Source organism: Hyphomicrobium sp. CS1GBMeth3, assembly GCF_900117455.1.
Taxonomy (GTDB): Bacteria; Pseudomonadota; Alphaproteobacteria; order Rhizobiales; family Hyphomicrobiaceae; genus Hyphomicrobium_C.
This window is the reverse complement of record NZ_FPHO01000003.1, coordinates 1,082,501-1,139,336: the sequence shown is the minus strand read 5'-3', so window position 1 is coordinate 1,139,336 and position 56,836 is coordinate 1,082,501. Positions and strand designations below refer to the sequence as shown.

The 56,836-nt window shown below is 65.1% G+C and carries 47 protein-coding genes and 1 tRNA gene (2 of these 48 cut by a window edge); 25 read left to right on the top strand and 23 right to left on the bottom strand.

The features are described from left to right. Positions 1-333, top strand: the 3' portion of a protein-coding gene (locus CS1GBM3_RS12620) for an NnrU family protein (RefSeq protein ID WP_072395715.1). 255 nt of this gene lie to the left of the window's left edge; only the last 333 of its 588 coding nucleotides appear in the window; its start codon lies beyond the left edge, outside the window; the stop codon is at positions 331-333. Between the two features lie 64 nt (positions 334-397). Further along, positions 398-751, top strand: a complete 354-nt coding sequence (locus tag CS1GBM3_RS12615) for an MOSC domain-containing protein (protein ID WP_210186217.1) — start codon at positions 398-400, stop codon at positions 749-751. Positions 752-869: 118 nt separating this feature from the next. Here CS1GBM3_RS12615 and CS1GBM3_RS12610 read toward each other — a convergent pair whose 3' ends face one another. Next, complete coding sequence (locus CS1GBM3_RS12610; RefSeq protein ID WP_072395714.1) at positions 870-2,624, bottom strand: L,D-transpeptidase; 1,755 nt, start codon at positions 2,622-2,624, stop codon at positions 870-872. 278 nt (positions 2,625-2,902) lie between these two features. Between CS1GBM3_RS12610 and panB the strand changes: the two genes are divergently transcribed. The 5 genes from panB to CS1GBM3_RS12585 all read left to right on the top strand — a co-directional run bounded on the left by panB (position 2,903) and on the right by CS1GBM3_RS12585 (position 8,795). After that, positions 2,903-3,796 (top strand): 3-methyl-2-oxobutanoate hydroxymethyltransferase, encoded by an 894-nt coding sequence (gene panB / locus CS1GBM3_RS12605; protein ID WP_072395712.1) that lies wholly within the window; start codon positions 2,903-2,905, stop codon positions 3,794-3,796. Positions 3,797-3,969: 173 nt separating this feature from the next. Beyond that, on the top strand, positions 3,970-4,728 hold the full coding sequence (locus tag CS1GBM3_RS12600) for a tetratricopeptide repeat protein (protein WP_072395710.1): 759 nt from the start codon (positions 3,970-3,972) through the stop codon (positions 4,726-4,728). A 23-nt stretch (positions 4,729-4,751) separates the two neighbouring features. Beyond that, positions 4,752-6,158, top strand: a complete 1,407-nt coding sequence (locus CS1GBM3_RS12595) for an outer membrane protein assembly factor BamB family protein (protein WP_072395707.1) — start codon at positions 4,752-4,754, stop codon at positions 6,156-6,158. Between the two features lie 35 nt (positions 6,159-6,193). Beyond that, complete coding sequence (locus tag CS1GBM3_RS12590) at positions 6,194-7,081, top strand: hypothetical protein (RefSeq protein WP_072395705.1); 888 nt, start codon at positions 6,194-6,196, stop codon at positions 7,079-7,081. A 211-nt stretch (positions 7,082-7,292) separates the two neighbouring features. Next, positions 7,293-8,795, top strand: coding sequence for an inorganic phosphate transporter (locus CS1GBM3_RS12585; RefSeq protein WP_072395703.1), 1,503 nt, complete (start codon positions 7,293-7,295; stop codon positions 8,793-8,795). Here the strand turns inward: CS1GBM3_RS12585 and CS1GBM3_RS12580 are convergent. From CS1GBM3_RS12580 to CS1GBM3_RS12555, 5 genes are all read right to left on the bottom strand, one after another. Further along, a complete protein-coding gene (locus CS1GBM3_RS12580; protein ID WP_171946491.1) occupies positions 8,765-9,298 on the bottom strand; it encodes an NUDIX hydrolase in 534 nt (177 codons plus the stop codon). The two genes, CS1GBM3_RS12585 and CS1GBM3_RS12580, sit on opposite strands and share 31 nt — an antisense overlap. A 303-nt stretch (positions 9,299-9,601) precedes the next feature. Beyond that, complete coding sequence (gene ispG, locus CS1GBM3_RS12570; protein ID WP_072395700.1) at positions 9,602-10,864, bottom strand: flavodoxin-dependent (E)-4-hydroxy-3-methylbut-2-enyl-diphosphate synthase; 1,263 nt, start codon at positions 10,862-10,864, stop codon at positions 9,602-9,604. Between the two features lie 86 nt (positions 10,865-10,950). After that, positions 10,951-11,754: a metal ABC transporter permease gene (locus CS1GBM3_RS12565; protein ID WP_072395698.1), complete on the bottom strand. Its 804-nt coding sequence runs from the start codon at positions 11,752-11,754 to the stop codon at positions 10,951-10,953. Further along, positions 11,751-12,659 (bottom strand): zinc ABC transporter ATP-binding protein ZnuC, encoded by a 909-nt coding sequence (gene znuC / locus CS1GBM3_RS12560; protein ID WP_072395697.1) that lies wholly within the window; start codon positions 12,657-12,659, stop codon positions 11,751-11,753. The genes CS1GBM3_RS12565 and znuC overlap by 4 nt, the downstream gene beginning before the upstream one ends. Positions 12,660-12,671: 12 nt before the next feature. Next, positions 12,672-13,178, bottom strand: coding sequence for a Fur family transcriptional regulator (locus CS1GBM3_RS12555; RefSeq protein ID WP_072395696.1), 507 nt, complete (start codon positions 13,176-13,178; stop codon positions 12,672-12,674). A 271-nt stretch (positions 13,179-13,449) separates the two neighbouring features. Between CS1GBM3_RS12555 and CS1GBM3_RS12550 the strand changes: the two genes are divergently transcribed. Then, positions 13,450-14,613, top strand: coding sequence for a thiolase family protein (locus CS1GBM3_RS12550; RefSeq protein WP_072395695.1), 1,164 nt, complete (start codon positions 13,450-13,452; stop codon positions 14,611-14,613). A gap of 205 nt (positions 14,614-14,818) precedes the next feature. Then, on the top strand, positions 14,819-18,103 hold the full coding sequence (locus CS1GBM3_RS12545; protein ID WP_072395694.1) for a hypothetical protein: 3,285 nt from the start codon (positions 14,819-14,821) through the stop codon (positions 18,101-18,103). Between the two features lie 94 nt (positions 18,104-18,197). On the opposite strand, the gene CS1GBM3_RS12540 is transcribed toward CS1GBM3_RS12545, so the two are convergent. After that, positions 18,198-18,695 carry a hypothetical protein gene (locus tag CS1GBM3_RS12540; protein ID WP_139247910.1) on the bottom strand — a complete coding sequence of 166 codons (498 nt, stop codon included), beginning with the start codon at positions 18,693-18,695 and terminating at the stop codon, positions 18,198-18,200. A gap of 141 nt (positions 18,696-18,836) precedes the next feature. Between CS1GBM3_RS12540 and CS1GBM3_RS12535 the strand changes: the two genes are divergently transcribed. Next, on the top strand, positions 18,837-19,466 hold the full coding sequence (locus tag CS1GBM3_RS12535) for a hypothetical protein (RefSeq protein WP_139247909.1): 630 nt from the start codon (positions 18,837-18,839) through the stop codon (positions 19,464-19,466). A 385-nt stretch (positions 19,467-19,851) separates the two neighbouring features. Here CS1GBM3_RS12535 and CS1GBM3_RS12530 read toward each other — a convergent pair whose 3' ends face one another. The 3 genes from CS1GBM3_RS12530 to CS1GBM3_RS12520 are packed head-to-tail and all read right to left on the bottom strand — an operon-like array spanning position 19,852 to position 22,581. Beyond that, positions 19,852-20,727: an SDR family oxidoreductase gene (locus CS1GBM3_RS12530; RefSeq protein WP_072395691.1), complete on the bottom strand. Its 876-nt coding sequence runs from the start codon at positions 20,725-20,727 to the stop codon at positions 19,852-19,854. After that, positions 20,724-21,869, bottom strand: a complete 1,146-nt coding sequence (queG, locus tag CS1GBM3_RS12525) for a tRNA epoxyqueuosine(34) reductase QueG (RefSeq protein WP_072395689.1) — start codon at positions 21,867-21,869, stop codon at positions 20,724-20,726. The genes CS1GBM3_RS12530 and queG overlap by 4 nt, the downstream gene beginning before the upstream one ends. A 16-nt stretch (positions 21,870-21,885) precedes the next feature. Then, positions 21,886-22,581 carry a glutathione S-transferase family protein gene (locus CS1GBM3_RS12520; protein WP_072395688.1) on the bottom strand — a complete coding sequence of 232 codons (696 nt, stop codon included), beginning with the start codon at positions 22,579-22,581 and terminating at the stop codon, positions 21,886-21,888. 163 nt (positions 22,582-22,744) lie between these two features. Between CS1GBM3_RS12520 and CS1GBM3_RS12515 the strand changes: the two genes are divergently transcribed. Continuing rightward, positions 22,745-23,542 (top strand): undecaprenyl-diphosphate phosphatase, encoded by a 798-nt coding sequence (locus tag CS1GBM3_RS12515; RefSeq protein WP_072395687.1) that lies wholly within the window; start codon positions 22,745-22,747, stop codon positions 23,540-23,542. 45 nt (positions 23,543-23,587) lie between these two features. On the opposite strand, the gene CS1GBM3_RS12510 is transcribed toward CS1GBM3_RS12515, so the two are convergent. The 5 genes from CS1GBM3_RS12510 to CS1GBM3_RS12490 all read right to left on the bottom strand — a co-directional run bounded on the left by CS1GBM3_RS12510 (position 23,588) and on the right by CS1GBM3_RS12490 (position 30,217). Then, on the bottom strand, positions 23,588-24,052 hold the full coding sequence (locus CS1GBM3_RS12510; protein ID WP_072395686.1) for a PTS sugar transporter subunit IIA: 465 nt from the start codon (positions 24,050-24,052) through the stop codon (positions 23,588-23,590). 603 nt (positions 24,053-24,655) lie between these two features. Further along, positions 24,656-26,182, bottom strand: a complete 1,527-nt coding sequence (rpoN, locus tag CS1GBM3_RS12505; RefSeq protein ID WP_072395685.1) for an RNA polymerase factor sigma-54 — start codon at positions 26,180-26,182, stop codon at positions 24,656-24,658. A 182-nt stretch (positions 26,183-26,364) separates the two neighbouring features. Then, a complete protein-coding gene (gene lptB / locus CS1GBM3_RS12500; protein WP_072395684.1) occupies positions 26,365-27,213 on the bottom strand; it encodes an LPS export ABC transporter ATP-binding protein in 849 nt (282 codons plus the stop codon). Between the two features lie 70 nt (positions 27,214-27,283). After that, entirely contained in the window at positions 27,284-29,305 is a 2,022-nt protein-coding gene (lptC, locus tag CS1GBM3_RS12495) for an LPS export ABC transporter periplasmic protein LptC (RefSeq protein WP_171946490.1), read from the bottom strand. Positions 29,306-29,596: 291 nt separating this feature from the next. Beyond that, on the bottom strand, positions 29,597-30,217 hold the full coding sequence (locus CS1GBM3_RS12490; RefSeq protein WP_072395682.1) for a ribonuclease D: 621 nt from the start codon (positions 30,215-30,217) through the stop codon (positions 29,597-29,599). Between the two features lie 225 nt (positions 30,218-30,442). Between CS1GBM3_RS12490 and CS1GBM3_RS12485 the strand changes: the two genes are divergently transcribed. Both CS1GBM3_RS12485 and CS1GBM3_RS12480 read left to right on the top strand, forming a co-directional pair. Next, the gene (locus tag CS1GBM3_RS12485; RefSeq protein WP_072395681.1) at positions 30,443-31,849 is read left to right on the top strand and encodes a DUF2793 domain-containing protein; all 1,407 of its coding nucleotides are present in this window, start codon (positions 30,443-30,445) and stop codon (positions 31,847-31,849) included. A 188-nt stretch (positions 31,850-32,037) separates the two neighbouring features. Further along, positions 32,038-33,186 (top strand): ATP-grasp domain-containing protein, encoded by a 1,149-nt coding sequence (locus CS1GBM3_RS12480; RefSeq protein WP_139247908.1) that lies wholly within the window; start codon positions 32,038-32,040, stop codon positions 33,184-33,186. 12 nt (positions 33,187-33,198) lie between these two features. Here the strand turns inward: CS1GBM3_RS12480 and CS1GBM3_RS12475 are convergent, their stop codons facing one another. From CS1GBM3_RS12475 to CS1GBM3_RS12465, 3 genes are all read right to left on the bottom strand, one after another. Next, on the bottom strand, positions 33,199-33,750 hold the full coding sequence (locus CS1GBM3_RS12475; protein ID WP_139247907.1) for a hypothetical protein: 552 nt from the start codon (positions 33,748-33,750) through the stop codon (positions 33,199-33,201). A 207-nt stretch (positions 33,751-33,957) separates the two neighbouring features. Then, the gene (locus CS1GBM3_RS12470; RefSeq protein WP_139247906.1) at positions 33,958-34,683 is read right to left on the bottom strand and encodes a hypothetical protein; all 726 of its coding nucleotides are present in this window, start codon (positions 34,681-34,683) and stop codon (positions 33,958-33,960) included. Positions 34,684-34,826: 143 nt separating this feature from the next. Further along, positions 34,827-34,911, bottom strand: a tRNA-Leu gene (locus tag CS1GBM3_RS12465). A 248-nt stretch (positions 34,912-35,159) separates the two neighbouring features. On the opposite strand from CS1GBM3_RS12465, the gene CS1GBM3_RS12460 reads away from it, so the two are divergent. Next, a complete protein-coding gene (locus CS1GBM3_RS12460) occupies positions 35,160-36,143 on the top strand; it encodes a complex I NDUFA9 subunit family protein (RefSeq protein WP_072395676.1) in 984 nt (327 codons plus the stop codon). Between the two features lie 23 nt (positions 36,144-36,166). Further along, positions 36,167-36,955, top strand: a complete 789-nt coding sequence (locus CS1GBM3_RS12455; protein WP_072395675.1) for a DUF2939 domain-containing protein — start codon at positions 36,167-36,169, stop codon at positions 36,953-36,955. A gap of 9 nt (positions 36,956-36,964) precedes the next feature. Here CS1GBM3_RS12455 and CS1GBM3_RS12450 read toward each other — a convergent pair whose 3' ends face one another. Then, positions 36,965-37,627 carry a tetratricopeptide repeat protein gene (locus CS1GBM3_RS12450; protein ID WP_072395674.1) on the bottom strand — a complete coding sequence of 221 codons (663 nt, stop codon included), beginning with the start codon at positions 37,625-37,627 and terminating at the stop codon, positions 36,965-36,967. 163 nt (positions 37,628-37,790) lie between these two features. Between CS1GBM3_RS12450 and coaBC the strand changes: the two genes are divergently transcribed. From coaBC to CS1GBM3_RS12430, 4 genes are all read left to right on the top strand, one after another. Then, positions 37,791-39,053 (top strand): bifunctional phosphopantothenoylcysteine decarboxylase/phosphopantothenate--cysteine ligase CoaBC, encoded by a 1,263-nt coding sequence (gene coaBC, locus CS1GBM3_RS12445; RefSeq protein ID WP_072395673.1) that lies wholly within the window; start codon positions 37,791-37,793, stop codon positions 39,051-39,053. 5 nt (positions 39,054-39,058) lie between these two features. Further along, a complete protein-coding gene (gene dut, locus CS1GBM3_RS12440; RefSeq protein ID WP_072395672.1) occupies positions 39,059-39,604 on the top strand; it encodes a dUTP diphosphatase in 546 nt (181 codons plus the stop codon). Between the two features lie 146 nt (positions 39,605-39,750). Continuing rightward, positions 39,751-40,746 (top strand): cysteine synthase A, encoded by a 996-nt coding sequence (gene cysK / locus CS1GBM3_RS12435; RefSeq protein WP_072395671.1) that lies wholly within the window; start codon positions 39,751-39,753, stop codon positions 40,744-40,746. A 55-nt stretch (positions 40,747-40,801) separates the two neighbouring features. Then, positions 40,802-42,202 (top strand): PDZ domain-containing protein, encoded by a 1,401-nt coding sequence (locus tag CS1GBM3_RS12430; protein ID WP_072395669.1) that lies wholly within the window; start codon positions 40,802-40,804, stop codon positions 42,200-42,202. 57 nt (positions 42,203-42,259) lie between these two features. Here CS1GBM3_RS12430 and CS1GBM3_RS12425 read toward each other — a convergent pair whose 3' ends face one another. Together CS1GBM3_RS12425 and ubiG are read right to left on the bottom strand one after the other, a co-directional pair. Next, on the bottom strand, positions 42,260-43,462 hold the full coding sequence (locus CS1GBM3_RS12425) for a pyridoxal-phosphate-dependent aminotransferase family protein (RefSeq protein WP_072395667.1): 1,203 nt from the start codon (positions 43,460-43,462) through the stop codon (positions 42,260-42,262). Positions 43,463-43,712: 250 nt separating this feature from the next. After that, positions 43,713-44,495, bottom strand: a complete 783-nt coding sequence (ubiG, locus tag CS1GBM3_RS12420; RefSeq protein WP_072395666.1) for a bifunctional 2-polyprenyl-6-hydroxyphenol methylase/3-demethylubiquinol 3-O-methyltransferase UbiG — start codon at positions 44,493-44,495, stop codon at positions 43,713-43,715. A gap of 240 nt (positions 44,496-44,735) precedes the next feature. Between ubiG and CS1GBM3_RS12415 the strand changes: the two genes are divergently transcribed. From CS1GBM3_RS12415 to CS1GBM3_RS12395, 5 genes are all read left to right on the top strand, one after another. Continuing rightward, positions 44,736-45,998: an aspartate kinase gene (locus CS1GBM3_RS12415; protein WP_072395664.1), complete on the top strand. Its 1,263-nt coding sequence runs from the start codon at positions 44,736-44,738 to the stop codon at positions 45,996-45,998. A 176-nt stretch (positions 45,999-46,174) separates the two neighbouring features. Continuing rightward, complete coding sequence (ptsP, locus tag CS1GBM3_RS12410) at positions 46,175-48,433, top strand: phosphoenolpyruvate--protein phosphotransferase (protein WP_072395662.1); 2,259 nt, start codon at positions 46,175-46,177, stop codon at positions 48,431-48,433. A gap of 29 nt (positions 48,434-48,462) precedes the next feature. Further along, a complete protein-coding gene (prfA, locus tag CS1GBM3_RS12405) occupies positions 48,463-49,548 on the top strand; it encodes a peptide chain release factor 1 (RefSeq protein WP_072395660.1) in 1,086 nt (361 codons plus the stop codon). Continuing rightward, positions 49,538-50,446 carry a peptide chain release factor N(5)-glutamine methyltransferase gene (gene prmC / locus CS1GBM3_RS12400; RefSeq protein ID WP_244534641.1) on the top strand — a complete coding sequence of 303 codons (909 nt, stop codon included), beginning with the start codon at positions 49,538-49,540 and terminating at the stop codon, positions 50,444-50,446. The genes prfA and prmC overlap by 11 nt, the downstream gene beginning before the upstream one ends. 511 nt (positions 50,447-50,957) lie before the next feature. Next, complete coding sequence (locus CS1GBM3_RS12395) at positions 50,958-51,800, top strand: DUF4167 domain-containing protein (RefSeq protein WP_072395658.1); 843 nt, start codon at positions 50,958-50,960, stop codon at positions 51,798-51,800. Between the two features lie 79 nt (positions 51,801-51,879). Here CS1GBM3_RS12395 and CS1GBM3_RS12390 read toward each other — a convergent pair whose 3' ends face one another. After that, positions 51,880-52,638 (bottom strand): MOSC domain-containing protein, encoded by a 759-nt coding sequence (locus tag CS1GBM3_RS12390; RefSeq protein ID WP_072395656.1) that lies wholly within the window; start codon positions 52,636-52,638, stop codon positions 51,880-51,882. A gap of 202 nt (positions 52,639-52,840) precedes the next feature. Between CS1GBM3_RS12390 and clpB the strand changes: the two genes are divergently transcribed. Then, positions 52,841-55,477: an ATP-dependent chaperone ClpB gene (gene clpB, locus CS1GBM3_RS12385; RefSeq protein WP_072395654.1), complete on the top strand. Its 2,637-nt coding sequence runs from the start codon at positions 52,841-52,843 to the stop codon at positions 55,475-55,477. Between the two features lie 59 nt (positions 55,478-55,536). Here clpB and CS1GBM3_RS12380 read toward each other — a convergent pair whose 3' ends face one another. After that, positions 55,537-56,836: the 3' portion of a M23 family metallopeptidase gene (locus CS1GBM3_RS12380; RefSeq protein ID WP_072395652.1), read on the bottom strand. Its footprint extends 716 nt past the window's final position; 1,300 of the gene's 2,016 nt are visible here — the last part of the coding sequence; its start codon lies off the right edge, out of view; it ends in the stop codon at positions 55,537-55,539.

The window sequence follows — 56,836 nt, the reverse complement described above, 5'->3', positions numbered from 1 at the left end:
GCGCTGATCTTTCTCGTGGCGGCGTTCGTTCCCTCGCGCATTCGCTCGGCGCTGAAGCACCCGATGCTGGCGGCCATCAAGACCTGGGCGCTGGCTCACTTGCTCGTCAACGGGGATCTCGGTTCGCTGGTGTTGTTCGGCAGCTTCCTGGCGTTCGCCGTCTACGACCGCATCTCGGTCAAGCATAGGCCGGACAAGCTTCAGCCGAACCCGCCGCAAGGGGCTCTGAACGACGTGATCGTCGTGGTCGGCGGCTTGGCACTCTTCGCGCTCATGCTGTTGTGGGGCCACGGTGCATTGATCGGCGTGCCGCTGGTCAGCTTCGCACCCTGATCCGAGGATGGCCGGGACCGGCAGGTTGATCGGGATCGCGCGGCGCGAGGCGGTCCGCGCGCCGATGGAGGAACTCTCGAGCGGCACGATCACCGTGGACGCCGGTCTCGAGGGCGATCACAAGGGGCCGAAGTTTCCGCGGCGGCGCATCACGGTGCTGGCGCGGGAAGACTGGGAAGCGGCGCTTGGTGAGCTGTCGGGGTCGGACGGCGCTGCCGTCCGCCTGCCGTGGACGACGCGCCGGGCCAACCTTTTCGTCGAAGGGGTGCGGCTGCCGCGTGCGCGCGGCGGTATCCTACAGATAGGGCCGGTCAAGCTCGAGATCACCAATCCGACGCAACCGTGCGGGCGCATGGACGAAGCCTACCCTACCCTGGCCTGCTCAAGGCGCTGCATCCCTTCTGGCGCGGCGGGGTGACGTGCAGCGTGCTCGAGGGCGGCGTCGTTCGGTTGGGCGATGCCGTCGCGGTGCTCGTCTCGCCGCCCGAAGGCGAGATGCGGCTGCCTTAGCTCGTGGGCTCGCTCGTGCCGCGGCGTCAGCGGATTGGGACGATGAAGTCGGTGTAGGCGCCCGTCTCGTTGCCGATGCCGAGATCCGAGATCACGATCGAAGAGCCCGGCTTCATCACGTCCGCGATCTGCTCGCGTACGTCCTCCGGGACGGTGATGCGGTCGAGCGCGGCAGCGGCGGTTTGCGCCGCGAGGTCCACCGGCGGCGGGGGGGCCTCCTTCGCCTGCGTGCCCTTCGTGCGGCGCGCGCTACGCGTCGGGTCGTGCGGGACCGAGACGACGCTCCACGTCATGTCCGTCTTGCTCTCGGCGACGTCGAGGGCGGTGAAAACGTGCGTGCCGACGGGCTCCTCCGGCCGGTCGAAGGTCACGGCGACGTTGAGCACGTCGTCATAGCCCTGGCGGATGTAGAGGCGCTGCTTGGCGCGGCTGATGAAGATCGAGACCGGACGGTCGCGCATGGCCTCGAGTTTCTTGGCTGCTTCTTCCTTGGCAAGCGCGCGCTGCAAGGCGGCGTTGGCTTCGGTATAGGCCTTGAGGGCGGCGCGGCGCTTGTCCTCGGCTTCCTTGGCGACGCTTTCGACGCCGCGCAAAGCCTCGGTGGCGTGGCCGTAGGATGCGCGCACGGCCTCGATTTCTCCGGGCAGGCGGGCGATGCGCTCTTCGAGCGTCAGCATGCGCGCGACGCGTTTGGATTCATTCATGCGCTTTGTCTTGCGCCTGGTCTTGCCCTTCGACTTGGCGGTTTCCTCCGGCGGCGCTTTGAGGTCAGCGAGCTCGCGCTCGGCGCGAGCCAGCTCGGTCTCGAGCTTGCGCAGCTCCTCCTCAAGGCGCTCGGCGTCGGCGCGGGCGGCGATCAGAGGCTCGCGCGTCGTCATGGCTGCCTTGTGGGCTTGCTCGAGGAGAGCCTGCTTTCCGGCCTTTGCGTAGCCAGCAGTGCGGATCTCGGCGTTGAGCTTTTCGGTTTCGAGGCGGCGACGTTCGCGGTACGTGAGGTGCGGGCGAAGAGAAGCAGGGTCGTGCTCTTCCGCGGCGGCAGGCGTCACGCCGAGCACGCCCGAGGCGTCGGCGACCTGCGTTTCCTCGACGGCGGCCGCCGTTTCCTCTTCCGGCGGGAAGGCCGTGAAGAGTTTTGCGTGCGCAATGGGTTTGGGCGAGACGGGATCGCGCGTGACGATGACACGGGTGCCCATCTTGGTCATGCCGAACAGCTTTTTGGAGAAGCCGTGCGGCAGGCGGATGCAGCCGTGCGAGGCGGGGTAGCCCGGCAGTGCGCCTGCGTGCATGGCGACGCCGGACCACGTCAGGCGCTGCATGTTGGGCATCGGAGCGCTATCGTAGAGATTTGAAAAATGCATCCGCCGCTTCTGCACGACGGTGAAGACGCCGGTCGGGGTCGCATAGCCGACGCGCCCGGACGAGATCGGCGAGGAGGCGATGGAGCCGTTCGCGTCATAGGCCGTGAGGCGCTGGCGGGCGAGCGAGATCGTGACGACGAGCGGGCCCTCGGCGGGGCGCGCGACCGTCTCAGCCTCTTTGAATTTCGATGATTTTTTGGCTTCGCGCGCCGTGACCGCAGAAGGCAGCCGCCTCGCCTTCTGGCGCGGCTTGTAAGTGTAGGAGGGCTCGTTCCAGCTACCGAAAAGACCCTGTGCTTCGGCGCGCGGCGCGGCGAGGCTGGCGCCGGTCAGAACTCCGAGGCCGATCGCCCAAATGCTTCCTGCGCTGACCGCCTTGCGGAGCGTGGACGATGGATGCGAATTCCCCCAACAATGTGGCACGATACAACCATCCTTGCAGCTGGACCGGGAAAGTTTGGTTCTGGCTAGGATTAAGGATGCGGGCCTAAGGCTTGGTTAGTCTGGAGCAGAAAAAGTACCAGACATTGCGTGTGCGGGCGAATCAGTGACGCGTTGCAGATGCGATCGCGCGGTCTGTGTTGCCGATATTCAACGTCTCTAAGCCCTGGTTCTCATTGACGCTGCGCGAAGCCGCGGGTGGCGCCCAGGGGCTGGGCGGTCTAGATTCCTGGAAAACATCCACGGGAGATGCCGGACATATGTCGCTCCACCCGCTCACGCGCCGCCTGATGGCGCCCGACATCACCGCCATGAAACGCGTGAAGCCGATCATCGCGCTCACGTCGTATCACGCGCATACCGCCGCGATCGCCGATAAGTATTGTGATTTCCTGCTGGTCGGCGACAGCCTCGGCATGGTCATGCACGGCTTCGAGACGACAGTGCCGGTAACGCTCGACATGATGATCGTGCACGGTCGGGCCGTCGTGCGCGGCGCAAAGCGGGCGCTGGTGGCGATCGACATGCCGTTCGGCTCCTACGAGGAGAGCCCGTCGGTAGCGTTCCGGAATGCCTCGCGGGTCATGAAGGAGACGGATTGCGGGGCGGTGAAGCTCGAAGGTGGGCGGCGCATGGCGGAAACGACGCGCTACCTCGTGGAGCGCGGTATTCCGGTGATGGGCCACATCGGGCTCACGCCGCAGTCCATCAACGTGATCGGTGGCTTCAAGAGCCAGGGGCGCACCCGCGATGAGTGGGCGGCCATCGAGGACGATGCGCTTGCTCTGGCGGATGCCGGGGCCTTTGCCGTCGTGCTCGAGGCGATGTCGGCGCCGCTCGCGTCCCGCATCACGGATGCCATTCCCATCCCCACCATCGGTATCGGGGCCTCGTCCAACTGCGATGGGCAGATCCTGGTCATGGAGGACATGCTCGGGCTGTCGCCGAGGGTGCCGAAATTCGTCAAGAAGTTCGGGGCCGTGGCCACCGCCATCGAGGATGCGATCCGGTCCTATGCCGAGGAGGTGGGTGAGCGCCGGTTCCCGGCTGCCGAGCACACCTATGCCATGAAGGAGGAGGCAAAGCGCACGCCTCCGGGCTTCCCTCAGGGCCTGGCGCCAGTCACGAAAAAGCCGAAAAAGCTCAGCACTTAAGCAAGATATGTTGGGGAAGGTCGGGAGGTGTCCTCTCGCACATTTGCTCTTGCGGGTGCAGCCGGGCTATCTAGCGGGTCTCATCGGGCCCGAAGGTCCGGCAGTGCCGCTAGGTCGAAGCGTCGGTCCGCAGCGGTCTGCCTAGAAAAACAACGGTTGAGGCACGAAGCTTCATGGTCGACAAGAACGATGCGCTGTTCCGCGAAGTGAACGAGGAACTGCGCCGCGAGCAGTTTGCAAAGCTCTGGGAACGTTACGGAACCTACATCATCCTGGCTGCCGTTGCGGTGATCGCCGCGGTGGTGGGCTCTCAGCTTTGGGATGCGCACCGCGCCGCCAACGCCAACGCGGCAGGGGCTGAATTCGAAGCAGCCAATGCGCTGCTCGACTCCGGGAAAACCGAGGACGCGGCCAAGGCTTTCGGCGAACTGGTACAGAGCGGCCCCCAGGGCTACGCGTCTTTGGCCGCCTTATCGCAGGCGGGAGCCTATCTCAAGCTCGATAAGCGCACGGAAGCGCTCGCGGTTTTCGACAAGCTCGCCGAGGATGCGTCGGCCGACAGGCTGCTCGCCAACTTCGCGCGGCTGCAGGCGGCGTCGTTGAGGCTTGGGGAAGCCGACTTTACCGAGATGCAGAATCGGCTCACCCCTTTGATCAGTGACGACAGCCCGTGGCGCTTTACGGCGCGTGAGCTGCTCGGCACGGCCGCGTTGAAGGCGGGGAACATCGACGAGGCGCGCAAGACACTCGCGCCGCTGCTCGCTGATAGTGGATTGGGGCAGGCTGCAAGCGAGCGCGTCCATCGCCTGATGGCTAAGATCGCCACAGCGGAGCTGGGAGCGTCCGATAAGGCGCCCGCGGCCGAGCCGGCACCGGCGGCGCCCGAGGCGGGCGCCAAACCAGACGCAGAGAAACCCGCGTCGGCTCCCTGAGGTCGACGCCCGGAGACAGCTACATGGCGCGTGATCGCTTGGGCCGAGCTCGAACCTGCGGGGCAATCCTCCTCGCGGCGGGTGCGATGCTCGGTGGCTGCTCCGACAGCCTGCCGAGCCTGCCCAAGGTCAGCGAGCTCAACCCGTTCAAGGAGACGGAGCCGCCGTTGCCGGGCAAGCGCATTCCCGTGCTGCCGGCGCAGGAGCGCAACGTCGGCGAGCTTGCCGAGGCGTCGGGGCCCATCGTACTGCCGTCGCCGCAGCTCAACGAGGCATGGGCGCAGGCCGGTGGAACGCCGAACAACGCGCCGGGGCACCTCGCGCTTTCCGGCAGTAACCTGAAGCAGGCGTGGAGCGCCAGCGCCGGCCGCGGCACGAGCAAGGTCGGGCGCGTTACCGCGAGCCCCATCGTCTATGACGGCCGCGTTTTCACGCTCGATGCCGACGGCGCGGTCAGCGCCTTCTCGATGTCGGGCGGCTCTTCGCTTTGGAAGACCTCGCTCAAGCCAAAAACGGACAAGCAGGGCGCGAGCAGCCTGTCGGTTGCCGCGCAGAACATTCTCTATCTCACGGCCGAGGATGGCGGCGGCTATGGCGGCGGCGTCGCCGCCGAAGGCGGCCGGATCTTTGCAGCCAGCGGCTGGGGCTCCGTCGTGGCGCTCGATCCAGCCACTGGCAATGCCATCTGGGAAAAGAACCTCGGCATCCCCGTCCGTTCGGCGCCGACCGTCGCTCAGGACCGCGTCTTCATACTGACGGTCGAAGGGCGGCTTTACTGCCTCTCGACCATCGATGGCGCAGAGCTCTGGGTCGTGCGCGGCTTGCCGCAAACAGCGAGCCTGGGCCTCAACGCCAGCCCGGCCGTGGCGGAAGACGTCGTGGTCGTGCCCTACTCGACCGGCGACGTTGTTGCGATCCGCGTTTCAGATGGCAGCGGCCTGTGGTCGGAGAGCCTCGCGCGCTCGCGCACGACCTCGCAACTCGCATCGATGAGCGATGCGGCTCGCCCCGTCGTCGACAACGGTACCGTGTTCGCCATCGGCCACGGCGGACGCATGGTGGCCACCGCAGCCAAGACTGGCGAACGGCTGTGGTCGCTCACCGTACCCGGCACGCAAGCGCCGTACGTCGTGGGCGACAGCGTGTTCGTGGTCGATACCTCCGGGCTGCTAATGGCGCTCAATCGGACCGACGGGCGCACGAAGTGGACGACCAAGCTCCCGGGCTCAACGACCTGGGCCGGCCCGGTGCTGGCCAACGGCATGCTTTGGCTGGCGTCGAAGGACGGGCAGCTCACGGCCGTGGATGCAACGACAGGGCGTGTCGGCGGGCAGATGTCGGTCGGCGGCGCCGTGTACGTTCCGCCCGTCGTTGCGCAGGGCCAGATGTTCGTGCTCAGGGACGACGCCACGCTCGTGGCCTTGAACTGACCGCGCAGCTTCGCGGCGGTTCACCGGGATCCCGCATGCCTCAGGACGAACAGCTACCCCCTTCCGACAAGGCGCGGGCGAAATCCACCTCGCTTGGCTGGCCCGATTACGTGTTGCGCGGGGCGGTGGTTGTCTCGCTGGCGATGCTTCTCATGCATCTGTTCGGCAGCGACGACGAACGCGAGGCCGCGGTGCCTTGGGCTGTCGCTGAGCATGAACCTGCCGAGAACGGTCTGCCGGTGCTCGCCGCCCATGCGGAGGCGGTGTGGGCACGCGTTGCGCTCGTGCTGGGCAGGCTCGGTCATCTCGACGGCAGCGACACGTCGGCGCTTCCCCATATTCGCACGGCGCTTAAGCGTTACCAGCACACGGTCGGGGTGCGCGAGACCGGCACGCTCGACCAGGAGCTCCTGAACCGCCTTTTCGACGAGCCTATTGATCTCGATCCGTACATTGTGCGCGGCGCGGCGGTGCACGGCCGCTGGTTCCTCGTGATGGGACCGGAGCGCTGCGAGATCTCTGCCGGCGCGAGCCGTATCGACGGTCGGGTTCTGGTGACGGAACGTCCCGTGCTGAGGTTCGGCCGCGAGCGGCAAGTGATGCGTGATGACGAGATCGACATCGATCTCGGGACAAAGGGACAGTTCGAAGCCGCCACGCCGGTCGTGGTTTCGGCCGGTGACAAGCGCCTGCCGCTGCGGGCCGGCGGAGGCAAGATCGCGATGGCTCTGGAGCCGCGTTCTGCGTGGCTGCGAGAGATCGTGCGTGCACTCAGCGCTCACGAGGGAGAGGTGCAGATGAGCGGTGCCTCGGCTCTGGGTGGCCCGCTCACGCTGTCATTTCCGACCGCTGGGTTCGAGGCGGCCTATCGGGCGATGGCCTCGACATGCGGCGCGGGAGCTCTCGCCTGGATCGAGGGGTGAGGGTGGGGCGGGGCTAGGCCGTGACCATGACGCCTCGCCCGTGAGGGCCAGCCGGTGTCCGAATTTCGGTGAGGTCACGTCGGAGTTTGACCGTAAGCGATCATCCTGCCTCGCAGAACGGAAGGTGCGAGCGCGCTGAGTGACAGTTTTGTGACAAGACGGCGTTTAGATGCTAGCTCGCTCCCGGCGCTGAGGGAGGACCGGGCACGACATGGGTAAGCCGTCACTCGATAAAGATCTGAAAAAAGTCGGACATCTGGAAAAGGCGACGGGGAGTCTCGCCCAGTCGCTGGCCGCGCCCGGCCTGCTCGCCGTCTTCATGGCCGGCTCGATTGTCACCGCCAGTCTCGCGCTCGGAGACAGTTCGCACACGCTACTTGTCGTCTTCGCTGCGGTGGTTGCCGCGTACATGGCGCTGAACGTCGGCGCCAACGATGTCGCCAATAACATGGGGCCTGCGGTCGGCAGCCGGGTGCTGAGCATGGCGGGTGCAATCGCCATTGCTGCGATTGCGGAGACGGCTGGGGCGATCTTGGCCGGCGGGGACGTGGTCAATACCGTGGCGAAGGATCTGATCGTCAAAGACCACGGGCTCGCAACGGACTCGTTCATCATGGTGATGATGGCGGCGCTCCTGGCGGCGGGAATGTGGTTGCATCTGGCGACCTTTCTCGGCGCGCCGGTTTCGACGACGCATTCCATTGTCGGCGCGGTGCTGGGCAGCGGGGCGATGGCGGCCGGCGTCGAGGCGGTGAACTGGGCAGTGATTGGCAAGATCGCGGTGAGCTGGGTGATCTCGCCGGTGTGCGGCGGGCTGATCGCGGCGTTTCTGTTGGGATCGGTGAAGTGGCTCGTCATCTTCCGCGACGACCGGATCATGGCGGCGAAGCGGTGGGTGCCGATCCTGGTCGCGCTGATGGCTGGTGTGTTCTCCATGTACATGGCGAGCAAGGGGCTAAGCCGGATCTGGAAACCAGATGCCATTACGGTGTTGGCGTTCGGCGTGGCGTTTTTCGTGCTGGGCTATGCGGTGTCGCGGCCGCTGGTGGTGCGGCGGGCTACTGTGATCGCGAACACGCGCAAGGACGTGGCCGGGTGTTTCAACGTGCCGTTGATTTTCGCGGTGGGGCTGTTGTCGTTCGCGCATGGGGCAAACGATGTGGCAAACGCGGTGGGACCACTGGCGGCGATCGTGTCGGTGGCGCAGACGGAGGCCGGCGTTGAAGCTCAGGTGGCGTTGCCCATGTGGGTGCTGGCGATCGGTGCGCTCGGGATTTCGCTGGGGTTGACGCTATTCGGACCGCGACTGATTAGGACGGTGGGTGAGAAGATCACCAAGATGGATCCCATCCGGGCCTATTGCGTGGCGCTATCGGCGGCAATCACGGTGCTGGTGGCCTCGGCCATGGGGCTGCCGGTGTCGTCGACGCACGTCGCAATCGGGGCGGTATTCGGGGTGGGATACCTGCGCGAGATCCTGACCAACAAAGGCGTGCCGAATCTGGCGGTAAAGCCGCGGTCGGTGTTTCTCAAGCCGTCGCATCTGAACGGCACGCCGGAGGAGGCGATCCTCAATTACGCAAAGCGGGAGAAGAGGCGGCTGGTGCGACGGCAGTACGTGTTCGGAATCGCGGCGGCCTGGGTCGTGACGGTGCCGGCGGCGGCGCTGCTGGCGGCGGCGCTCTATGCGTCGATGCGGTGGGTTACGGGCTGAGTTTGGGACACCACGCGGCGGCTGAACATGGTCGCGAGGTCGGTGAGGGCAGGATCGGCAAGCAGGTGCTTGGCCTCGCGGAGCAAAACCCAATGCCGCTGGCGACTGCCCTGCTCGGGCCAAGTGTCATGCTGCCGAGTGACGCGGAGGGGATAGAGATCGACCTCGATGACGCGGCGCCGCATGCCCTTCTTGATGGTGCGGTAGGTGCCGATAGGCTCGTGTTCGACGATGCCTTCGACGCCGGCCTCTTCGAGAGCCTCGATCTCGGCCGAGCGCCACGGCGTTTCTCCTTCGACCACGGAGCCCTTCGGCACGATCCAACGGCCGGTGCGGCGCGACGTGACGAGCAGAAATACGATACGGCCTTCGATGACGGCGTAGGGCAGCGCACCGACTTGCCTTGTCGCATCCGGCGAACGCCAGCGGAGAAAGAGCTGATCGAGAACATACTGTGCGATGTTTGGCATGAGGTGAGGTGCGGCCTTTCTTGAGCGCAGCACTCTACCCTTCCACCTCAATGGCACAAGCCTATGTGTGCGGATTGGCCCAGCTTTCCGTGCGGAATGCGCAGCTGACGCCTCTGGTGGCGAAGCCTCTGGGGATGGCCGAGACAGGCGATCTGTGGAGGTGCACGGTCGGTGTGCGCGAAATGGATACGCCCGATCTGGCGCTTTTGAACGCACACGGGGCATCGGGCCCGAGCCCCATGATCATCTCGTCGAGCGTGTCGCTGTCGATTGGCTGAGGCCGGTTTCGCGGAAACAGGTCGCGCTTCCAGTAACTCTTCGGACATCCGCCTTCCGCTAACCGCTGGCGGCCTCGCGCTTTGCGCCGACGCCGAAGCGGCGCTCGATGTAGTCCTCGACGAGGGTCTTGAAATCCGACGCGATGTTGGGGCCGCGCAGCGTCATCGCTTTCTTGCCGTCGATGAAGACGGGAGCGGCTGGGCTCTCGCCCGTGCCCGGCAGCGAGATGCCGATGTCGGCGTGCTTGCTCTCACCGGGGCCGTTCACGATGCAGCCCATGACCGCGAAGGTCAGCGTTTCGACGCCAGGATAGCGCGTCTTCCAATCCGGCATGCGGTCGCGGATCATGGTTTCGACGTCGCGCGCCAGCTCCTGGAACACGGTCGACGTGGTGCGTCCGCAGCCGGGGCAGGCGGCCACCACCGGAACGAACGAGCGGAAGCCCATGGTCTGCAGGATCTCCTGGCCGACCTTGACCTCCAGCGTGCGATCTCCGCCGGGCTCGGGCGTCAGCGAGATGCGGATGGTGTCGCCGATACCCTCCTGCAGCAGAACGCCGAGGGCGGCGGTGGAGGCGACGATGCCTTTCGAGCCCATGCCGGCTTCGGTGAGACCGAGGTGGAGCGCGTAGCGGCAGCGTTCGGCGAGCATGCGGTAGACGGCGATCAGATCCTGCACCGCCGAGACCTTGGCCGAGAGAATGATCTTCTCCGAACCCATGCCGAGCTTTTCGGCCTGCTCAGCGGAAAGCAGCGCCGACTGCACGATGGCCTCGTGCATGACTTCGCGCGCGTCTTTCGGATTGGGCTCAGCCGCGTTCTCGTCCATCAGCCGCGTCAGCAGCTCCTGGTCGAGCGAGCCCCAGTTGACGCCGATGCGCACGGGCTTGCCATGCTTCAGAGCGATCTCGATGATGTCGGCGAACTGGCGGTCCTTCTTGTCCTTGAAGCCGACGTTGCCGGGATTGATGCGGTATTTGTCGAGCGCTTCGGCGCAGGCCGGGTTCTCGGCAAGAAGCTTGTGGCCGATGTAGTGGAAGTCGCCGACGAGGGGCACGCGCACGCCGCGCTTCAGGAGCTGCTCCTTGATGTGGGGCACGGCTTTGGCCGCCTCGTCTCGGTCGACGGTGAGGCGCACGAGCTCGCTGCCGGCGCGCGCCAGTGCGGCCACCTGGGTGACGGTGGAGGTCACATCGGCTGTGTCGGTGTTGGTCATCGACTGCACGACGACGGGCGCTGCGCCGCCGACGACGACGCCGGCTACGTCCACAGGTACGGACCAGCGGCGGGAAGCAATGGGCGAATCCGGGGCGTCGGTCATTGGATCATTCAGAGCCATGCTTCTCATGTAGCCGAGGTTCGTGACATCTGCCAGCGGGGGCGGGCTAGGGCGCGCCGCCGCAGCCCTTAATTACGGCGGCCTAATGCGGCCGAGCCCACCGAAAGGCCCGCAATCACGGCCATGAAGAGCACGATCGAGGGGCCGCCGGGTACGTCGAAATTCAGTGACAGCGAAATGCCGAGCAAGACGCTCAGCGCCGCGATAGCGGCGGCAAGGACGGCCATGCGCTCGGGCGTCGCGGAGAGCGGCCGGGCGGCGACGGCCGGCACGATCAGGAAGGCGATGACGAGCAGGGCACCTACGATCTTGATGGCAATGGCGATGGTCAGCGAAAGGAGCACGATGAAGATCGCTTTGACGACGTCGCGGTCGACGCCCTCGGCCGAGGCCAGCTCCTCGTGCACGGCGAGGCGCAACATCGGCTGCCAGAGCCAGGCGAGCACCGCCAGCACCAGCGCGCCGCCGCCGTAGACCCAGTAGAGGTCGCTCGTCGTCACGGCGAAGAGGTCGCCGAACAGGTAGCTCATCAGGTCGACGGCGGGGCCGCTGAGGCCAAGCGTGAGAATGACGCCGAGCGCCAAGGCGCCGTGGTGCATGAGGCCAAGGATGGCGTCGAGCGGCACGATCTTCTGGCGCGAGAGCAGGATCAGGATGCCCGCGACGAGGAGCGTCACGAAGATCACCGGGGCCGTGATGTCGATGCCGAGGAAGAGGCCGAGCGCGATGCCGATGAGGCTCGCTTGCGAGACGGTCTCGCCGAAGTAGGCCATCCGGTTCCAGATGACGAGCGAGCCGAGCGGGGCTGCGACGACAGCGAGCGCCAGCGCAGCCGCGAACGCGCGCAAAACGAACGGCTCCAGGTCGATCACTTCTGTCCCCCCGTGGCGGAGCTATCGGAGGGCGTGGCGGTGTCGCCCGCCAGATCGTGGCGGTGATCGTGATGGTGCTGGTAGACGGCGAAGTTGCGCGCTTGCTCGGCGCCGAAGAGCCGCACGTATTCGGGGTGCTGGGAGACGGTCTCCGGCACGCCCGAGCAGCAAACGTGACGGTTGAGGCAGATCACGCGGTCGCTCTGGGCCATGACGACATGCAGGTCGTGCGAGATCAGGAGCACGCCGAGGCCACGGCTGTCGCGTAGGCGGCCGATCAGACCATACAACTCCGCTTCGCCCACATAGTCGACGCCCCGCACCGGCTCGTCGAGAACGAGAAGGTCGGGATCGTTCAGCAGCGCGCGGGCGAGCACGACACGCTGCAGCTCGCCGCCCGACAGATCGCCGAGCTGCTGGCTGGCCACGTGACCGGCGCCGACCTCCTTCAGAACGTCAGCGATGCGGTCCTTGCGTGCGCCGTCGCCGAGGGCGAGGAAGCGCGCGACTGTCATCGGCAGCGTGCGGTCGATGTCGAACTTCTGGGGCACGTAGCCGATCTTGAGGCCGGGGCGGCGGCGGACCGATCCTCCGTCCGGGCGCTCGAGGCCGAGCAGCGTGCGCACGAGCGTGGTCTTGCCGGCGCCGTTGGGGCCGATCAGGGTCACGATCTCGCCGGCGTGAATGTCGATGTCGATGTCGGAGAGGATGGTGCGGCCGGAGCGTACGACCTTGAGGCCGCGGGCGCCGATCAGAGCTTTGGGATCGAACGGCGGCGGGTGGTGCTGATGCCCGCAGCACGTTCCGGAATGGTCATGGGTGTGTGCATGCGTGGCCGCGTGCTCACGCGCCGACGCCGCGGAGGTGGTCTCAGACCCCTCGGTCTCTGCCTGACGATCGCTCATGCGCGATGAGCCTTACCCCTTGCCTTCCGCCTTGCAGCGCGGACAAAGGCCCTGAACCTCGACGAACTTAACACGAGGCGTGAAGTTGGCGCCAATGGCCGCCTCGCTGATCAGGTCGAAGATGTGCTGGCCATCGACCTCGCCGACGGCGCCGCACTTTTCGCAAGACAGGAACAGCGGACGGCGCCCGGTGCGATGGTCGAGGCGGCGGCAGGCAAAGAACGCGTTCTTGCTCTCGAGGCGGTGGATAACGCCGGCCTCGAGCAGGGCGTCGATGGCGCGGTAGATCGAGATCGGGGCGACGCGCGTGCCCTTGTCGGCGAGGCGGGCCAGGATCTCGTAGGCGCCGATCGACGAGTATGTCGAAGCGATCTCCTCGTAGACCATTTGGCGCAGCTTGGTGAAGCGCAGGTTCTTGGCCGCGAACTCTTCGCTGGCCCGCTCCACAGCCTTGGCCAAGCGGCGGCCGCTGGGCTTTTCAACCGTCGGAAAGATGGTGGGGGCTGTCGTGTCGGACATGTCCTGCTGCCTGCCGGATCCTGTTGTTTCGTTACACAATATCATGGGACGCGGCACTGCCTAGAGAAATCCTCCCGGGAGGATTTTCGCCCGATGAATTGATCGTGATCTAATGTGTAAAGCGGCATGGTGGCGGGGCGTCGGAAGTGTAAAGCGGAAGTATTGAAAGCACCTGCTTTTTGCCATGTTTAAGTCGTTACTGGCTCCGTAGCGCGCCTCAGGGGATTTTGGGGATATGCGCGCGCTTTGATGCTCGCTGCGTATTTTGTCTATGGCATTTGTCCCCTCCTACATTGTTGCCGCCCGGCGCACGGCGCTCGGCCGTATCGGAGGATTGCACCGGTCGCGCCGCATCGCCGACCTTGCCGCGCCCGTGGTGCGGGCGGCGCTGGCGGACGCGGAGATCGACGCCTCCGAGGTCGACGAGCTGATCGTCGGCAATGCGTCGGAAGGCGGTAATCCGGCGCGGCTGATCTCTCTTGCGGCCGGTCTGCCGGAGACGGTCGCCGCCCATTCCATCGATCGTCAATGCGCTTCGGGGCTCGACGCTATCCTGGCCGCGGTTCGTCTCGTGCAGGCGGGAGATGCGGATGTGGTGGTGGCCGGCGGAGCCGAATCGCTCTCCACGGCGCCCTGGCGCGTTGCCAAGCCGCGCAGCCTCTACCAGCTTCCGCAGTTCCTGCGGGTCGACCCCGCAGGGGCCGACACCGCCGACGCACCGGTGCCGTTCGAGGCGTCGGAGCATCTGCCACGGCGGCTCGGCATCTCCAGGGCGCGGCAGGACGCGGTAGCGCTGCGCTCCTTCCTTAAGGCCGAGGCAGCCCGTGAGGCGCGCCGCTTCGTCGGTGAGATCGTGCCGCTCCGGGGTAACGCCGAGGAGGCGCGCGACCAGAGCGTGGTCGAGCCGGCGCTGGAGGACCTTGCCGAGATGACGCCGTTCACACCGCCTGACGGCACGCTGACCCCCGGCAATACCAGTAGCCTGCACGACGGTGCTGCGTTCGTCGTGGTGGTCAGCTCCCGCGTCTGGCGAGCACGCGGCAAGCCCGGCGCGCTGGTGCTCCGGTCGGCGGCCGCGCTCGGCGTCGCGCCGGGCTGCGATGGTGAGGCGCCGGTTGCAGCCCTCCGCAAGCTCTACGACCGGCTGAACGGTTTTCGGCGCGATGAGGTCTCCGTCTTCGAGCTGAGTGAGAGCTCGGCGGCGCAAGAGATTGCGATGGCGGATCTCTTGGAGATCAATCCTGATCTCATCAATCCGGATGGGGGAGCGATTGCGCGCGGGCATCCGCTCGGCGCGGCGGGCGCGGTTCTGGCCGTGCGGCTCTTCTCGCGTCTCGTTCGCGCACCGCAACCGGACGCGGGGCGCTACGGCGTTGCGACGCTCGGTGCCATCGGCGGGCTTGGGCTTGCCGCGTTGTTCGAGGCGGCGCGATAGCCATCGCTGCGTCCTACATAAGGCACGTCGCGACGGATCGCCCCGCGTTGCAGCGTTTTATCAGACGACATTAATTTGCCGTCATGTGATTGGCGCGCCGCAATCCCGCCGCGATAAAGGCTGGGAATGGCACTAAGGAAGTATCCATACGGGCGGCGTGCGCCCGCGCTTCGTGCGGTCAGGAGCGTTACAGGGAACCTGAGAAATGGGTTGGGACGTCAAGGCCACTGCTGACGGGGTCGTTCAGTCACTTCCAACACTGCCAAACATCACGCAGGACATTTCGGCGTCTCAGGCGGCGAACTGGATCATCATGGCGCTCATGGTGTTCGCGATCGCCGCGGCGCTGGTGCGGGTTTTGCCACGCGTATGGGCCGCAGCCGAGAAGGTCTTCTTCACGAACTGGCGATTGGCGCTGATTGGCAGCGCGGCGCTTGTCATGTCGATGGCCAGCGGTTGGGTCACGTGGGACGGAATGCGGAACTTCACTGGAGAGTCCGTGCTCTCGGCCATGTTCACCTTCGGTATCCAAGCGGTCATGCTGATCACCGCGTGGCTCATCGGCGAGAGTTTTGCCACCGGAATGAACCAGATGCGCGGCCGCTCCCAGCGTTCCGTGAGCCCGCCGATGATTGCGCTTTCGCTGCTTGGGCTTGCGTTCGTGCTGACGGCCGTCGTGGCGGGTATCGTTCAGTTCGGCATCTCGAACGACCAGTTGTTCTTTGGTCTTGCCGCGGCCGGGCTCGTTCTGCTTGCCGTCGCCGGCATCATGATCTTTTCAAAGAGCGACGTGGTGCGGCCCTATACTCAGGGTGTCAGGATCATCGCCAAGAATGCCATGCTGTGGGTGATGTTCCTGGTCTGTATGTCGACCAGCGTCTTTTTCTCGTTCGACAGTCGGTTCAACGTCGTCTTCCCCCAGGACCAGCGCGCGCGCGCCGCCGAGATACGGGCCAAGAATCAGGTCGCCGGCGTTGTTGCTGACGTCGGCGAGACGATTTCCAGCCGCCGGATAACCGAGGCCGAACGGCTGTTTCATAGCGAGGGCTGGCATGCCTACGAGCAACAGCTCGGCGCGCTATCGAAAGCGTCGGAAGGGGCCGAGGCCGAGATCGAGGCACACTTCACGCGCCAGATGGAGGCGCATCGCGCTTCGATCGCTGAGCAGCAGGAGCGCATTGCGACCGCGACCAGCGGACAGGCCGGGCTCGCCGGCAAGAAGGTGACGCTCACCGATGAGCTGTCGCGCCTCAAGGCGGAGCGACCGGGGCTCGCGGCGGACCTTGCGACCAAGAAGTCCGAGCTCGACGGCCGCGCGCGCGAGGTCGATGCTAAGCGCGTCGAGGCGATGGCGGAGGACAAAGGCGTCGAAGGTTCGCTCAAGGTGGGCAAGGGACCGATCTATCGCGAGCGCATGTCAGAGCTCGGTCGGCTTCGCGACTACTACAAGATCGGGGAAGAGCGTGTGAAGGACGCGCAGAAGCGCCTCGATACGGTCGACACGCGCATTACGCAGATCGAGCGGGAGCTGGCCGGTGTCGATGGCGAACTGGCGAAGCTCAAGGGCGAGGCGGTGACCGCCGAGCAGCGCATTACGGCGGCGGAGTCGTCGCAGCTCGGGCAGGAAGGTCAGAAGGTCGATCCGGCGCGCGTGCGTGGCTCCTTCGAGCGGGCGCGTGCGGAGTTCCGCCAGGATCCCTCGGCCGAGAAGCTCGGCTCGCTGCATCAGCACTGCGTGCAGCTCTACGATGCCATGATCAGCACGGCCGCCACCAAGGAGCGCGTGCGTGACATCGATTGCGATCCGAAGCAGGCGGTGGAAGCGGCGGCTGCCGTGTTCGCGCTCAACACGGGTCTCAAGGTGTTCGCGGCGAACTGCGCGGGCGGCGAGAAGATCCCGACCGTGGGCGGTGTCGATCCGCTCCTCGGCTTCGGGCGCAACTGTCTGCGCGACTCGGGACTGCCTAGCGCGGATGCCAATACGCTCGGCGAGCGCCTGTCGTTCATCGATCTCAACCGCGACGACAAGGCTCACAACTTCGTCGTGACGCTCAACGCGTTTCAGGACGGTAACCGGCTGGCCTATCTGGCGCTCGCCATCGCCATCGGCATCGATAGTCTGATCTTCATGACCGGCCTGTTCGGGGCCAACGCGGTGCGCTCGCCGCTCTCGGACGTGCCGTCGATGAAGGCGCGGAACTCGCAGGAGCTCAACGCCATGATCGAGACGGCGCTGCTTCCGGACACGTTCCGCAAGGCGCGCCTCGTCTCGCAGGCCATGCATCCGATCGAGAACGTCGAAGGCTATTCGAACGAGGTCAGGCTCGACGAGCTGGACCCGGAGACGGCTGTGCAGGTGCGCGACGTTCTGAACGCCGGCGCCATCATCGGCGCAGTGCGGCGTGGCAACGAGCCCGGGCATTACCTGGTGCGCTCGGAGCTTCTGGAGTTCCTCAACACCGTCATCAAGCGCGAGCTCGAATCCAACCGCGACAAGGCGGAGCGCGGGCTGATCATGGATCAGCTCGAGGACCAGGTCGTCGTGGCACTGCTGCCTCATGTGGCGGACAATTGCGAGGCGGTTCTGGCCGAGCTTGTGCCCATCGACGAGGCAGAAGGTTTCACGGCCGAGTTGGCACTCGGCGAGGCGCCGGAGGAGTCGCGGCCCGTAATCCTCAACGTCTTGAACAGCGGCGCGACGTTCAACGTCGTGCAGCGCGACCGCAAGCGGCCCGATACCTATTTCGTGCACAAGGATCTCTACAAGACGCTGGCGCGCATCCGTGCGCGCGAGGTCGGCCGGGCAGGGCCGCGCGTTGCGCAGATCGGAAGCGTACAACGTGCGAAGGTTGGTTTTGGTGGCTCGCTGACGCCGAAGCCGCAGGCGATCGCCGATCACACGCGGCAGGCTGGCCCCGAAGATGCCAGCGATCCCGAGCCGGTCAGCTACCTTGCGGCGCTGGTGGAGTCGCTCGGCCTTCAAGGCGAGTCCTTCACGGCTCTCTCGGGCTCGGCCTATGAAGCGGCTCGGCTCGCGGGCGACGCGATGCTGGCCTTGAGACAAGCCAATCGGCTTCTTGATCAGGAGCTTGGTGCGCGTGACCAGCATGTGCACGCGCGCCTGGAGCGTGCCTTTGCCCACCTCGAGACTGCGCTCGAGGCGGAGGAAGGGCTGCGGCGTCAGCAGCTCGCCGACGCGTTCGAAGAGGTGGAGCAGAACTGGAACGTGCTCATGCTCCTGCCGCAGGGGCCCTACGAGGCGGTGATGGCCGATCTCGTCGATCAGCTCGAGCCCGACAGCGGCGCGGGCACGCTGCGCGGAGATGAGCAGGTGCTTCTCGCCATGGCGCGTCGGGTGCATCAGGCGCTCGTCGCCAATCCGCGCCGCACGGACCGGGATTGGCTGCAGCTCGAGCAGCAGCTTCAGCTCGTGGCGCGGGCACCGACGCAGCAAGTCGCGACGGGCGACGTCAAGCGCACGCTGAATTAGCCGCGTGCCGTAGCTGTCAACGAAAGGGCGCCATCTCGATCGGATGGCGCCTTTGCATTGATGTCCGCGGGACGTTGTTTTGAAAGGGCAGCTTTCAGAACCGCGTCGGGATCAGAGCGGTGGACGGGCGCGCCGAGAGGCCGCTGGCGAGAGCCGCCTCCAGCGCCTCGGCGCCGGCCTGCTCGGCGATGTTCTCCGGCACGACCCAGGCCCGCCACGTGCGGGCTGTGTAGACCTTGGCGCAGGTGAGCGTGCCGCCCGTGACGCGGCACGACGGGTCGGCCTCAAGGGGCAGGAATTCCCTTCGGTCGTGGCGCAGGATGCGCAGGTCGACCGGCTGCACGGTTGCAACACGAGATTTGAGGTCGATGTTGCGGAAGGCGCAGGCGAGGTGGTGGTTGCAGTCGGCGGCGCGAGCCCCGAGCGTGTTGCCTGAGCCAAGAACCTGTAGCCGACGCTTGGCGGATGCAGTCTCGTCTGAGCCGCCGCTGATCCAGCATGTCGGGCCCGAGCACAGGACAGGGTCGGCCGTCTTCTTGCCGTAGCGGCGGATGCCGCGCGTGCCCGGCTCCATGACCAGCAGCACTGTCACGCGCGTAATTGTGGGGGCGGCGCCTGTTAGAGGGGGCCGCGGCACGGACTGCGTTCCATGATCGGCAAGAGTGTTGGCTGCCGGAGGTGGTACACCGAGACCCATCGGCCGTTCAGCAAGGTGCTTCGCATCCTCTTTGCGTTGCTCGTCGAGGCGCAGGAGGCGGTCGGTCAGGCGGTGATGCTCGGCTTCGCGCGCAGCGACGAGGGCTTTTTCTCTTTCGTCCGCGAGGCGTTTCTCCTCAGCGATGCGGCGTTCGTCGGCTTGGCGCTCTTCCTCTGCGCGGCGCTGTTGCTCGGCCATGTATTTTTCGCGAGCGATACGCTGGTCCTCGGCGAGACGACGGGCCTTCTCGGCGCGCTCGGCCTCTTCGCGCTGCTGGGCAAGGCGCTGCTCTTCCGCACGGCGTGCCTCTTCGGTGAGGCGTTCTTTGTCTGCGACCCGGCGCTCCTCGGCTTGGCGCTCTTCCTCTGCGCGGCGCTGCTGCTCGGCCATGTATTTTTCGCGGGCGATGCGCTGTTCCTCGGCGAGACGTTGAGCCTTCTCGGCACGTTCGGCTTCCTCGCGCTCCTGGGCAAGGCGTTGCTCTTCCGCGCGGCGTACTTCTTCAGCCTGACGTTTTTCTTCGGCGATGCGCTGCTCCTCGACGAGACGCTGTTCCTCCGCAAGGCGCGCGGCATCCTCCTCGGCGCGGGCTTTGTCCTGGGCGGCCTTGCGCTCGACGGCTTCCCGGCGCGCGCGTTCCAGCATCTCGGTTTCTTCCGCCGCTAGCCGCTTTGCGTCTTCCGCCTTTTTGCGTGCGGCTTCCGCTTTCTTCCGCTTGGCTTCCTCCGCCTTGCGCTTGGCCTCGGCGACTTGGCGCTTCTCCGCATCTTCCTTGCGCTTTGTTTCCTCGCGCTCCGCGCCGCCGGCAAACTTCTCGGCAATGGCGTGTGCGGCCTTGTCGGTAGCCGTGGCAGGGCCGGGGACGGCAAAAGAAAAGCCCACGACCATGGCCGTGAGCGGGGCACACCTTCGGATTGTCATGGCACGACCTGGACTTGGAAAAAGGAATGACATGCAATACGCCTGAACGGAACGAGCCGCGCGTCAGCAGGTATTGCAGCATTCTCCACCGCGATTTCGGCAACAAGTTGGATGAATGCTGACAGTCCGTTCAGGATTCGAGCGCGACGAGGATCGCGGCGACGCCTTCGCGATAGCTCGGATAGCGCAGCGTGACGCCGAGATCGTCCCGGATGCGCTGGCTGCTCACGCGGCGATTCTCGCTGTAGAAGCTGCGGCCCATCGGTGAGAGCGGTGCTTCATCGAACGGAATTTCTGGCGGTGGCGCGACGCCAAGCAGATGCGCGGCGTGCTCGACGACCACTTGCGGCGGCGACGGCTCGCCGTCGGTGACATTGTAGAGCGCATGCGTGCCGCGCCCGTCCGCTGCGGCTTCGAGCACGGTCGCGATGTCATCGACGTGGATGCGGTTAAAAACCTGGCCGGGCTTCACGATGCGGCGCGCCGTGCCATCGCGGATGTCCTCGATAACGCTGCGGCCTGGACCGTAAATGCCGCCGAGGCGAAACACCTGCACGGTCTTGCCGTAGGTGCGGCCGAAGGCGAGCCAGTCGTCCTCGGCAGCGAGACGGCGGCGCGTACGATCGGAGCCGGGGTGCGGCATCGCCGTCTCGTCGACCCATTCGCCGCAAGAGTTGCCGTAAACGCCGATGGTGGAGAGGTAGCCGATCCAGCCGAGGCGGGTGGCGTCTGCGAGGTTGCGGCCGTGGTGACGCAGTGTGGGATCGCCCGCTGCGTCAGGGCCGGCGGAGATCAGCACGTGCGTCGCGTGGGCGATGGCATCACCCGCGTCGTGTGATGGCTCCTCGCCGTCGAACAGGAATGCGTCGTAGCCGAGGTTTTTGATGCGCTCGACGCCTTCGCGCGTGCGCGCGGTGCCGGCGACCTGCCAGCCCAGGGCACGCACGCGGCGGGCGAAGGCTTCGGCGGTGTAGCCGAGGCCGAAGCAGAACAGGCGTCGGTTCATGCCCACTCCCTCGCAACATCGGGATCAGGCTCGGCCGGTGCGTGGCGGTCGCGGGCGGTTCCGATGGCCTCGGCGGGTGCGAGGCGCCGATAGGCCCAGACGGCCATGGCGCGAACGAGCGGCGAGGCGTCGTTCAGCAATGTCTCGACCAACGGCAGCAGAGCAGGATTATGGGAGTTGCCGGCTGCGATCAGGCAGTTGCGCACGACGCGATCACGGCCTGTGCGTTTGACGGGCGTGCCGCGGAAGCGGGCGCGGAAGGCTGCATCGTCGAGCGTGAGAAGGTCGGCAAGCGGCGGGTTGTCGAGCTCATGTTTTATCTCGAGGCGGCTTTCGTGCGCCGCGGCGGCGAACTTGTTCCACGGGCAGACGGCGAGGCAGTCGTCGCAGCCGAAGATGCGGTTGCCGATCGGCTCGCGGAACTCTTCGGGGATGTGGCCCTTGTGCTCGATGGTCAGGTAGGCGATGCAGCGGCGCGCGTCGAGCTGATAGGGCGCCGGGAAAGCGTTGGTCGGGCAGACGTCGAGGCAGCGGCTGCAGCTCCCGCAATGGTCAACCTCCGGGGCGTCAGGCTCGAGATCGGCGGCCGAGAGAACCGCGCCGAGGAAGAACCAGGATCCGCCGTCGCGCGAGACGAGGTTGGTGTGCTTGCCCTGCCAGCCGATACCGGCGGCGGCGGCCAGCGGTTTTTCCATCAAGGGGGCAGTGTCGACGAAGACCTTCACGGGGGCGCCGGTGTCGCGCTCGATGAGGCCGGCCAACTCCTTCAGCTTGCCCTTCATGACATCATGATAGTCGCTGCGCTTGGCATAGGTGGAGATAATGCCGATGTGCCGATTAGTTAGTGCCTGCATCGGATCCGTCTCGGGGGCGTAGCTCATGGCCAACATGACGACCGAGCGCACCTCCGGCCAAAGTGTGCGCGGGTCGCCGCGCCGCTCGGCGTTGGCGGCCATCCAGTCCATGGTGCCGTGGCGACCTTTGGCGAGGAACGCCCGCAGCCGGCCGGCGGCTTGAGGGATGGCGTCGGGGCGCGTGATGCGCATGCTCTCGAAGCCGAGCGCGTGCGCGCGATCGGCCAGTGCCGCCTTGAGGTCGGCGCCAGCTCGCGGGCGGCTCAGCGTCTCGGAGGTTTGCATCATCGCAGCACTCTGCGCCTCAGAAGTCGAGGTCGGCATACACCGGCGCCGGGGCGATGCCGGGCATGCGGTCGGACAGCAACGTGCGGAACGACGGCCGGGATTTCATGCGCATGTACCACGCCTTTGCCGCCGGATACGTGTCCCAGGGAATCTCACCGAGGTAATCGATCGTCGAAAGATGACCGGCTGCGGCGAGGTCTGCGAAGCTCCGCTCGTCGCCGGCGAGCCAACGGCGGTCATGCGCGAGATGGTTCACGTAAGCGAGATGATAGCGGATGTTGGAGCGAATGGCGCGTAGCGCGCTCGGATCCGGTGCGGGTGCCTGGCCTTGCATCAGGTGCCCATAGACGCGCTCGATGAGCAGCTCGCGTGTCACCTCGCGATCGAGCTTGCCGTGGAACCAGTCAACGAGGCGGCGCTGCTCTGCCTGATCATCGAGCGAGCCGACGAACAGAGGTGCTCGGGGTGTTGCTGCTTCGGTGTTTTCCGGGAGCGCTGCGAAATACTCCGAAATGGCATATGCCCCGCAGAGGGTGGGGCCGCCGTCCAGCTCGAGCACAGGCAACTCGCCCGCGGGGTTCAATGCCAGAAACTCCGGACGCCATTCCCAGGGGCGCTCATCCGCCAACGTAGCCTCGAGACCAAGCTCGGCCAGCGCAAGACGGATCGAGCGCGATCTCGGGCAGAGCCTGAACTGCGTCAACGTGTGCATGGCTTCCTAGGTGAAATCTAAAGGGTCGCGCGTTTCAGTGTCATGAGTGCGCCGCGCCCGAACCGTATCCTCGTTTCTTTAAACGTGCTACCGAGCCTTCCCACCTTCCGCCTCTTCCGAGTTCGATCGCAAGCCCCCCTTCACATCCGGAGAGCCTCGTCCCATGCCGATTTGGCAAGCTATCCTGCTCGGTTTTTTGGAAGGACTTACGGAATTTCTGCCTGTCTCGTCCACGGGCCACATTCTGCTTGCCGGTCATTTTCTCGGTTTCGAGTCCCCCGGCAAGACATTCGAGGTGCTGATCCAGCTCGGGGCGATCCTCGCCATCGTCTATGTCTATTTCGGGCGCCTCATCCACATGGCTTACACGTTGCCTAGTGATCCTACCGTGCGCCGGTTCGTTGCGGGATTGTTCGTAGCCTTTCTGCCGGCGGCGTTTTTTGGCGTCATTCTGCATGCCTTCATCAAGGAGGTGCTGTACGAGACGCCGGTTCTCATCTGCGTGATGCTGATCGTTGGCGGTATTCTGCTGCTCGGCCTCGATAAGCTGAAGCTCGAAACCCGCTACAGCGATGTTGCGGCCATTCCTCCGTCGCGCGCCTTTGGCATCGGTCTCTTCCAGTGCCTGGCACTCATACCGGGCGTCTCCCGCTCCGGATCTACGATCGCCGGTGCGCTGCTGCTCGGCGCAAACAAGAGAACGGCTGCGGAGTTCTCGTTCTATCTCGCCCTGCCCACGATGGCGGGTGCCTTCGTCTACGACCTCTACAAGAACTGGGAGCGGCTCCACGTGGAAGACGCTTTGCCGATCTCGGTCGGGTTCGTGATGGCGTTCGTCACGGCCGTTGCGGTCGTGAAGCTGGCGCTCGACTTCATCGGGCGCCACGGGTTCACGCCGTTTGCCTGGTGGCGGATCGTGGTCGGCTTGGCGGGGCTCGCGGCGCTCGCGGTCTACGGCTAAGAGCCGAGGCGGCAATGCCTGCCGCCTATTTCTGCTGATCGTGGCTCAGGCCGCGTGAGACGCGGCAGGCAGTGTCAGAGCGTGTTTCAAGCTCTGCAGATCGGGCGCCGAGCGCAGGCGCTCGAGCGCTGCCGGCTCGCGGACCAGACGCGAGATCTTGGCCAGCGCCTTCAGATGATCGCCGCCGGCGTGATCGGGTGCCAGCAGTAGGAAGATCAGGTCGACAGGCTCGTCGTCCTGGCTCTCAAAATCGATCGGTTTCACGAGGCGTGCGAACAGGCACACGATGCCCGAAAGACCCTGCAACTTGACGTGCGGCACGGCGATGCCGCGGCCAAGCCCCGTCGAGCCCAGGCGCTCGCGCTGAACCAGCGTATCGTAGATCAGGCGCTGGTCGATCTGGGTTGCTTCGGAAGCGTGCGCGGACAGCTCCTGAAGCGCCTGCTTCTTGCTGGTCGCTTCGAACGCGGGATAGATCCCGCCGGGTGCCAATAGATCGCTTAAATCCATGTGTCCGATCCCATCGGGTCAGTGATCGACTGCCTTGGCTGCCGATCGTCGTCTAGTCTCCGGCGCGCCCCAGCCCCCTCGGCGCGGGCTGCGGTTGCACGCCATGCCCTCTACGCTCGATACGCTTCAGTTCCTGCACCAAAAGTCAGTCTTGCACACATCGTGCCGTACGACGACGAGCGGGATGTCAAACGTCACAAACAGGCTTGCTGCACGCTTGTTCCACTCGCTGCCAAAGGCCCACCTTTCCTTCGCCTATCGGCGTTCCCACCCCTAATCGCCCCGCTTCAGCGGTTGGCGCGGTCGTTTACAACGTTCACTTGATCTTGTGGTTCGTTTTGCGGTGTTTCATCGGTGCTTTGCTCCGCGCATGCCGGTCTCCCCACATGCTGTTCACGACTCACCTGTCCCTATTCGCAGACAGCTTGTCGGGGCGCCCCGCAACGCCCGATATCATAGACTTTCTGTAATTATTACAATTCTTTGTCCGGTCCCCTGTGCATCGGGTAGCCTTGTCCGGGGACGCTAGATCGGACCGTCCGGGGAGTCAATCCTGCGGCGCGACAGAGGAGTGAGCGCCCGCGAAAGAAAGGGGAAAATCCGTCAGCGCGCAATCCGCTCGGCCAGGCGCTTCTCGCGGCGGCGCTGCACGGATGAGGGGATGCGCATGGCCTCTCGATACTTGGCCACCGTGCGGCGCGCGATGTCGATGCCCTCGGCCTTCAGGCGCTCGACGAGCTTGTCGTCCGAGAGGATGCTGCGCGCGCTCTCGCCGTCGATCATCTGGCGAATTCGGTGGCGAACAGCCTCGGATGAGTGCGCTTCGCCCTCGCAGGCGGACTGGATGGCGGAGGTGAAGAAGTACTTCAGCTCGAAGATGCCGCGGGGCGTCGCCATGTACTTGTTCGAAGTGACGCGCGAGACGGTCGATTCGTGCATCGAGATGGCGTCGGCGACGGTCTTGAGGTTCAGCGGCCTCAGATGCTGCACACCGTATGTAAAGAAGGCATCCTGCTGGCGCACGATCTCCTCGGCGACCTTGAGGATGGTTCGGGCGCGCTGATCGAGGCTTTTGACAAGCCAGTTCGCCGTCTGCAGACAATCGAGCAGATAACCTTTGTCCTTCTCGGTACGCGCCGTGCGGTTGACCTCGGCGAAGTAGGTGCGGTTGACCAGGACGCGGGGTAGCGTGTCGCTGTTGAGCTCGACCAGCCAGCCGCCGTCGGATGCGGCGCGCACGAGCACGTCGGGAACGACAGGCTGGAGCTGAACGGAGCCGAATCGCAGACCTGGCTTCGGGTTCAGCCGCTTGATCTCCTCGATCATCTCGGTGATCTCGCTCATGTCGGCGCCGACGGCCTTGCGCAGGGCCGCCATGTTGTGCGCGGCGAGCAGGTCGAGGTTGTCGAGAAGGGCGGCGATCTGGGGATCGTAGCGGTTCTGCTCCTTGAGCTGGAGCGCGAGGCACTCGGCGAGGGATCGCGCGAAGACGCCGGCCGGCTCGAACGTCTGCAGTTTGGCGAGCACGGTCTCGACCAGCGCGAGCGGGGCGCCGAGCTTTACCGCGAGTTGATCGAGATCCGCCTGCAGGTAGCCCGCTTCGTCGACCATATCGATCAGGTACTGGCCGATGAGACGCTCTACGAGATCGTGCACGACGAGGGGGAGCTGCTCGCTCAGGTGATCGCGGAGAGACGGTTCGCTGGAGACGAAGGTCTCGGGGTTGATGTCGTCGATGTCGATGCTGCTCGTGCGCTGGCGCAGGCTGGCCCAGCCGGAGTCCAGTCCGTCAGCCGCCATGCCGGGAGCGGCATCGCTATCGGACCCGTCGAAGTCGCCGTCGAAGCTATCGGATGGTTCCGCGACCTGCTTGCCGAGGTCCAGCCATTCCTCCTCGCCCGCGCTCTCGCTGCGCTCGACCGGCGTGTCGCCGTCCGGCTCGCGCTCGGCCTTCGGCGCGGTGTCTGACGCGTCGTCGATCTCGAGCAGCGGATTGCGCTCGAGCTCGGTCTCGACGAACTGGCTCAGCTCAAGGTTGGACAGCTGAAGCAGACGGATGGCCTGCTGCAACTGGGGTGTCATCACCAGTTGCTGGCCTTGCCTCAACTCGAGCTTTGCGCTCAACGCCATGCTAGACCTTCAGGCTCCGGCTTCTGGAGGCCGCCGAGCGTACACGCCCACGGTTCGGCCCGGGCCGACATTCCTCAGGTTGCATGATGCTCATGCATCTCGACGTCGGCGCGCAAAGGGTCCCCGCACGGTCCTGGCTCGTGGCGCCCTGTTCCAGAACAGGCTCGAGCCCCAGGCTATACTCAACGGGCGTTAACGAACATATCCCCCAGATAGACGCGCCGGACATCTTCATTGGCTATGATTTCCGCGGGCTTACCCTGTGTCAGAACGTGACCATCGTAAATGATGTAGGCCCGGTCGATTAGGCTCAGTGTCTCGCGGACGTTGTGGTCCGTGATCAGGACGCCGATGCCGCGGTCTGTCAAGTGCCGCACGAGCTCCTGAATGTCACCGACCGCGATGGGATCGATGCCGGCGAACGGCTCGTCGAGCAGGATGAAGGAGGGACGCGAGGCGAGCGCGCGCGCGATCTCGCAGCGGCGCCGCTCGCCGCCCGAGAGCGCCATAGACGGTGACTTCCTCAGCCGCGTGATGTGGAACTCCTCGAGCAGGCTGTCGAGCTGCTCCTTGCGGCGTCTGCGGTTGGGCTCGACCAGCTCAAGCACGGCCATGATGTTCTGCTCGACCGTCAGGCCACGGAAAATAGACGCTTCCTGGGGCAGGTAGCCGATGCCGAGACGCGCGCGGCGGTACATTGGCAGCGGTGTCACGTCCTGGCCGTCGATCGTGATGCGGCCGGCGTCGGCCGGCACGAGGCCGGTGATCATGTAGAACACGGTGGTCTTGCCGGCGCCGTTGGGGCCGAGCAGGCCCACGGATTCGCCGCGGCCGACGGCGAGGCTGACGCCGCGCACGACCATGCGCTTCCTGTAGCTCTTCTGCACGTTGTCGACGACGAGCCAGCCCTGGTGGGCAGCATAGGCTTCGTCCATCGAAGCATAGCCGTAGCCGTTCGCGCCGCCGACATGACCGGCGTACGGATCAGGCTCCGGCAGGGCCGGCTTCGGTTTCAGGGGCCACAACCTCATGCGGGTGGTCTGCCGTGTTCAGGATGCATCGGGAAAGCTCGCCCATTCGAGCCGGTTTCGGCAGGGGCTGTCAATTCGCAGGACCGCCCGCGCTGCCGTCAGGGGCGGCCGTGGCGGACCAACCGTCCACGGAATCGGTATTCGACGGGGCTTTGGCCTTGCCTTTGCTGGCCCCGCCTTTTTTCTCCTGCATCTCCTCGGGGAAGAATACGGCGCTTGCGCGGCCTTTGCTCGCGGGGGCTGCCTCGGCGGGCGCGTTGGTCGTCCAGCCCCCGCCTTTGGGCGCCGCGACCGTGTTCTGAGGCGCGGTGTCGATCTTGCTCTCCCCGGTCGTCATGTCGATGACGAGGCGCGTGCCGCGAACCATGTTCTTGCCCTTCGACAGCACGACGTTGCCCCCCATGACGATGCGGTTGGCCTTGGCGTCGAAGTCGGCCCAGTCGCCAGTAGCCTTCTGGCCGTCGGAGGCGGTGACATGGACGTTCCTGCGTGCCTCGATGCGCGTCAGCTCGGCGGCGGCGCCGCCGTTCTTCGAGGCTCCCGGATTGGCGGCTTCGACGAGGCCTGCCTGGCCCGAATAGAAGGCGGACAGCTCGGCGCATTGGATCTTGAACGAATCCTGCTCGGCGTTGACCTCGCCGCGGAAGACCGCAACCTTTCGCGTGTCGTCGACATCGAGTGAGTCGGACGTGAGGTTGACCGGTGCGTTGGGATCCGTGCGGAACGAACCGAACGCGCCCGCACCCTGGCTGCTCCCAGCGGCTGCCTTGGTGGCCGTGCCATTGCCGTCGCCGCTGCGCAGGAGGCGCGCGCTGATGCGGCCCGGGCCGGCGGTCGCTTCGGGCGGCCTCGTCAGCCGGGCGGTGCCGGCCGTGCGGTTGATCGCGAGGTGACCACCGCGCAACTCGTTGCCACCCTGTGTGATCGTGACATCTCCGATCAGCGCGATGGTGCCGTCGGCTTCGTTGATCTCGACGCGCCGGCCGACGGCGCGCCGGTCGGTGCCCGAGGTCATGACGACGTTGCCGACAAGAACGGCCGTTTCGGCCAGGGCGTCGAAGTCGGCGCTCTCGCTCGTGACCACGTCACCGTTCTCGCGCTGCATGACGACCGGTGCCTTGGCGATGATGCGTTTCAGCTTGCCGGCTGGCGATGCCGCACCGGTGGCGGGCTTCGGCTCGGCGCTGCCGCCCATCATGCCTTCGCCTTCATAGATGACCTGGAGCTCGGGCGTGGTCATCGTGGAGCCGGCCTGCTCGGCGCGCACGTTGCCAGTGAACAGCGCCGTCTTGTCAGTGTCGCTGATGTCGAGGCGCTGGGCAGCGATGTTGATGGGGCCGCTCGACGGCGTGAACAGAGTGCCGCCTTCTGCGGCGGCGGGCGCGCCCTCGACGGGAACGCTCTTGTTGCTGTCGGCGGGCGGGGTCAGCACGACCGCGACCTCCTCGGCGAACGTTGCCTCGCGCGCCTTCTGGCGTAGCGTCATGCGCTTCGAGCGCACGGAGCCGTTCGGGAACTCGACGAGGACCGGCTCCTCCGAGGTCAGCAAGTCCTCCTTGGTAAGGATCGTGGCACGCGTGAGCCGAGCCTTGAGGCCGCTTTGGGAGTCGACGTTGATCTGCTCGTAGAGGTCGAGCAGGTTCTTCTCGTTATTGAAGATGCCGCGCTTGGCCGTGATGTCCGTGCGCGTCTTGTCCGGCTGGTAGACCTCGCCCGTGATGTCGTTCAGCGTGACGACGCCGGGGATCGTCAGATCCTGTTGCGCCGTCTTGGCCGTGAAGACATAGCTGCCGCCATCTTTGTTGAAGCCCTCGTAGCGCGGGTTCTTCATGGCAAGGTCCTCGGGCAGGATCTTGCGGATCGAGATGCCGCTCAGCGTCTCCTGGCCGACGAGGCCCGCCGTCTGCACGATCGAGAGCGCGTAGACACCAAGCAGCGCCACGGCGGTCAGCGGAAAGGCGATGCGCAAAGTGCGCACGAGCGCCGTGCGGCGCCCCGCGCTGCGGAACTCCTTCGTGCGGTCAACCTCCATGACGATGCCATCGCCGGGCCGACCGCTTCCGATCATGCTGATTGACTGGTCAGCGGTCATGACCATTGGGGTTCCCCCGCGTTCCGCCTCACTGGTCCTTCCCTGCGCGAACGCGCGACTGTCGGCCGGTGGAGACCGGAGCGATGCAGCGTTGCACGGGCGAAGATCTTCGGCTCCCCCGTTTCAACGAAATGCGAAGGATGCCAGATCTCTGTCTTGCCGTGCTTCTGTCGAGAACCGGTATCCGCACTTTTCAAAGCACCCTCGACCATCGCCCGCGAATGGGGTGACATTGGGACTGATCGACGGGCTTTTTATCAGCAATTTCCGTCCCGCGAGCCTGGCTTTTGCTCAGTGTGCGAAAATGTCCACGTCTTCGTAGCCCGCGAGATCGAGCTTGGCGCGGGTCGGCAGGAACGAGAAGGCGGCGGTGGCGAAGGCTTCGCGCCCCTCGCGCGCCAGCATGACGTCGAGCTTCTCCTTCAGCGCGTGCAGGTGCAGCACGTCGGCGGCGGCGTAGGCGAGCTGCTGCTGGGTCAGCGTCGGCGCGCCCCAGTCGGAGCTCTGCTGCTGCTTCGACAGCTCGACGCCGAGCAGCTCGGCCGCAAGATCCTTGAGGCCGTGGCGATCGGTGTAGGTGCGTACCAGCTTGGAGACGATCTTGGTGCAGTAGACGGGCGCGACCATCACGCCGAGGTAGCGCTCGATCGCGGCTAGGTCGAAGCGCGCGAAGTGGAAAATCTTGAGCACGCCGGGGTCGGTCAGCAGTGCCTTGAGGCGCGGGGCGTCATACGTGGCGCGGTCGAGCTGCACCAGATGCGCCGTGCCGTCGCCGGCCGAGAGCTGGACCAGGCATAGTCGATCGCGATGCGGGTTGAGGCCGAGGGTCTCGGTATCGATCGCGATGCTGTTCTTGAAGGTGAGGCCCGCGGGCAGGTCGCCCTTATGGAGCTTGATCGTGGGTGCTGACATCGATGTGGCCTCGCGTGCACGTGACGGCTCGGCAAAGGTTGGCGCAACCTATTGAAACGTATTATTTAATCCGAAATGCCGTGTGGGCGGTGTACCGGTTCCGCCGGGTAAAAGCAAGGGCGCGCCCCGCGTCGTCCGCTGAAATCTCCGGCGGGGCGTACTTTATCCTCGCTTCGAGCGGCTCGGCGATAGTGAGCGCAGATCTGGCGCAAAAGCTTCCGGCCCATGGACGAGACCACGAACCTCAAACTTCCTTACATCCTCGCGGCACAGTCGCAGAAGCATGTGACGCACAACGAGGCTCTGCGCGCGCTCGACGCCGTCGTTCAGCTCGCCGTCGCGGACAAGGATCTGGCGACGCCGCCCGGGTCGCCGGCCGAGGGGAGCCGCTACATCGTTGCCGCCGGCCCGAGCGGAAGCTGGAGCGGGCGCGCCGGTCAGATCGCGGCTTATCAGGATGGTGCCTGGGCGTTCTATGAGCCGCAGGCCGGATGGCAGGCCTGGGTTGCGGACGAGAGCGCCTTTTATGTCTTCGATGGTGCGGAATGGGCTGCCGCCAGCGCGCTGCCCGTTCCGATGCTGGGGGTCAATGCCAGCCCGGACGAAACCAACCGGGTGGCGGTGGCGAGCCCAGCGTCTCTGTTCGACCACGAGGGCGCAGGCCATCAGCTCAAGATCAACAAGAACGCGCCCGCCGATACCGGCAGTGTGCTGTTCCAGACGGACTACTTGGGCCGCGCGGAATTCGGGCTCGCCGGTGACGACAATTTCCATGTGAAGGTCAGCGCTGACGGCAGTCTCTGGCATGAGGCCATCGTCATCGACAGGGCCACGGGCGCGGTGGCGCATCCGCTCACGCCGAGCCGCGAGGTTCTGACGGCCAACCGCACCTACTATGTCCGCTCCGACGGCAGCGACAGCAACGATGGGCTCGCCGACAGCGCTGGTGGTGCGTTCCTGACGATTGCCAAGGCCATAAGCACGGTCGCTGCGCTCGATCTCTCCATTTACAACGTCACGATCCAGCTCGGGAATGGGACGTGGAGCACGGGACCTGTGGTCAGCGCTCCCTGGATCGGTCAAGGCACCGTCACGCTGAGGGGCGATCCGGCAACGCCGGCCAATGTCACTATTGCCGGCGCTATTGCTGCTCATGTCCAGAACATCGCGTCAAAATTATCGCTGACCGGCCTCACGATCGCCGGGACATCCCATGGACTCGTCGCTGCAAATGGCGGCTTGATAAATGTCGGTGCCGGTATCGTCTTTGCCGGGAGTCCTTCGACTGCGCATCTACGTGCCAACGGTCCTGGAAGCCAGATCGAGGTCACCAGCAATTACACGGTGACGAGTGGTTCCGCGCGCCATCTCATGCTTTCGCCAGGCGGCTACATCAACCTCTTCGGCCGAACGATCACCCTCTCCGGTACGCTGAACTTCTCGACGGCATTCGCGCAATGCGACCGCTGCGGAATCCTGAACTGCACGTCCGCAAGCTTCACCGGAGGCACGATCACCGGCAAGCGCTATGACGTTTCGATGAACGGCGTGATTGCGACAGGCGGTGGAGGGGCGAATTTCTTCCCGGGCAGCTCCGCGGGGACCGACTCGATAGGTGGTCAGTACGTATGAGCCTGCTTGCCGGATAAGACCCGTAGCTTGTGCGGGACGATCGTCTTGCAAGCGGGTCTGCGAACGGCCGGATCCAGCCTGCTCGAGGTGAGTCACGCGCAGTGTGCGGAGTTTTGTTGCCGTTCCGCAGAGTTTGAGTATTAATAGCAGGAGTTTTTCATAGTTATATTGTTTCTATTGAGGTTTTTATGGCTACTAATTTTGCTGGGGCTGTGGACGTTATCAGTGGTACCGAGCTTGCCGGATGGTGCGCCTCAAAGACAGGCAAAACCTGCAATGTGACTGTGGCCGTCAATGGTATCGCCCGCGTTGCGTTTCCTGCAGTTGGTTATCGCAAGGATCTTGATCAGCTCAACATTTGTAAGACGGGTGGGGGCTTCCGGTTCGACGTCGCGGGTTTCCTTGGATTTGGAGAGAACGACGTCAAGCTGCTCGATCCGGACGGGGTGCCACTGCCGAATGGGTCGCTGACGATCCAAGACCGCGACGTCATTCTCGGTGACGCAAAACACTTGATCGGCGACGCGTCGGGCCGGGCCATCGGGATATACGGCAACGTAAGTTTTGCGCTCGACTTAAAGCGGGCGTCGGCTCTCAGCAAAATTCTCTACTGCATCGGGGCAACGCCAGTTACAGCACCGGACGGCAGCGAAGAATTCAATATCTGGTTCTGTGACCCTCACAATCCAAAACCGCAAGGCCTGCGGTACTTGATCAACGGCGGGTTCGACGACATCTCGAAATCTGCGGTTGACCGCATCCACAAACAGATTTTTGGCCGCGCACTCTGTGTCGACACGCAAGAGATACGACCCGAAGATATTTACGTCGTAAAGTCAGAAGCCAATGCAACGCACAATGGGCACCTGGTGAAGGGGGTTGACCTCGGAAGCCTGGACCTCAGTGGCTCGGTTGTTCAACGGGTGATTGATAACCGTGCGGACAGCAACACCGTGCGCGATATCCGTGTCGTGATCATCGGCCGGGAAATTCCACTCGTCTATCTCAAGACCCGCCCGCTTGCGAGCCGGTTCTCGAACGCGAATACGGCGGCGGTCATGACCCTCCCGCACAACGTGTTTTCGGAAGACGAGCTGCGGCAGATCCTCAGGTTCTGTCGAACCATCGGCCTCGATTACGGTGAGCTCGATGTGCTGCGCGATGCAGGTGACGGCGATATATGGATCGTCGACGTCAATAATACCCCGTCAGGACCTCCGAATGGCCTCACGAAGGCGGAAGCCAACGTTGCCGTTCGCGAGATGTCTCTCAGCTTCAATCGGCAGTTTCTTTCGCCCGGCCTGTTTTACGCGAGCCGGCTCGACAACGAGGGGTAGGCCGGTTTGGAACTAGGCCGAGACGCGACGATGGGCATCGAGCACTTTCTTCAATGCCTTCGGGTCCGCGTTTTTGCGCTTTACGAAAAAGACCAGCTGTCCGCTGGCGGCAATAGGCCGGGCGAACTCCTCGACGACGTGATAGTGCGGGCGCACCGTGTAATCATGGATGCCGACTACGGCGCACGCATCGAGATGTAGGATTGCTTGCAGAAAGCAAGCGACGCGAAAGCGTCCGTCGACGAGACATAAGTCGAAGGGCGGAAATCCGGGGCGCGTGATTGCGAGCGAATAGGCATCGAAAAGGTGCGCCATGTTTCTGTTGATCGGTGTGCCCCATGCCCCAGTGGGCCCGATATCGACGTGGATCAAGCTTACCTCGGTCGCCGATTCCGCAACCTCTTCCCGAACTCGGTCGATCCAGCTCACATCGCTATCGACGGAATAGACGTGCGATTTGACGAGGCTTGCAGCCAGACACGTGCTGCCTCCCATTCCAAATTCGAAGTACGATGCTGAGGCACGAAGAAAGCTCGAGAACAGATCGATCTCTGGTTGGCTCATCGTGATCTTCAGCATTCTCGAACCTATTTGAGCGTGCCCGCGGGGCGGGGACGACAGTTTTGGCAAATTGGCCGCGGCAATACGGCATAGTTCCGCTCAGCGAGCAAGTGCGCGCCGCTGAACGTTGCAGTCTTGGAGTTTTGCTGACGCTGGAGAAATCTCGGATGCAGAGGCTGAGGGGTTCGCACGCGATCTTGTATGGGACGGCTAACGCACTTTTGCTAGCGCGGTCGGCGTTGCAGGCATCCCGTAACCAGATCCGTTCTCGAGCCCCGCGCGCCGCATGGCCAGCCACACAGCCAACGTGCCGAGGAGAAGCTCGGAGCCATCCTCCAGGAGGATCATGAGCACGGCCACCGGCTGCTTTAAAGGATGTCCGAGCAGGGCGCCTGACACAGCACTGTGGAGCATGTCCACGCCGACACCCGCCACCACCAGCGCGACGAGCGTCAGCAGCAGCGGCCGCGCCGCCTTTCGCTGCTCAGGCGTCGATCTCCAAAGTCCAGCCGCGATGCTGGCGAGGACGATCAGGCCTAGTGCGGCCCAGACCAAAAGCTCGCCGATGTCTCGTGCGCGCAGACCGAAGGCAGCACTCAACTCCCATCGTTCCGCAAGCGCCAGGCCTTCCCTTTCGTGGATCCGAAAGGCGTCATCCGCCAGGATGACCAGGAAGGTCACCGCCAACGCCACCCAGACCGCTCCGCTGTCCCGACGGAACGCCCAGACGAGCAGAAGCGCAACGGCGAGCCATTTTCCGTAAAGCAGGAACTCGGGTAACGAATGATCGACGTTGAGCATCAGCCATTGCGCCCGATGGCCTGTTGATCGCCCCGCCAGATGCAGGGCGAGAAAAGCCGAGATGGCTATCAGATCGAGAGCGAGGAGTGCGTGAATAGGAGACGGACGCACAGCGCCCGGGAGCGCGCGAGCCACGAACGTCCTGGTACTGGAAGGCCTGTTCGACAACACCATGGAATGTTACAGAAATGTGACATTCGGTCAAAAGCATGGTGCTCAGGCGATCCGCCTTTTCTAGCGGAGCGAAACCGAAGAGCGGGGCGCTGAATGAATAAGAGTGGTGCCCAGAAGAGGACTCGAACCTCCACGCCTCGCGGCGCTGCTACCTGAAAGCAGTGCGTCTACCAATTCCGCCATCTGGGCAAGCCGACTGGCTTGTGGGCGCCATGAGTTAGGGGCAGCGGCGGACATTGTCAATCGCCGTGGCGTCTCGCCAGCGCGCCCGTGTACGGCTGTATGTCAGCCGGCGGGCAGAGTTTGGGCTGGCCAGGGTTCGGGCCGTTGGGCTAGACCCGTGAGCAAGCGCGTTCCTCGGATGTGCCGGTGGGTCAGGAGCGCGTCGTCACTTGATGCGGGGCCTCTCGGTTTTGGGGCGGGGGAGGAAAGCGGCGATGGCAGCGCAAGGCGGCAGCAACGAACTCGTCACGATTTTCGGCGGATCCGGCTTCGTGGGGCGGCATACCGTCCGGGCCTTGGCAAAAAAAGGCTACCGGATCCGGGCCGCGTCCCGGCGTCCCGACCTTGCCGGCTATCTGCAACCGATGGGCGACGTGGGGCAGATCCAGCCCGTACAGGCGAACCTGCGGTACCCTGACTCCGTGCGGCGCGCTGCCGAGGGCGCGCATATCGTGATCAACAGCGTCGGCATCCTGGCCAGCGGCGGCGCGCAGACCTTCAAGGCCTTGCACGACGAGGGCGCGCGCGCCGTTGCGCGGGCGGCGCGGGAGGCGGGCGCGCGGTGCCTCGTGCACATCTCGGCGATCGGGGCCTCGGCCGCCTCGCCTGCGCAGTACGCACGCACGAAGGCGGCCGGCGAAGCGGCCGTGCTCGAGGAATTTCCCGGAGCCATCATTGTGCGGCCCTCGATCGTGTTCGGTCCAGAGGACGACTTCTTCAACCGGTTCGCCGCCATGGCGCGAATCTCGCCGGCGCTGCCTCTGGTGGGCGGCGGGCGCACGCGCTTTCAGCCGGTCTTTGTCGGCGATGTGGCGGCGGCCATCGCTCACGCGGTGCAGGGCAGCGGGAAGCCGGGCGAGGTCTATGAGCTTGGGGGGCCGGAGGTGTTGTCGTTCCGCGAGATCCTCGAACGGACACTCGAATATGTGGGGCGCAAGCGCGGGTTTGCACCGCTGCCGTTCTGGCTTGCCAAGCTGATGGCGCTCGCGACGTGGCCGCTGCCGAATGCGCTGCGCCCGCTGACGTACGATCAAGTGCGTCTCTTGCAATCCGACAACGTGGTCAGCGGCGCGGCGTCGAAGGAAGGGCGGACGCTCGCCGGCCTTGGTGTCGCGACGGCGCAATCCATCGAGACGATCGTGCCGGGGTATCTCGAGCGCTTCAGGCCGAAGGGGCAGTACTCGCACTACCGGGGTTAAAGCACTTTCGAGTGGGGGAGATCATGAGCCGGTCGCGCGGGAAGTCCGTCTTCAGTCTGCTCAAGACGAGGTCGCTCGGGACCATTGGCGTTCTCGCGGCTGGCGCCTTCTATGTCGCCTGGCCGCTTTATGCGGGCTACGAGATCAAGTCGTCGCTCGATAGCCAGAACGTCGCCGGGCTCAACGCGCACATCGATTTTCCGAGCGTGCGGGTCTCGCTTCGGCCAGCCGTGACGGAGAGGGTCGAGGCGGTGCTGACGGATGCGCTCAAGCGCGCAGGAGCGGCGGGTGGCGCGCTCGGCGATCAGATCAAGGCGAGCATCGCGCCGCGCATCGTCGATGGCGTGCTGGCGGTTCTGGTGACTCCCGAGATGCTGATCCGTCTGCATGCGAGCGGGAAGAGCCTCAAGGAGGCGCTCGAGGCTATGGTGATGGAGCGGGCGTCCGGGGCGCAGGGGCTCGGCGGATTTGCGATCGTAGCGCAGGAGCAGGGCCCGGGTGGTGCGGGGCAGCGCGGGATCGACGAGATCGCGAACGCACTCGGGATCGACGCGGACACGGTGTTGGGAGGTGGCACGGGTGCGGCGGCTGCAAGTGAGGCCGCATCGGGTGCGCCCGCCGAACTGTTGCAGGTGAAGGGCGGCAAGACGCCCGACTACGGCATCGGAAACATCAAGCACTTTACATTCTCGGGGCCTCTCGGGCTTTCGTTCGGCATCGCGCGCGATCCGAAAGCGCGCAAGCCGGAGCTGACCGCCGACCTCACGTTCGTCGACGGCTCGTGGAAGCTCACGGGGCTGGTGCCGGACTAAGCGCGTCGCTTAAGACGTGGCGGCGCGGCATTCCTCGTCGGCGGGAAGCGGGTCGCAGGACTTCGAGTTGACGCAGATCTCGAGCGCGCGGCGAACGTCGCGCGTGTAGAGTCCGTCGATGGGGCCTTTGTAGATGCCGTTCGCTTCAAGCCCGCACTGGTAGAGCTTGACCAAATGCTCGCCGCCGTAGCGCATGGCCTGCTCGTAATCGCGCAGCGCCGCGACGGGCTCGCCGAGCGCCTGGCGGATGTGGGCGCGCGTGTCGTAAGCGTGAGGGCTCGCGGGCGCGAGGGTAAGTGAGCGCTCGACGTCCGAGAGGCCCTCCGTCATGCGATCGAGCTTATAGAGCACCCAGGCGCGGTTGTTCAGCGCCATGGCGGAGGCCGGATCGAGCTTGATGGCCATGTCGTAGTCGGGCAGCGCCTCGGCCAGCGACCCCTGCAGCGACAGGGCCAGCGCTCGCATGGCATAGGCCAGGCTCTTGGTGCCGGCGTCGAGATAGGGGTTCTCGATCAGGTCGGAACAGCCGGCGATGCGCCGCTCGTTATTCTCGCTGAAGCACTCGGCGATGGTGTTGGACGAGGCGCCCGACGAGGCCGTGCAGGCCACGACGAGGGCCGCAATGGCGAGGAGGGCGCGCCGGCAATGACCTTCCAGAGCTCGTAGCGACATCGGTAACCATCGGATTTCGCCTCCCGATCGGCAGAAGGCCAGTTTATGTTACCACGGAAATCTATGTTATGGACCGGCCGCAAATGCGGCGTGTCTCCGTCTGCGGGCTCTGTGGCCGCAGCTCTGTCGAACCTTAAATGAAGCGGGCCGGGCCCGGGATCCCATGAAGCGCGTTTTGCTCATTATCGGCGGTGGTATTGCCGCCTACAAATGCCTCGATCTCATCCGCCGTCTCAACGAGCGCAGGATCGCCGTGCGTTGTGTCATGACGCAGGGGGCGCAACAGTTCATCACGCCGCTCGCGGTGGGTGCGATCAGCAACGAACGCGTGGCGACGGATCTGTTCGACCTCGAGGGCGAGCGGGAGATCGGCCATATCCGCATGGCGCGTGAGGCGGATCTCGTGGTCGTCGCGCCGGCGACGGCGGATCTGATGGCGCGCATGGCGCAGGGACACGCCGATGATCTGGCGACGGCGGTGCTGCTCGCAACGCGCGCGCCGGTGCTCGCGGCGCCAGCGATGAACCCCGCAATGTGGAGTCACCCGGCGACGCAGCGCAACGTGCGGCAGCTCGAGGCGGACGGTGTGCAGTTCATCGGCCCCAATGCCGGCGAGATGGCGGAGAAGGGCGAGGCGGGCGTCGGGCGTATGGCGGAAGTTCGCGAGCTCGTGGCGCGCATCGAGGAGCTATTGGCAAGGGATAGCGGCGGCGAGTTCGGGTTCCTGAACGTGACGGGCACGCGTTCCACTCGGCCGCTATTGGCAGGGCGCCATGTGCTTGTCACCAGCGGTCCGACGCATGAGCCGATCGATCCCGTGCGCTACATCGCCAATCGCTCGTCGGGCAAGCAGGGTCATGCCATCGCGGAGGCCGCGCGGCGGCTCGGGGCGCGCGTGACGCTGATCTCGGGTCCGGTGCAGCTTGCGGATCCCGAAGGCGTCGAGGTACGGCACGTCGAGACGGCTGTCGAGATGCTGGAAGCGGTAGATGCGGCCTTGCCGGCGGACATCGCGGTATTTGCCGCCGCGGTAGCCGATTGGCGCGTGAAGACGCCGCAAGGCGGAAAAATCAAGAAGGCGGCCGATGCGGCGCCTCCGGCGCTGGCGCTGGTCGAAAACCCCGACATTCTCGCAACCATTGCCAAGCGCGGATCGCGCCGCCCGATGCTTGTCATCGGGTTCGCGGCGGAAACGCAAACGGTGGTCGAGAATGCGCAGGCCAAGCTCAAGTCGAAGGGCGTCGACTGGATCGTCGCCAACGACGTATCGGAGGAGAACGGCGTTTTCGGCGGCGAGAGCAATCGCGTGCACCTCGTTACGGCGAGCGGCGTCGAGGACTGGCCGGAGCTAACCAAGGCAGAAGTGGCGGATGCGCTTCTCAAGCGCGCGGCGGCGTATCTGGCTGAGAACCGGGAATCAGTGTGACGGGCATGGCGAGGGACGAGGGGGCTGACAGGCGCGCGGCCGCAGAGGCGGTCGTGATACGCGTTGCGGTACTGGAGCACGGCAAGCGGCTACCGCTGCCGGCGTATCAATCCGACGGAGCGGCGGGGCTCGATCTCGTGGCGGCGGTTGGCGCCAAGGAGACGGTCGTGATCGCGCCCGGTGCGCGGGCGCTCATTCCCACTGGTCTCTCGCTTGAGTTGCCGGCCGGCTACGAAGGGCAGGTGCGGCCGCGCTCGGGGCTGGCGCTCAAGCATGGGGTCACTGTCTTGAATAGTCCGGGCACGATCGATTCGGACTATCGCGGCGAAGTGAAGATCATTCTGGTCAATCTCGGGGAGGCGTCGTTCGCCGTCAGTCGCGGCGAGCGAATCGCGCAGCTCGTGATCGCACCAGTGACCCAGGCGAGGCTGGTGCGCGCTCGCCTTATCGGCGAGACGACACGCGGCAGCGGCGGCTTCGGCTCTACGAAGGTCGGCCCGGCAAAAGCCCCGCGAAAGCTCGCGAAACCGCAGAAAACGCGGAAAAAGTAGCCCGTATCAAGAGCTTGATGCGCGATGTTGTCTCAGGTGCCGCGAAGACTCGGTTACGAAAAAACGCGCCTGACCCTTTGGGCAGGCGTGAAAATATGCGAGAAGCAGTTCAATAATCTGATGACAATCTAGGGCGGAGCAGCACGATGAGTGAGGTACTCGAGATCAAGACCCTGAACGCCACCAAGAGCTGGGGCCGCGGTCGGGTCTACGACGACATCACCGAGACGATCGGGCACACGCCGCTCGTGCGCCTCCAAAGGCTCGCCAAAGATGCCGGCGCCAAGGCCGACGTGCTTGTAAAACTCGAATTCTTCAACCCGCTGTCGTCGGTCAAGGACCGCATCGGCGTCGCCATGATCGACGTGCTCGAGGCGGAAGGGAAGATCGCGCCGGGCAAGACGGTCCTGGTCGAGCCGACGTCGGGCAACACCGGAATCGGGCTCGCGTTCGTTGCCGCCGCGCGCGGCTACAAGCTGCTGCTGGTGATGCCCGAATCGATGTCGATCGAGCGGCGCAAGATTCTCGCGCACCTCGGCGCCGAGCTGGTGCTGACGCCTGCCGCGGGCGGCATGCCGGGCGCCATCGACAAAGCCAATCAGCTGCTCGCCGAGACGCCCGGCTCCATTCAGCCGAGCCAGTTCGAGAATCCCGCCAATCCGCTCGTGCACGAGAAGACGACGGCGCAGGAGATCTGGAACGACACGCAGGGCAACGTCGACGTGTTGGTGATCGGTGTCGGCACGGGCGGCACGCTCACCGGATGCGGGCGCGCGCTCAAGACGCTGAAGCCTTCGCTCAAGATCATCGCGGTCGAGCCCGAGGGGAGCCCCGTGCTCTCCGGCGGCGCGCGGGGGCCGCACAAGATTCAGGGTATCGGCGCGGGCTTCGTGCCGAAGGTGCTCGACACCAAGTTCATCGACGAGGTGGTGCGCGTCTCCAACGACAAAGCCTTTGAAACGGCGCGTTTGCTTGCCAAGCAGGAAGGCATTCCCGGCGGCATCTCGACGGGCGCCAACGTGGCGGTCGCGCTCGAGGTTGCGGCGCGCGACGATCTTGCCGGCAAGACGGTGGTGACGTTCGCGCCGTCCTCGGCAGAGCGGTATTTCTCGAGCGAGCTCTTTGTCGAGCCGTCGAAGTAAGCGTTTACTCGTAGTTCAGCGTTGATCGTTTTATCGCATCCATCGAAGGGGTGTTATGCGGTTGCGCCCGTTTTTCGTCTCACATGTGCTGCTCGTGGCCGGGAGTGCGCTCGCCGTGCCTGCGTTTGCGGAGGGTCCACGCTGGACGCCCTTGACCGGCTTCCTGGCGCCGGAAGTGCCTGCGACGCCGACGGAGACGTCGTCGTTCCAGAAGCCGAACGGTCCGAAGGGAGCGACTGCTGCGTCGCTGCGCGGGGTGGCGACGTTGCCGCTCAAGATCACGCTCGGGCGGACAGAGGCGGACGGTCAGCCGCATGGCGATCTCGGCGTCCAGACCCTCGCCGTCGACGGCGATCTGGCGGAAGCGCTTGAGCTTGGCAACGGGCGCGGGGCGCTGGTGACGAGCGCGGCCTCGACGGCGAGCGGAGCCGCGGGGCTGTTGGTCGGCGATATCATCGGCACGATCGATGGGCGCGTGGTCGCGGGGCCTGACGATCTCCTGCGCGCGCTCAAGGCTACCGCCTCGGGCCAGCAGGTGACTGTCGAGGTGCGTCGCGCCGGCAAGGGCGCGGCGGATCTCAAGAAGCTGCTCGTCGAGCGGGCCGATGCCGGCACCGTCGGCGCGGCTGCGAGCCTTGGCCGCTTGCTGTCGCTCGGTGTCGTGCTCGGGCCGAGGAACTACAGCGAGGCGGCCAGCCATTACCTCAAGGCGGCGGAGGCCGGGCATCTGGCGTCCATGACGCGGTACGCGCTGTTTGCCAAGGACGGCATCGGCATGCGCAAGGACGAGGCGCTGGCCGCGCAGTGGTTCCGCAAGGGTGCAGATGGCGGCCAGGATGCGGCCATGACGAATCTCGGCTCGCTTTACGAGACGGGACGCGGTGTGAAGCGTGACTACGGCGAGGCGGCGCGGTGGTATCGCGCAGCGGTCGGTAAAGGCCAGGTCTCGGCGATGCACAGGCTGGCGCTCATGTACGAGACCGGCCGCGGCGTGAAGAAGGATGACCAGGAGGCCGTGAAGCTCTTGCGGCAGGCTTCCAACAAAGGCCTCAGCGAGGCGACGTCGTGGCTCGCCGACAAGTACGAGCAGGGCCGGGGCATCGCGAAGGACGAGACAGAAGCGTTCCGGCTCAATCAGCGCGCGGCGGATCAGGTGCGCCGTTCGGCCGAGCAGGGCAACGCGGTGGCAACGTTCAATCTCGGCATTCTCTACCGGATCGGAAAGGGCGTCGACCGCAGCGATGCGGAGGCAGCCTATTGGGTCGTGCGCTCGCTCAAGCTCGGCGACAAGTATCTCGTGGCTGAGCTAATGCGGAACCCCGACGTGCTCTCGGCCGCCGACCGCAAGTGGATGCAGCAGGTGCTGCGCGACGAGGGCACCTACACGGGGCCGATCAACGGCACCTTCTCGCCCGCCGTGCGCACGGCGATGGAAGCGCTCGCGAGCAAGGCGTGATCAAATAAATCGAGGGGGCGGTGCCCCCTCGATCAAATCTTATTCTTTATTTCTCTGTCAGGCCGCTTTTGCGGTCGCCGGACGGACGCTGTCCGTCAGGTAGGCCATTGCGGCCTGGACGCCGCCCTTCTTGTGCGGCACGCCCGCGAGCTCGAGGCCCATCTCGATGCCGGTCAGGGCGCCGAGCACGGTCAGCTCGTTGGTGTCGCCCAGGTGGGCGATGCGGAAGGCCTTGCCGGCGAGCTTGTTGAGGCCGGTGCCGAGCGACATGTTGAAGGTATCGAGCACGAGCTTGCGGAAGCTCTCGGCGTTGTGGCCGTCGGGCATGAGCACGGTGGTGACCGCCGGGCTGTCGTACTTCGCGTCGCGGCAGTTGACCTCGAGGCCCCACGCGCGCACCGCGGCACGCACCGCCGCACCGAGGCGGAGGTGGCGCTCGAGTACGTTGTCGAAGCCTTCCTCGTGGATCAGGTTGATCGACTCGTCGAGGCCATAAAGCAGCCCCGTTGCCGGCGTGTAAGGCCACCAGCCGTCGGCGTTGAACGCCAGCATGTCGTCCCACGAGAAGTAGGACCGCTTCAGCGTCGCCTGCTTCGAGGCGGCGATCGCCTTCTCGGAGATGGCGGTGAACGACAGGCCGGGCGGCATCATCAGGCCCTTCTGCGAGCCCGAAATCGTCACGTCGAGGCCCCATTCGTCGTGGCGCAGATCGGCCGCGGCGAGACCCGAGATGGAGTCCGTCATGAACAGCGCCGGATGATCGGCGGCATCGATGGCGCGGCGCACCTCGTCGAGGCGCGTCAGGCAGCCGGTCGAGGTCTCGTTGTGGACCACGCAGACGGCCTTGATGGCTTTCGCCTTGTCCTTGCGCAGGTGGGCTTCGATCTCGGCGGCGTCGGCGCCGATGCGCCAGTCAGTCTGGATGACCTCGGCGCGCAGGCCGAGGCGGTCCACCATCTGCTTCCAGAGCACAGCGAACTGGCCGGTCTCGACCATCAGCACGCGATCGCCGGGCGACAGCGTGTTGGTCAGCGCGGCTTCCCAGGCGCCGGTGCCGGACGACGGGTAGATGAGGACGGGGCCTTCGGTCTTGAAGAGTGTGCGGACGCCGGACAGCACACGCTTGCCGAGCTTCTGGAACTCGGGACCGCGGTGGTCGAGGATCTGCCGGGCCATGGCTGCGATGACGCGCTCAGGGATCGGCGTGGGACCGGGAATTTGCAGGAAGTGCCGGCCCGGGCGGCGTGTCTCGTTCGACATCGGTCTTACCCCTTCTCCGCTCGCCGCGTAGCCCTCACTGGCCTCCGAAGCGATGTCTCACTTCGAGGCGGAAGGGCCTGCCGATTTTTTTGGTTCGCGCGAGCAGCGGCAGCTATAGGAGTTAAAATCGAAACCCGTCAAGCATGATGACCCCTGTTTAGGTGCGACACGGCTTCTGCTTTCTCATTTTCCGCGAAATTTGGCGGGGAGCGCGGATGCGTTTTGCGATTTGGCCGGCAGAATTAGCAAATTATTGCGCTCGGGATTCTGCCGCGGGGCGCGCCGCCGAAGCGAGGTAGTTGACGTCCGTTTCGGAAGCCAAGCGCCACTCGTCTTTTAGGGGACTGTAGACAAAACCTTCGAAGTGCGGCTGAGAAAGCCCGGCTGCCGTGATGTGGCCCGCCAGCTCGTCGGGCTTCACGAAGCGATCCCACTGGTGCGTGCCGCGCGGTAGCCAGCCGAGCACGTACTCCGCCGCGACGATGGCAAGGGCGTAGGACTTCAGCGTCCGGTTGATGGTCGAGAGGATCAGGAGGCCGCCGGGGCGGACGAGGGTGGCGCAGGCTTTCACGAATGTCGCGACGTCCGGCACGTGCTCGACGACCTCAAGCGAGACCACGGCGTCGTACTGCTCTCCGGCGGCGACCAAGTCTTCGACGGTTGCGACGCGGTAATCGATCGCGAGATTCTGCGGCGCAGCATGGTCGCGCGCTATGGCGATGTTCTGGGCGCCGGGATCGATGCCGGTGACGCCGGCCCCCAGACGCGCCAAGGGTTCCGACATCAGGCCGCCGCCACAGCCCACATCCAGCACAGTGAGATCCTTGAGCGGGCGCAGGCCGTTCGAGCCGCGGCCGAAATGGCGCAGGAGCTCGTTGCGGACGAAGGTCAGCCGCGCCGGGCCGATCTGGTGCAGGGGACGAAATTTGCCCGTCGGGTCCCACCAGGCCTTGGCGAGCGCCTGAAAGCGCTCGACTTCGGCGCTATCGACGTTGTCCGCGCGGGGGTGCTGCTCGGTCTTGCTGTCGGTCATGGTCCTGGTCTCACTCACTGGGGCCGAACGTGACAGGGCGGCCGGGTTTGTCAATGTTGCGGAGTAGTGTTGCGGCGGCCCGGGGTTCCCGGTAAGAGAACCCCCGAAAAGAGGGCGATTCAGTGCATTCGGCGAGGTCGCGGGCGCTTCGGCGGCCGTCTCGCAGCGAGATGCACCGTTCCGACGCCACTCCCCCTTACAACCGGGCTTCCCTCAAACGAGGTCCACGCGGTCTAGGCCATGGCTGTTGTCGTGATGAAATTCGGCGGGACCTCCGTCGCTGACGTCGAGCGCATCCGGAACGTTGCGCGCCACGTCAAACGTGAGGTCGATGCCGGAAACAAGGTGGCGGTGGTCGTCTCGGCCATGGCGGGCGCCACCAATCAGCTCGTGGCCTGGGTCAACGAGGCTTCGCAGCTTGCCGACAAGCGCGAGTACGACGCGGTGGTGGCTTCCGGCGAGCAGGTGACGGCCGGACTCATGGCTATCGTGTTGCAGTCGATGGGGATCAAGGCGCGCTCCTGGCAGGGCTGGCAGGTGCCGATCGAGGCCAATACGGCGCATGGCTCGGCGCGTATCGCCGGCATTCCGGGCGAGGATCTGCGCCGCTCGCTCGACGCAGGCGAGGTGGCCGTCATTACAGGCTTCCAGGGTGTCGAGCCGAAGGCCAATCGCATCGCGACGCTCGGGCGCGGCGGGTCCGACACCAGCGCCGTTGCCGTTGCGGTGGCGCTCAAAGCCGACGTTTGCGACATCTACACGGATGTGGATGGTGTCTACACAACCGATCCGCGCATCGTGGCCAAGGCCCGCCGTCTGCCGAAGGTCAGCTACGAGGAAATGCTCGAGATGGCTTCATCGGGCTCCAAGGTGTTGCAGACCCGCTCGGTCGAGCTCGCCATGGTCAACCAGGTGAAGACGCGGGTGCTATCGAGCTTCGTCAAGCCAGAGGACATGGCGCCCGTCAGGTCCGGCAACCTCGAGAACATCGGGACAATCGTTTGCGGCGAGGATGAGATCATGGAAAACCAGGTCGTCAGCGGCATCGCCTACGCCCGGGACGAGGCGAAGATCACTCTGCTCAAACTCGAGGACAAACCTGGCATCGCCTCGCGCATCTTCGTGCCGCTGGCGGAAGCCTCGATCAATGTCGACATGATCGTGCAGAACGTGGCGGCCGATGGGCACCACACCGACATGACGTTCACCGTTCAGGCTGCGGAGCTTCCGCGTGCGCTCGAAGTGCTGAAGGCAGCCCAGGCCGACATCGGGAATTTCGACCTCATCAGCTCTGCCGACGTGGCCAAAGTTTCGGTCATCGGCATCGGCATGCGCAGCCACGCTGGTGTTGCAGCGCAAATGTTCAAAGCCCTTGCGGAGAAGGGGATCAATATCCTCGCGATCTCCACGTCTGAGATCAAGATCAGTGTGTTGATCGATGCGGCCTATGCCGAGCTTGCAGTCCGAACGTTACATACCGAGTACGGACTCGACGCGACCTGACGCAGCGCAAACGCGCGTTAAGGTCCGGCTATCGCTTTTACGGATGCATTTCCGCATTCGCGCTTAATTTGACGTATAACGGCCCCATAGCCGTCTCCCCTCCCGGAGGCGCCGGGTCCCTAATGTAAAACGGCCAACCGCTTATGCACTCGAGACGCGGCGACGAGCCCCGTGTGATGCCTTCCGAGCCGGCGCTGCGTGTCATCATGCGCCGGCTGCGCGACATCATGGCCGAGCCCGCCGACGGGCAGGAGCGGTTGGATAGGATCGTGCGGCAGATCGCAGGCGTCATGGTGGCGGACGTCTGCTCGATCTATCTCAGGCGGCAGGACGGCTCCTTGGAGCTGTTCGCGAGCGAGGGCCTCAAGCAGGCTGCCGTGCACGCGACGATGCTGAAGCGCGGCGAGGGCCTTGTTGGGCGCTGCGCGGAGATTGGCGTACCGATCAACGAGCCGGATGCGGCCAAGCACCCCGCCTTCTCCTACCGGCCGGAGACGGGCGAGGAAGTGTATCATTCCCTGCTCGCGGTGCCGATCCAGCGTAGCGGGCAGGTGCTTGGCGTGCTGGTGGTGCAGAACCAAACGGCCAAGGAATATTCCGAGGAAGACGTCGAGGTGATGCAGGCGACGGCCATGGTCGTCGCAGAGCATCTGGTCTCGGGTGCGGTCTCCGGCGTGGGGTCCGCGATCGATCTCTCGCGGCAGCTGTCGCGTGTCGTCTCGGGCGAAGCGATCTCGGACGGCATCGCGCTCGGGCACGTCTTGCTGCACGAGCCGCGCATCGTTGTCACCAAGCTGATGTCGGACGATCCGGCTCACGAGCTGCGGCGGCTCGAGGATGCTCTGCTCGAACTTAAGACCTCGCTCGACGACATGCTGAGCCATGAGATGCTGTCGGGGGCTGGCGAGCATCGTGATGTGCTCGAGGCCTATCGCATGTTCGCGCACGACCGCGGGTGGGATCGGCGGCTGCGTGAAGCTGTGCAGAGCGGGCTCACGGCGGACGCTGCCGTGGAGCGCGTCAAGAACGGTACGCGGGCGCGTATGCTGACCAAGCCGGACCCGTTCTGGCGCGAGCGTCAGCGCGACCTCGACGACCTGTCCGACCGTTTGCTGCGGATTCTGGCAGGCGTTGCCTCGGGGCCGTTGAGCCCGCAGGAGATGCCGACCGACACCATCCTTGTCGCGCGAACGATGGGGCCTGCGGAGCTGATCGACTACGATCGGACGCGCTTGCGCGGTCTCGTCATCGAGGATGGCAGCGGGCAGAGCCACGTGGCGATCGTCGCCAAGGCGCTGGGCATTCCGGCGGTCGGGCAGGCCGAGGGCATCGTCGAGCGAGTGACGGCCGGCGATGCAATTATCGTCGACGGCGTGATCGGCGAGGTGCACGTGCGGCCCTCGGCGGAGGTGGTGTCTGCCTACACCGACAAGGTGCGTTTCCGCGCGCGGCGGCAGAAGCAGTACGAAGCGTTGCGCGATCTGGCGGCGGAGACGGCGGACGGCGAGAAGATTGCGCTGCAGATCAACGCCGGTCTGCTCGCCGACATGCCGCACCTCGCGGAGTCGGGCAGCGACGGCATCGGCCTGTTCCGCACCGAGCTGATGTTCATGCTGTCGCACAGCCTGCCGCGCGTCGGCCGGCAGACGGCGGCCTATCAGGCGATCCTGGACGAGGCGCAGGGCAAGCCTGTGGTGTTTCGCTCGCTCGACATCGGCGGCGACAAGATTCTGCCCTATCTGCCGCATGTGCCGGAAGAGAACCCCGCCATCGGTTGGCGGGCGGTGCGGATGTCGCTCGACCGGCCGTCGCTATTCCGTATTCAGATCCGTGCGCTCATCCGCGCGAGTGTGGGGCGGGAGCTGCGGGTTATGATCCCGATGGTCTCGGTTGCGACCGAGATGGATCAGATCCGCGAGCTGATCGAGAAGGAGCGGCAGCTCGCGGCCGCGCGGGGCGCCAAATTGCCCGAGAAGATGCTGATCGGCGCCATGATCGAGGTGCCGAGCGTGCTGTTCGAGCTCGACGAGCTTCTGACCCGCGTCGATTTCGTATCCGTCGGCAGCAACGACCTGCTGCAGTTCCTGTTCGCGGCCGACCGCTCGAACGCGCGCGTCGTCAACCGGTTCGACTCGCTGTCGGTGGCGTCGCTGCGGGCGCTGAAGCAGTTGGCGCGGGCTTGCCGGCGTCATCAGGTACCGCTGACGCTGTGCGGCGAGATGGCTGGACGCCCGATCGAGGCCATGGCGCTGATCGGGCTTGGCTTCCGGACGCTGTCGATGGCGCCGGCTTCGATCGGGCCGGTCAAGACGATGATCCGGGCGCTCAATGCGGAGGCGATCACGACCCTGATCGACCAGTTGCTTGCCGGGCGCACCGGCAGCCTGAGAAAAGATCTCGAGGACTTTGCCGCGCACCACGGCATTGAAATATAAACGGGCAAACGCCCCTCATCCGAAGACCCATGAGCGTCATTCCGAAAGAAAAGCTGGCCCGACTGGTCGAGCGCTACGAGACCATCCAGGCCGAGCTCAACCAGGGCGCGCCGCAGGCGACCTATGTGAAGCTCACCAAGGAGCTTGCCGAGCTCGAGCCTCTGATCCGCACGGTGCGGGAACTCGAGGCCGCGGAGCAGGAGAAGCGCGATCTCGAGGCTTTGATCCGCGATCCGTCGCAGGACAAGGACATGGTCGAGATGGCGCGCGAAGAGCTCGGGCAGATCGATCCGCGCATCGAGGAGATCGAGCACCAGCTGCGCGTGCTGCTGTTGCCGAAGGATTCGGCCGACGAGAAGAGCGCCATCCTGGAGGTACGCGCCGGCACCGGCGGCGACGAGGCCGCACTGTTCGCGGCCGATCTCTATCGCATGTATCAACGCTATGCGGATTCCAAGGGCTGGAAGACGGAGATCATCTCCATGTCGGAGAACGATCTCGGCGGTTACAAGGAGATCATCGCCTCGATCACCGGCAAGGGCGTGTTCGCGCGGCTCAAATACGAGAGCGGCGTGCACCGGGTGCAGCGCATCCCGGCGACAGAGAGCGGCGGGCGCATCCATACGTCGGCGGCAACCGTCGCCGTGCTGCCCGAGGCCGAGGATATCGATATCGATATCAAGGATCAGGACATTCGCATCGATACGATGCGTGCGGGCGGCGCGGGCGGCCAGCACGTCAACAAGACGGACAGCGCCGTGCGCATCACGCATCTGCCGACGGGGCTTGTCGTGGTCTCGGCCGAGAAGTCGCAGCATCAGAACCGCAGGCTCGCCATGCAGGTGCTGCGCTCGCGACTGTTCGAGCTGGAGCGTGAGCGCGCCGACAGCCAGCGCAGCGAGGCGCGCAAGAGCCAGGTCGGCTCCGGCGATCGCTCGCAGCGCATCCGGACCTACAACTTTCCGCAGGGGCGCGTCACCGATCACCGCATCAATATGACGCTGCACTCGATCGATCGCATCATGGAAGGCGTCGGCCTCGACGAGATCATCGACCGGCTCATCGCGGAGCATCAGGCCGAGGCATTGGCGGCCATGGAAAGCCATGGCGCCTAAGGCGTACGCCGCCGGTTTGCAGCTCGCCGGCGTGTCCGTGCGCGACGCCATGGCGGCGGTTGCGCGGTCGCTCGAGGCGTCAGGCATCGATGGGGCGGTGCGCGACGCGCGGCTGTTGGTGCTCGAAGCGCTTGGGATCGCGGCGACGGATCTCCTGCGCGACCCGGAGCGGCGTCTATCAGTCGACGAGGCTGCGCGGCTCGCGGCGTTTGCGCGCCGCCGCGGCGCGCACGAGCCTGTGTCGCGGATCGTCGGTACGCGCGGCTTCTACGGGCGCACGTTCAAGATCACGCCTGCGACGCTCGATCCACGGCCTTGTACCGAGACGGTGGTCGAGGCGGCGCTCGAAATCGCCGACCGGGAGGGCTGGCGCGAAACGCCGATCCGCATTCTCGATGTCGGCACGGGCACGGGCGCGCTGCTCCTCACGCTGCTCGCGGAGCTGCCGAAGGCGACGGGCGTCGGCACGGACATCAGTGAAGCGGCCCTCGCGGTGGCGCGCGAGAACGCGAGCATGCTCGGCGTGGCGGGGCGCGCAACGTTTCTCACTCGGCGGACCCTTGACGGGATCGAGGGGACGTTCCATCTCCTGGTTTCCAACCCGCCCTACATTCCGACGCGTGAGATCGCGGCCCTCGATCTGGAGGTGCGGGAGTACGATCCTTTCACAGCGCTTGATGGCGGCGCGGATGGTCTCGATATCTATCGCGCGCTTGCGCATGGTCTTCAGAGCGCAGTCCCTGAGGGGTGGGCCGTTTTCGAGGTCGGTGCGGGGCAAGCTAAGGCAGTGGCTCAGATGCTTCGCAGTGCCGCAGGGGCCGCTGCCCCGCCAGAGATCAAGATTTGGAAGGATTTAGGGCATCACGAACGCTGTGTGGCTGTGCGGACACATTGTTAGCCATGGCGCTAAAAACTCTTGGATTTGGTCCGCAGCGGGGCTATTGTATGGGAAGAAAGTTTAGCTTCATGCGCAGCTCGTTTATGACCGCGGTTCGCCCGCTAGGCCGGCTGTCATTATTTGGCGCATGAAGTGGTGCGAGACAGGCCGATGAGTGCTGTCAGTGGTGCCGCAGATGCAGGCGCCCGGCGGCGGGCCAGAGAGCCGATCGCACTTTCGCTCCTCCCTAATGGACATGCTGCTGTCGATCGAGCACGGGAATAAAGACGGATCTGAATGGCGGACGCGGGGGTTCGCATTGCGCCGCTCACTATGAGCACGCTTTGGGCCGGAACGGGTCCGTAGCTGGTGTGGCGGGGACACTGCGCGCTGGGAAACCGGTGCAAGGCCTTCGGTGCGGCCAACGGGATTCGTTATTTGTCGACGAGCGCAACGAGGGTTTGAGCGTAAAGCTGCAACACGCGCGTGCGTGCAGGGATTTTGATTTCGCAACTTGTTGAGAATGGAGCCCATGAGGCAGGGACAGCAGAACCGCAGAGGTCGCGGCCGCAACAACAACAACAATAATAACAATCAGGGCCGCAAAGGTCAGAATCCGCTGACGCGCAGCTTCGAAAGCACGGGGCCCGACGTCAAGCTACGCGGCACGCCCGCCCATATCGCCGAGAAATACATCGCGCTTGCGCGCGACGCGCAGTCCTCGGGCGATCCGGTGCTGGCAGAGAACTATCTGCAGCACGCTGAGCACTATAACCGCATCATCATGGCCTACCGCGAGCAGCAGATGGCGCAGGGCGGCGGTGAGATGCAGAACGGCGCTGGCCGGCCGCGGCATCCCGGCTTCGGCGAGCCGGTTTCGCTCAACGACGATTTCCATGACGACGACGGCGAGTTCGGCCCGGATCAGCCGCAGCAGCCTTACGTGCCTCAGCTCCGCGAGGGTGGCAGCCACCAGTCGCGCCAGCATGAGGGCCAGCCGCGCTACGAAGGCGGGCGTTCGTTCCAGAACCGTGACCGAGATCGCGACCGGCATGGTGGCGATCGTGATCGTGGGTATGGTGACCGGGACCGGGGAGATCGCGACCGCGATAGAGACCGGGATCGGGGTGATCGCTTTGCGCGTGACCGGCCTGAGCGCCCCGAGCGCATCGAGCGTGCGGATCGCCCGGATCGTGCGCCGCAGCCCGACATCGCCGTGGAGACGCCTCGGCGTGAGCGCCAGGCGGTGCCGCATCACGAACAGCCCGAGTTCCTGCGCCGTCCGGTGCGTCGGCCACGGCGTGAGACCAGTGCCGCCGCCGAGGGCGAAGGGGCCCCGGCTCCGACGCCGGCCGTGGAAGGCAGCGGCGAGTAATAGGCTCGCTTCATAAGTCTCATTATCGACAAGGCCGCGGATGATCTCCGCGGCCTTTGTTTTGGGCTGCTGGCGTGCGTCAGGGTGGCGTGAGGGCGTCGCCGACGGCGAGGGTGCCTTCGGACGCGATCGTGGCGTAGACGCCAAAATCCTCGTGGCCGTACTCGCGTTTCAGGAAGGCGGGGATGTCCATATCGCGGTTGCCGGTTTTCGGATCGACGTTGGTCGCGGCGCATCGCGCCGTGCGCTCGACGACGTTGAGGCGAACGTGGCCGGCGGAGACCTCCCTATCGATCCAGGACAGCTCGCTCCAGGGCTCGAGGCCGTCGACGATGATGTTCGGCCGGAAGCGAATCGGATCGATGGGGCGGCCCATGACGCGCTCGAGGTCGCGCAACGTCGCGAGATTGATGATGTGAACGCAGCGCACGCCGCCTTCGGTGATGAAGTACTCCTTGCCGCCGACGATCTTGGGGCGTCCACGCATCCTGTCGCCCATGAAGGCGGCGATGAACTGCTCGAGGATCTGGCGGCCCGATGAGGCCGAGAGCTGGCCGCTCGCGACCTGACGCCCGGCGCGCAACAGCACGAGGCGCTCGGTTTCCTCCTCGAAGTGGGCTTCGAGTGCCGCGAGCCGTTCGTCGCGCATCAGAATCAGAAAGCTGATATCCGGCACGGGGCGCGGGTCTGCGGGATCGAAGCGGCTCGGGCCGTTCTCGATGGCCCAAGCGCGGTCGAAGGGAAGCGCTCCGTCCGGCTGCACTTCGGCGCGTTCGAGAGGGTCGGGCGAGAGGCCTTTGACCGGATAGCGAAAGAGTCCCGTAACCACGCCCGTCATTCCAGCTCCCTTCGGGTGACGATCGGCTTTTTGATATGGCGCAATGCGGTCCCCTTTATACGACGTTAGGCAGCCCTATATCTCGTCCAGTCGGTCGCTGCCGGGTGCCGTCTTGGGCTCGGTTGTGGCCGCAATCTGGTTCATGACGGCGCTCCGATCCGTGCCGAAAGCAGGGCGGTGGGGCGCGCTTGGAGGTTAACCCATGGATTTCGAAAGATATACCGATCGCGCCAAAGGCTTCGTGCAATCGGCACAGGGGCTCGCTCTGCGCGAGGGACACCAGCAGTTCACGACCGAGCATCTGCTCAAGGTGCTGCTCGAGGACAACGAAGGCGCCGCCTCCGGGCTGATCGCGCGTGCGGGCGGGAACGCTCAGCAGGCGCTTGAAGCGGTGGAGCGGGCGCTAGCGCGCCGGCCGAAGGTTAGCGGTGGCGGGGCGGGGCAGCTTTACCTCGCGCCTGAGTTCGCGCGCGTTTTCGATAACGCTGAGAAGATCGCCGAGAAGGCCGGTGACCGCTATGTGACGGTCGAGCGGCTCTTGCTCGCGCTGGCTCTTGAGAAGAGCTCGGAAGCGGGCCGCATCCTGTCGGAAGCGGGCGTTACGCCGGAGAAGCTCAACGCGGCGATCAACGAGATTCGCAAGGGCCGCACGGCCGATACGGCGAGCGCTGAGCAGAGCTTCGAGGCCCTGAAGCGCTATGCGCGCGACTTTACGGAGGCGGCGGCCAACGGCAAGCTCGATCCGGTCATCGGCCGTGACGAGGAGATCCGGCGCACCATCCAGGTGCTCTCGCGGCGCACGAAGAACAATCCTGTGCTGATCGGTGAGCCCGGCGTCGGCAAGACGGCGATCGTGGAAGGCTTGGCGCAGCGCATCGTGCAGGGCGACGTGCCGGAAAGCCTCAAGGATAAGAAGCTTCTGTCGCTCGACATGGGCTCGCTGATCGCTGGCGCGAAGTTCCGCGGCGAGTTTGAGGAGCGCCTGAAGAGCGTGCTCAACGAGGTGCAGGCTGAGGAAGGCCGCATCATCCTGTTCATCGACGAGCTGCACACCATCGTCGGCGCCGGTAAGGCCGAGGGTGCGATGGACGCCGGCAACTTACTGAAGCCTGCGCTCGCGCGCGGCGAGCTGCATTGCATCGGCGCGACCACGCTCGACGAGTACAAGAAGCACATCGAGAAGGATGCGGCGCTCGCGCGGCGCTTCCAGCCCGTGTTCGTGGACCAGCCCTCGGTTCAGGACACCATCTCGATCCTGCGCGGGTTGAAGGAGAAATACGAGCTGCATCACGGCGTGCGGATCACGGATTCGGCGCTCGTTTCGGCGGCGATGCTCTCCAACCGCTACATCACGGACCGCTTCCTGCCGGATAAGGCCATCGACCTTGTCGACGAGGCCGCTTCGCGCCTGCGCATGCAGGTCGACTCGAAGCCCGAGGAGCTCGATGCGATCGATCGCGACCTCATGCAGGCGAAGATCGAGCGTGAGGCGCTCAAAAAGGAAACCGATGCGGCGTCGAAAGACCGGCTCGAGAAACTCGAGGGTGTGATCGCCAACCTCGAGGAGAAGTCGCGCGCTCTGACGGAACGGTGGCAATCCGAAAAGGACAAGCTCGGCTCGGCACAGAAGGTCAAGGAAGAGCTCGACAAGGCGCGGACAGAACTCGTGCAATCGCAGCGCAAGGGCGACTACGGGCGCGCGGGTGAACTTGCGCATGCTGTCATCCCCGAGCTCGAGCGCAAGCTGAAAGCCATCGAGGAGAGCGAAGGCGCCATGGGTGTCATGGTCGAGGAGGCCGTAACGCCGGACCAGATCGCGGCGGTCGTGTCGCGCTGGACGGGCGTGCCCGTCGACAAGATGCTCGAAGGCGAGCGTGACAAGCTTCTCAAGATGGAAGAGGCGCTCGAGAAGCGCGTGATCGGCCAAAACGAGGCTGTGAAGGCCGTTGCAACCGCCGTTCGGCGTGCGCGAGCGGGCTTGCAGGATCCCAACCGTCCGATCGGGTCGTTCATGTTCCTCGGGCCGACCGGCGTCGGCAAGACGGAGCTGACCAAGGCGCTCGCGGCGTTCCTGTTCGACGACGAGACGGCAATGGTGCGCATCGACATGAGCGAATACATGGAGAAGCACTCCGTGTCGCGGCTCATCGGCGCGCCGCCGGGCTATGTCGGATACGAGGAGGGCGGCGCGCTCACCGAGGCGGTGCGGCGGCGGCCGTATCAGGTGATCCTTTTCGACGAGATCGAGAAGGCGCACCCGGACGTGTTCAACGTGTTGCTGCAGGTGCTCGACGACGGGCGCCTGACGGATGGCCAGGGCCGCACGGTCGACTTCAAGAACACGCTGATCATCATGACGTCTAACCTCGGGGCCGAGTATCTCGCCGATCCGCGGCAGCCGATGGGCTTCGGAGCCCCGGAAGACAAGGACCGGGTGATGAGCGAGGAGGAGGCGTACGGTCTCGTCATGGATGCCGTGCGACGCCATTTCCGACCCGAGTTCATCAACCGCATCGACGAGATTGTCGTGTTCCACCGTCTGCCGCGTGAGGCCATGGCGGGGATTGTCGACATCCAGATGAAGCGGCTGCAGGCGCTTCTCGCCGATCGCAAGATCGGAATCGAGCTCGACGATCAGGCGCGGACCTGGATTGCCAACAAGGGCTACGATCCGATCTACGGCGCGCGGCCTTTGAAGCGCGTGATTCAGAAAAACGTGCAGGATCCGCTCGCGGAAGAGATCCTGCGCGGGACGATCAAGGACGGCGACACGGTGCGTGTCTCGGTCAAGGACGGTGCTCTGACGTTCAATGGCGTGCAGACGAAAGCGGCGGCGTAAATCTCTGCGGTAGAAGCAATAAATCCCTCTCCCCGTGGGTAGCGGGGAGAGGGATTTTTTTATTTGCTGGCCGTCATGACCGGGGTGCGGCGCATCAGCTCGTCGATGCGGTTGCGCTCCTTCTGGAACTCCAGAAGCTCTTTGCCTGCGAGCTGACGCTCGCGCGGCACTTCGATCGAAAGCGGATTGACGAACTGGTTGTTGACCAGGATCTCGAAGTGCAAGTGCGGGCCGGACGAGAGGCCCGTGGTGCCGATGTAGCCGATGACCTGACCCTGGCGCACCTTGACGCCGGGTGATGCGCCTGGGGCGAAGCGCGACATATGGCTGTAGGCGGTCTGATAGCCGTTTGCGTGACGGATGCGGATGTAATTGCCATTGTAGCCCTTGCGGCCGGCCTCCTCGATGGTGCCGTTGGCGGCGGCCATGATCGGCGTTCCGGTGGGCGCGGCCCAATCGATGCCGGTGTGCATCTTGTACTCGCCGAGCAGCGGATGGCGGCGAGTGCCGAAACCGGAGGTGAGGCGCACGTTGTCGCCGCGAACGGGGCGTCTGTTTAGGAACTTCTTCGCGTTGTTACCGCGGGCGTCGTAGTAGTCGATCTGCCCGTCAACCGTGCGGAAGCGATAGTAGCGTCGGACCTCGTCGCCGGTGGCGATGGACGTGTACAGCAACTCGCCCGGAGGCCCTTCGGCGCCGCCTTCATCCTTCAAATCAAAGAACATCTCGCAAGTGTCTCCCGCGCGAAGACGCCGGCGGAAATCCGTCTCGTAAGCGTGGATGCGGAGGAGCTGCTGGATGGTCTCGTCGGGTACGCTCTCGGCCAGCGAGGCGTGGTAGAGCGCGGCGTAGAGGCTCGAGGTCTGCGGTGCGCCGCTGTCGCTCATGGCGAGGCGCACCAGCGTGTCATCGTCGATCGGCTTGGCGCTTGCCGTGAACTCGCCGGAGGGGCTGCGTGACACGGTGACCTTGTGGGCGTGACCCTCGTCGAAGACCGAGAAGCGTACCGGCTCCATGCGGTTTTGCGTTAGCGAGGGCTGAAGCGCGATGTGCACCTCCTGGCCAGGCAGCACGGCCTTTTCCGCGAGTACCGGCTTCATGGCCTCGATCATTTCGCGAATCTGCCAGGTGTTAGCGCCGGCGTCGGCGAGCACCTGATTCAACGTCTGGCCCTCGCGCACCGTTTTCACGACAGGCTTCAGGAGGTCGATGTCGCTCGAGCCTCCCTCGTCGCCAGCCTTGGCGAGCACAGTGGTGTTCGGCGGCACGACCTCCTCGTGACCCCCGAAGCCAAACTCGGACTCGGGTGGCGTGCTGGTGGCGAGCAGCTCGGGCTCTGCGGCGGCTTCCGTTTCGCTT

Bases quoted from the DNA above. Each gene is read 5' to 3' on its own strand.
- CS1GBM3_RS12425 (WP_072395667.1), bottom strand. From the start codon at position 43,462: ATGTCGAACGAGACACGCCGCCCGGGCCGGCACTTCCTGCAAATTCCC.
- rpoN (WP_072395685.1), bottom strand. From the start codon at position 26,182: ATGGCGTTGAGCGCAAAGCTCGAGTTGAGGCAAGGCCAGCAACTGGTG.
- CS1GBM3_RS12450 (WP_072395674.1), bottom strand. From the start codon at position 37,627: ATGTCGCTACGAGCTCTGGAAGGTCATTGCCGGCGCGCCCTCCTCGCC.
- queG (WP_072395689.1), bottom strand. From the start codon at position 21,869: ATGATGCAAACCTCCGAGACGCTGAGCCGCCCGCGAGCTGGCGCCGAC.
- znuC (WP_072395697.1), bottom strand. From the start codon at position 12,659: ATGAGCGATCGTCAGGCAGAGACCGAGGGGTCTGAGACCACCTCCGCG.
- CS1GBM3_RS12595 (WP_072395707.1), top strand. From the start codon at position 4,752: ATGGCGCGTGATCGCTTGGGCCGAGCTCGAACCTGCGGGGCAATCCTC.
- CS1GBM3_RS12430 (WP_072395669.1), top strand. From the start codon at position 40,802: ATGCGGTTGCGCCCGTTTTTCGTCTCACATGTGCTGCTCGTGGCCGGG.
- CS1GBM3_RS12390 (WP_072395656.1), bottom strand. From the start codon at position 52,638: ATGACGGGCGTGGTTACGGGACTCTTTCGCTATCCGGTCAAAGGCCTC.
- CS1GBM3_RS12395 (WP_072395658.1), top strand. From the start codon at position 50,958: ATGAGGCAGGGACAGCAGAACCGCAGAGGTCGCGGCCGCAACAACAAC.
- CS1GBM3_RS12590 (WP_072395705.1), top strand. From the start codon at position 6,194: ATGCCTCAGGACGAACAGCTACCCCCTTCCGACAAGGCGCGGGCGAAA.
- CS1GBM3_RS12530 (WP_072395691.1), bottom strand. From the start codon at position 20,727: ATGAACCGACGCCTGTTCTGCTTCGGCCTCGGCTACACCGCCGAAGCC.
- dut (WP_072395672.1), top strand. From the start codon at position 39,059: ATGGCGAGGGACGAGGGGGCTGACAGGCGCGCGGCCGCAGAGGCGGTC.
- prmC (WP_244534641.1), top strand. From the start codon at position 49,538: ATGGCGCCTAAGGCGTACGCCGCCGGTTTGCAGCTCGCCGGCGTGTCC.
- CS1GBM3_RS12475 (WP_139247907.1), bottom strand. From the start codon at position 33,750: ATGAGCCAACCAGAGATCGATCTGTTCTCGAGCTTTCTTCGTGCCTCA.
- CS1GBM3_RS12550 (WP_072395695.1), top strand. From the start codon at position 13,450: ATGGCATTTGTCCCCTCCTACATTGTTGCCGCCCGGCGCACGGCGCTC.
- CS1GBM3_RS12460 (WP_072395676.1), top strand. From the start codon at position 35,160: ATGGCAGCGCAAGGCGGCAGCAACGAACTCGTCACGATTTTCGGCGGA.
- lptB (WP_072395684.1), bottom strand. From the start codon at position 27,213: ATGAGGTTGTGGCCCCTGAAACCGAAGCCGGCCCTGCCGGAGCCTGAT.
- ptsP (WP_072395662.1), top strand. From the start codon at position 46,175: ATGCCTTCCGAGCCGGCGCTGCGTGTCATCATGCGCCGGCTGCGCGAC.
- CS1GBM3_RS12545 (WP_072395694.1), top strand. From the start codon at position 14,819: ATGGGTTGGGACGTCAAGGCCACTGCTGACGGGGTCGTTCAGTCACTT.
- CS1GBM3_RS12555 (WP_072395696.1), bottom strand. From the start codon at position 13,178: ATGTCCGACACGACAGCCCCCACCATCTTTCCGACGGTTGAAAAGCCC.
- CS1GBM3_RS12415 (WP_072395664.1), top strand. From the start codon at position 44,736: ATGGCTGTTGTCGTGATGAAATTCGGCGGGACCTCCGTCGCTGACGTC.
- CS1GBM3_RS12585 (WP_072395703.1), top strand. From the start codon at position 7,293: ATGGGTAAGCCGTCACTCGATAAAGATCTGAAAAAAGTCGGACATCTG.
- CS1GBM3_RS12615 (WP_210186217.1), top strand. From the start codon at position 398: ATGGAGGAACTCTCGAGCGGCACGATCACCGTGGACGCCGGTCTCGAG.
- ubiG (WP_072395666.1), bottom strand. From the start codon at position 44,495: ATGACCGACAGCAAGACCGAGCAGCACCCCCGCGCGGACAACGTCGAT.
- ispG (WP_072395700.1), bottom strand. From the start codon at position 10,864: ATGACCGACGCCCCGGATTCGCCCATTGCTTCCCGCCGCTGGTCCGTA.
- CS1GBM3_RS12480 (WP_139247908.1), top strand. From the start codon at position 32,038: ATGGCTACTAATTTTGCTGGGGCTGTGGACGTTATCAGTGGTACCGAG.
- panB (WP_072395712.1), top strand. From the start codon at position 2,903: ATGTCGCTCCACCCGCTCACGCGCCGCCTGATGGCGCCCGACATCACC.
- clpB (WP_072395654.1), top strand. From the start codon at position 52,841: ATGGATTTCGAAAGATATACCGATCGCGCCAAAGGCTTCGTGCAATCG.
- CS1GBM3_RS12455 (WP_072395675.1), top strand. From the start codon at position 36,167: ATGAGCCGGTCGCGCGGGAAGTCCGTCTTCAGTCTGCTCAAGACGAGG.
- prfA (WP_072395660.1), top strand. From the start codon at position 48,463: ATGAGCGTCATTCCGAAAGAAAAGCTGGCCCGACTGGTCGAGCGCTAC.
- CS1GBM3_RS12510 (WP_072395686.1), bottom strand. From the start codon at position 24,052: ATGGATTTAAGCGATCTATTGGCACCCGGCGGGATCTATCCCGCGTTC.
- CS1GBM3_RS12515 (WP_072395687.1), top strand. From the start codon at position 22,745: ATGCCGATTTGGCAAGCTATCCTGCTCGGTTTTTTGGAAGGACTTACG.
- CS1GBM3_RS12600 (WP_072395710.1), top strand. From the start codon at position 3,970: ATGGTCGACAAGAACGATGCGCTGTTCCGCGAAGTGAACGAGGAACTG.
- lptC (WP_171946490.1), bottom strand. From the start codon at position 29,305: ATGACCGCTGACCAGTCAATCAGCATGATCGGAAGCGGTCGGCCCGGC.
- CS1GBM3_RS12490 (WP_072395682.1), bottom strand. From the start codon at position 30,217: ATGTCAGCACCCACGATCAAGCTCCATAAGGGCGACCTGCCCGCGGGC.
- CS1GBM3_RS12520 (WP_072395688.1), bottom strand. From the start codon at position 22,581: ATGCACACGTTGACGCAGTTCAGGCTCTGCCCGAGATCGCGCTCGATC.
- coaBC (WP_072395673.1), top strand. From the start codon at position 37,791: ATGAAGCGCGTTTTGCTCATTATCGGCGGTGGTATTGCCGCCTACAAA.
- CS1GBM3_RS12485 (WP_072395681.1), top strand. From the start codon at position 30,443: ATGGACGAGACCACGAACCTCAAACTTCCTTACATCCTCGCGGCACAG.
- cysK (WP_072395671.1), top strand. From the start codon at position 39,751: ATGAGTGAGGTACTCGAGATCAAGACCCTGAACGCCACCAAGAGCTGG.